Source organism: Lascolabacillus sp. (genome assembly GCF_028696275.1).
Lineage (GTDB): Bacteria > Bacteroidota > Bacteroidia > Bacteroidales > Dysgonomonadaceae > Proteiniphilum > Proteiniphilum massiliensis.
The window spans coordinates 1-57671 of record NZ_JAQVHI010000011.1 but is presented as its reverse complement, the minus strand read 5'-3'; the positions used below and the strand labels follow the sequence as shown (position 1 = coordinate 57671).

Genomic DNA, 57671 nt, shown 5'->3' with positions numbered 1-57671 from the left:
ATAGAGTTGATAGATGCTTCTTGTCCAGTAGTTTTAGGACTTCAGAAGAAAATCAAAAAGAGATATAACCTCAGGGTTGATGATGATACTCAGATAGTTATTTATGGCAAAAAGGGGCATGCAGAGGTAAATGGCTTACTTGGACAAACAGCTGAAACAGCTATAATAATTGAGAGTAAGGATGATATTGAAAAACTCGACTTTACTCGAGACATTAATCTTTTTTCACAAACGACAAAATCGCTGGATGGCTTCTTTGAGTTAGGAAATTTAATACGCAGCAGAATGAAAAATGGTGCAAAACTGGAGTTTTTTGATTCTATTTGCCGCCAGGTATCCAACCGTGTTCCCAATATACAGGAGTTTGCGGCAAAACATGATCTGATAATTTTTATAGCAGGTGAAAAGAGCTCGAATGGCAAGGTGTTATTTTCAGAGTGTAAAAAGGTGAATCCAAACTCCTATTTTATTCATTCACCTGAGGAGGTGAGACCGGAACTTATTGGAGAATATACGAATATTGGCATTTGTGGCGCAACTTCAACACCATTATGGCAGATGAAAGCGGTTGCCGAAAACATATCGAAATTAAAGCCAGAAATGAACATTACAGAAGCTGCTTTTTAAGCAGCTTTTTTTTGTCTCATCATTTAAAAAAATGTATCTTTGCACCTTATTGAATTTAAAGGTATTTGAGCATTTTTTCAAATCAGTTACAAGGTAAACAATCAATTATGGACTCAAACATAAAAAGTGTTGGCATCCTTACTTCCGGAGGAGATGCGCCGGGCATGAATGCAGCAATCAGAGCTGTAACCCGTGCAGCTATTTTCAATGGTATGACTGCATATGGTATTTACCGTGGCTTTAAAGGTTTGATAACAGATGAAATAGAAGAATTCAAAACCAATAGTGTTAGCAATATAATACAACAGGGAGGAACAATTCTAAAGACTGCACGCTCTGATGAGTTTTTAACAACAGAGGGCAGACAAAAAGCTTATGACAACATGAGAAAATATGGAATTGACTCATTAGTTGTTATAGGTGGTGATGGATCGCTTACAGGTGCTGCAGTTTTTGCCAATGAGTTTAATATACCTGTAGTTGGAATGCCTGCAACAATTGATAATGACCTTAATGGTACTGATACCACCATAGGATACGATACTGCACTGAACACTATAATGGATGCCATGGATAAAATCAGAGATACTGCCACTTCGCACGAGAGACTCTTTTTCGTAGAAGTTATGGGACGTAACTGTGGTTTCCTTGCTCTTAATAGTGCTATTGCCTCGGGAGCCGAAGCAGCAATTATTCCTGAAATCAGTATTGAAAAAGACCAGTTGGGTGAACTTATACAACAGGGTTTCCGTAAATCTAAAAGTAGCAGTATGGTGCTGGTAACAGAGAGTGAAGTTACAGGTGGAGCTATAAAACTAGCTGAACGTGTAAAAAAAGAATATCCACAGTATGATGTGAGAGTGACTATTCTTGGTCATTTACAAAGGGGAGGAACTCCTACTGCACAGGACAGAATTCTTGCCAGCCGAATGGGTGTTGCTGCAATTCAGGCTTTACAGGAAAATCAGCGTAATGTGATGATAGGAATTCACGAAAACGAGATCGACTATGTTCCTTTTAAAAGAGCTATTAAGAAACAGAAAGATATAAGTGAAGAGATGCTAGAGGTATTACGCATATCTTCAATTTGATCTATATTAAAGATTCATCAATAAAATAAAATCATTTATATGGAAATTACACACATCGAACACATTGGCATTGCTGTTAAAAGTATCGAAGAACAGCTACCTTACTATGAAAACATACTTGGTTTGAAATGTTACAATATTGAAACTGTAGAAGATCAAAAAGTAAAGACTGCCTTTTTTATGGTTGGACAGACAAAAATTGAACTTTTAGAACCAACCAGTGAAGATAGTACAGTTGCAAAATTCATAGAAAAAAAAGGTGAGGGAGTTCATCACATTGCATATGCAACCAAAAATATTAATGATGCACTTAAAGAGGTGGAATCAAAAGGTGTAAAGCTAATCGATAAGGAAGGTCGTGCAGGTGCAGAAGGACTTACAATAGGATTTCTACACCCTAAATCAACCGGTGGTGTACTTACCGAATTTTGCGAACATCCAGAGAAATAAGAAAATAAACATACACAATATAACAAACTTAATCTTATGAGTAACCAACTTGATAAAGTAAAAGAGCTTATAGAACTTCGTCAAAAAGCTCGTTTAGGTGGTGGTGAGAAAAGAATTGAATCCCAACACACTAAAGGAAAATACACAGCACGTGAACGAATCGACATGCTTCTTGACCATGGAAGCTTCGAAGAGTTTGATATGTTCGTAGAACATCGTTCTTATAATTTTGGAATGGAGAAGAACAGATTCCTGGGAGATGGTGTAGTAACCGGATACGGAACTATAGAGGGTCGTTTGGTATATATTTATGCACAAGACTTTACTGTTTCTGGCGGTTCACTATCTGAAATGCATGCTCAGAAGATTTGTAAAGTTATGGATCAGGCCATGAAAATGGGTGCACCTGTTATCGGTATTAACGACTCTGGTGGTGCTCGAATTCAGGAAGGTGTTAATGCACTTGCAGGTTATTCTGAAATATTTCAGCGAAACATTCTTGCATCTGGTGTGATTCCTCAGATTTCAGGTATTTTTGGTCCTTGTGCCGGCGGCGCAGTATACTCTCCAGCACTTACAGACTTTATCCTGATGACTCAAGGAACTTCCTATATGTTCTTGACTGGCCCTAAAGTTGTAAAAACAGTTACAGGTGAAGATGTTACACAAGAACAGCTTGGAGGTGCAAGTGTTCATACTACAAAATCAGGTGTAGCTCATTTTTCTGCACAAACCGAAGAGGATGGTATGAAGCTTATTCGTAAACTACTAAGCTATATACCACAAAACAATGTTGAAGAAGCTCCACTAGTTATTACTGATGATCCAATTGACCGTTTGGAAGATAGCTTGAACGATATTATTCCTGACAGCCCTAACAAACCATACGATATGTATGAAGTTATTGGAGCGACTGTTGACAATGGCGAATTTTTAGAAGTGCATGCAGATTATGCCAAAAATATAATTGTTGGTTTTGCACGCTTTAACGGAGTTTCTGTTGGTGTTGTTGCTAACCAGCCTAAATTTCTTGCAGGTGTTCTTGATATTAATGCCTCAAGAAAAGCAGCACGTTTCGTTCGTTTTTGTGATGCATTTAATATTCCACTTGTTACTTTTGTTGATGTTCCTGGTTTTCTACCCGGTACAGGACAGGAGTATGGAGGTGTAATTACTCATGGTGCAAAATTACTCTATGCCTACGGAGAGGCTACTGTACCAAAAATTACAGTTACACTTCGTAAATCCTATGGTGGTGCTCATATCGTTATGAGTTGCAAACAACTTCGTGGTGATATCAACTATGCCTGGCCAACTGCAGAAATTGCAGTTATGGGTGCTGACGGAGCTGTTGAGGTACTCTATAATAAAGAGATTGCAGCGGAGAAGGATCCTGAAAAACAAAGAGCAGTAATAGAAGAGAAGAAGAAAGAGTATAATGATCTCTTTACAAATCCTTATGTGGCAGCTCGATATGGCTATATTGATGATGTAATTGAACCAAGAAATACAAGGTTCCGTATAATACGTGCATTACAGCAATTACAGACTAAGAAGCTTGAGAATCCTGCTAAGAAGCATGACAATTTACCACTATAAAAAGCAGATGTATATGAGAATTTATAAACTGTTCATATCTCTTTTCATCACTGCATTTCTATTTATCGGATGTAACTCAGATATTGAAAATCCAAAATGGGTTATAAATGAGGTGATGGTGACAAATGAAACTAATTTTGTAGATGATTTTGGACAACGTAACGGATGGATTGAGATATACAATAATACTGCAGGTACAATGGATTTAGGAGGACGTTATCTGACTAATGACCGTAACAATCCAACAAAATATCCAATTCCAAGAGGTGATGTTCTCACAAAAGTTAAACCACGTCAACATGTCCTTTTCTGGGCTGACAATGAACCATTTAACGGAACCTTTCATGTAAACTTCAAATTAGATCCAACTAAAGAGAATTATATAGCTTTATATGATAATGACGGGAGAACGTTACTTGATGAGATAATTATTCCAGCAGATGTACCTGCTGATCGTACTTACGGGTTTCCAAAGGATGGAATTAAATATAATGAGGAGGGTAAAATTAACGCCGTTATACTGGATAGGGTAACTCCAAGCAGCAATAATGCCATATTGGAAGAAAACCCCAAAGTAATGGATATGCGTGTAAATGACCCTTGGGGTGGAATGCTTACAATTACAGCAATGTTGGTAGTGTTCTCTGCATTAATTGGTCTATACTTTTTCTTTAAATTATCCGGAAATATCGCAACCAGGATTTCTAAGAGAAAAATTGCCAAGAGTGGAACACTCTCTGCTGTTCGTAGTCAGACTCACCTTTCCGGTGAAGTATTGGCTGCAATTTCTGCCGCACTATATGAAATTAAAGAGGATCAGCATGATATAGAATCAACGATTTTAACAATCAGACAGGTAAAGAGAGACTACTCTCCTTGGAGTGCTAAATGGAAATCACTAAGAAAATTACCTAAATAGAAAAAATATTAAAGAATTACACAAATAGAAATAGTATGAAAGAGTTCAAATATAAAATAAACGGTTCACCATATAGAGTAGTGGTAAATAAATCCGACGATGAGATTGTGGAACTTGAGGTTAATGGTACACCATTCACTGTGGAACTACAACCTAAGACCAAGAAGCCTAAGGCTGTGGTTCAACGCCACACTGCTGAACCTGTACAAACAGCACCTTCTACTTTGGTTACAAGACCATCTAGTACATCTGGCAAGAATACGATTCAATCTCCTCTACCGGGGGTTATTCTGGATATAAAATGTAATGTGGGTGACACAGTGAAAAAAGGACAAACCCTGATGATTCTTGAAGCAATGAAGATGGAAAATAATATTCTCGCTGATGGTAATGGCAAAATAGCTGAAATTTTAGTCCAAAAAGGAGACTCAGTTCTCGAAGGAGCTAACCTTGTAGTAATCGAATAAACCAGGGAGAAGAATATGAATACATTACTATCTTTAGCAGATAATTTACGAACCTTTTGGGGCTATACCGGATTTTACAATGTGGAGTCAGGGCATATAATTATGATCTTAATTGGATTGGTATTTATATACCTTGCAATAACAAAAGAGTACGAACCTCTTTTGCTTATTCCTATTGGATTTGGTATACTTATTGGTAATATCCCATTTAATGAAGCCGCTGGATTGCAAATTGGTATTTATGAAGAAGGATCTGTATTTAACATCCTTTACCAGGGTGTTGTTCAGGGGTGGTATCCACCTCTCATTTTCCTTGGTATTGGAGCTATGACAGATTTCTCTTCATTAATAGCAAATCCTAAACTAATACTTATTGGTGCTGCATGTCAGTTTGGTATTTTCGGTGCATATATTATAGCTATCGAATGGGGTTTTGCACCAAATGAAGCTGGTGCAATTGGTATTATTGGTGGTGCTGATGGACCGACCGCGATATTCCTAACATCAAAGCTAGCGCCACACTTGCTAGGTGCTGTGGCTATTTCAGCATACTCCTATATGGCACTTGTACCTGTTATACAACCACCTTTCATGAGGTTGTTAACGACAAGCAAAGAGAGAAGCATGAAGATGAAAACTCCTCGTGTGGTTTCACAAACAGAAAAGGTTCTATTCCCCATAATGGGACTTCTGCTTACTGCATTTTTAGTGCCTTCAGGACTCCCACTTCTTGGTATGTTGTTCTTCGGAAATCTTCTAAAGGAATCTGGCGTTACACGTCGTTTGGCAGAAACCGCACGCGGTCCGCTGATTGATACTATTACAATTCTACTTGGGCTTACAGTTGGTGCATCTACTCAGGCAACAACATTCCTAAGAATAGAATCTCTGAAAGTTTTCCTAATTGGTGCATTATCATTTGTAATTGCAACTGTTGCGGGAATACTCTTCGTAAAAACATTCAATCTTATTTTGCCGAAAGATAAAAAAATTAATCCACTAATAGGAAATGCAGGGGTATCAGCTGTACCAGATGCAGCAAGGATATCTCAAACACTTGGATTAGAATATAATCCATCAAACTACCTGCTCATGCATGCGATGGGACCAAATGTTGCCGGTGTAATTGGATCAGCTGTTGCTGCAGGTATTTTACTTGGTTTCTTATATTAATAATCCGATTGGGTAAATTAAACTAATTTTATTTTAATAATTAGTTAACTCCTAACGGAATAGAATGTATCTTACAAAGAAAAGATGTCTTCATGAAACAAATATGAGTAAAGAGATATTATAAATATCTCTTTACTCTATTAATAAGTCTTTGTATTTTTGAAAGTTACATATCATTATATTACTGAAAAATTTAATTACTATGGAATTAGAACAGTTATTACCTGCTATATCAGGAATGACATGGCAACATCTGGTTATGATAGGAGTTGGATTAATACTCATTTATCTGGCCATTGTAAAAAATTATGAGCCCACACTCCTATTACCAATGGGATTTGGAGCAATATTAGTAAACATACCTTTATCATCTGCGATAACACAAATTGATCCGGCTACCGGTGAAACTTTAGAGGGTGTTCTAAACGTTTTTTTTGATGCCGGTATTGCAACTGAAATCTTTCCGTTGCTGATTTTTATTGCTATCGGAGCGATGATCGACTTTTCACCACTTTTCCGTAACCCATCGTTGCTTCTGTTTGGAGCAGCAGCTCAATTTGGAATTTTCCTAACAATGGTGTTTGCTGCGCTACTTGGTTATGACATTAGAGAAGCAGCCTCAATTGGAATAATTGGTGCCGCTGATGGACCAACCTCTATAGTTGTAGCGGCTCGCTTTGCTCCAAATCTTCTTGGACCTATTTCAGTAGCGGCTTACTCTTATATGGCTTTGGTTCCAATTATTCAGCCTCCTGTTATCAGATTGCTAACCTCCAGAAAAGAAAGGTTGATACGAATGACAGGTAATAACAATAAGAAAATTTCTAAAAAAGCTCTGATTGCATTTCCAATAGTTATTACAATTGCAGCTGGAATTATAGCTCCTTCATCACTCGCACTAATTGGATTCCTGATGTTTGGAAACTTAATACGTGAATGCGGCGTTTTGAACAAGTTATCTCTTTCTGCACAGAATGAACTATCAAGCTTGGTGACTATTCTTCTTGGAATAACAATAGCTAGTACAATGACAGCTGAAAGATTTATAAGGATTGACACTCTGATTATAATAGCATTGGGGCTGTTTGCTTTTGTTTTTGACACATTTGGAGGTGTCATCTTTGCTAAGTTTCTGAATATGTTTAGAAAAGACGGAAATAAGATAAATCCAATGATTGGAGCATGCGGTATTTCAGCCTTTCCAATGTCGGCAAGGGTTATACATCAAATGGGACAGAAAGAGGATCCTTACAATTACCTGCTCATGCCTGCTATAAGTGCAAATGTAGGAGGTCAGATAGGATCTGTTGTTGCAGGTGGTATAATTTTAACTTTAGTTCCTTTATTGGCTTAAAATCGATTTAACATGACACCAACATTACAAACAACATTATTAGTGGCATTAATAGGTATAGTGGGAATCTTTTTATTCATGTCCATCTTTTATCTGCTTATAAAAGGACTTGATAAATGGCTACCTTTTGAAGATGAAAGGTCTAAGCAGGATTTGGTTGTAGACGAAACTGAAGAATAAAATAACAGACATTTAAGTAGGTTAAAATTTTTTTTGTACTATTTATTTTGTTTTCTTACATCTGCACCCCACATAAGTTTGTCTCGCAGTGTTTCAAAGAAAGTATGCCCGACCCTTTTTACTACTCGTAAGGTATAGTCAGCTTTTCTGACCTGAATACTTACTGTTTCGTCTAAAACACGTGACTGACCATCTACTGACACAAGAAACATATGGCTGCGGCTCTCTATTTTAAGAGAAATTATACTACTGTCATCTACCACAAGAGAGCGTGAAGTAAGATTATGTGGTGCAATAGCAGACAAAATTATGCTGGGAGTAGTTGGTGATAAAATCGAACCTCCAATACTTAAAGAATATGCAGTTGAACCGGTAGGAGTAGAAATAACAAGTCCATCAGCCTGATATGATGTTAAATAATCGTTATTAATATATGCATGTATTGAAAGCATTGAAGCAGTATCCTGCTTTAAGATTGCTATCTCATTTAAGGCATTGGTATTGAAATGATTTGGGGGGAACACTTCATCTGTTGTCATTTTTAGAAGCGTACGATCCTGAACTTTATAGTCACCTCTCATAACTTCTGAGAGTGTATCTTCAACATCTGAATAATTAATAGCTGCAAGAAAACCCAATCTTCCGGTATTTATACCCAGAATTGGAATACCTGTATCACCTACAGTAGCAGCAGTGCGTAAAAATGTACCATCACCTCCTACACTGACAACCATATCCACATCAGGTAAGGTTTCAGCTAATTCACAGATAGGGTCTAGCAATTGTCTTATATTGCCGGGTAGTGAAATGTAAAAATTCTCAGGGAGATACAGTTGACCTCCATGTCTCTTAATTGCATCGCAAACCCCGTAAATTTGTTCTTCTGCTTTTGCAGACCTATCGGGGAACATACTTCCAAATAGTGCAAACTTCATTTATTCACATATCTAAGTAATACATCAATTCGTCAAGTCTCTCTTTCTGCTTATCAGTGACTTCACCCTCTTTCATAAAAAAATAAGTTACGTTATAATTGAACCTTTCAAAACTTCTCAATATAGTAGTAAGATCTGAAATATCAAGTTTAAGTGATACCAGAAGTTCACTGCCTCCAGAAATAGGTAGTGTAGAAAGTGAAATCACATGTGCATTATTACTCTCTACAATTCGTGCAATCTCAGTAAGGGTGTAATCTTTAATGGGCATTTCCAGAATTATAAGAGAGTTCTCAGCTTCCGAAAGCTCACTGAATTGTTCAGGTGTAAGTGGTTTACTAAAATTTTCCACTTGTTTTTTGATAAATTCTTTCGTTGACATTGAGAAAATGGTTATTTCGTATTACTTTTGTATCAGCTTTACAAAGATGGCAATTTTTTGCTTATTTGAACCTTCTTATAGTTTTATTTTAATTTTATTTTTAAAATCTTTTTAGGTTTATTTCTTTGTGAATTAAGTATACAAAAATATGACTAAACTTAGTGTAAATATCAATAAAATAGCTACCCTAAGAAATGCACGCGGAGGTAATATTCCAGATGTGATAAAAGTAGCGATTGATTGTCAGGCATTTGGAGCCGAAGGAATTACTGTTCATCCAAGACCAGATCAAAGACATATTAGATACTCTGATGTTTTTGACTTGCAGTCTAAAGTAAAAACAGAGTTTAATATTGAAGGAAACCCCACCCCGGAATTCATTTCTCTTATTGAAAAAATACGACCTTCTCAGGTAACTTTAGTGCCTGATTCTCACGATGCTATAACCTCTAGCTCTGGATGGGACACTATTACCCATAAAGAATTCTTATCTGAAGTTGTTAGTAAATTTCAATCTATGGGAGTAAGAACATCTATTTTTGTTGATCCCAACCCTGATATTATACGAGCTGCATCACAAATTGGAACAGATAGGATTGAGTTATACACCGGTCCTTATGCAGAAGAATTTATCAAAAACAAAGAAAAAGCTATCTCTCCATACATTGAAGCAGCTAAACTGGCAAAGAATCTTGGATTAGGTGTTAATGCCGGTCATGACCTAAATCTTGATAATCTCAACTATCTATACATCAATATCCCATGGATTAAGGAGGTCTCTATAGGTCACTCACTTATAAGCGATGCCCTCTATATGGGATTAGAAAAAACAATAAAAGCGTATAAAGATTGTTTAAAAGCTCCACAACCTGAGGATTAAATATCCAATTTTTATATCTTTAGCAATTAAAGTAATCTAATTTATTCAATAATAGTATACTATCGGTATGATTTTTTTGCAATTACCTTCACCAGCTGATACAGCACAGGCTATTTACAACACGATGCAGCAGACAGCTGCAGCAGCAGAAACTGAAACAATAACAATGAATGCATTTGATCTGGCCTTAAAAGGTGGCTGGCTTATGATTGTTTTGTTAATTCTATTGTTAATGTCAATTTATGTTCTCATTGAAAGAACATTGGTGATTAATAAAGCAGCAAAAGAGGATAATTCATTTATGAATCGCATAAAAGATTATATTCACGATGGTAAAATAGATACTGCAATAAACCTGTGCCGTAACACTGATACACCAACAGCCAGAATGGTCGAAAAAGGTATATCGAGGCTAGGCAGACCAACTGCAGATGTTATGTCAGCAATTGAAAACCAAGGTAATATTGAGATCTCCCAACTGGAGAAAGGATTGCCGGTATTGGCTACATCTGCTTCTGGCGCACCTATGGTTGGATTCTTAGGTACAGTAACCGGTATGGTGAGAGCTTTTATGGATATGGCCAGTGCAGGTGCAAATGTGAATGTAAATATTCTTTCTACAGGTATATATGAAGCTTTAGTTACTACTGTAGGAGGTTTGATTGTTGGTATTATTGCTCTATTTGCTTTTAACTATCTTACAACACGTATTAAAGGTATTGTAAATAATCTGGAGCGTAGGATTATGGAATTCATGGATATATTAAATGAACCTGCAGTTTAGCACATTAAAGTAAATTCGAAATGGCTTTAAAACAAAGATTTACAATTGAGACCAATTTTAGTATGGCATCTATGACAGATGTGATTTTTCTACTGTTGATTTTTTTCATGATCACATCTACAATTGTTACACCCAATGCAATTCAGGTTGCATTACCCAGAGCTCAACAACAAGCTCAGGTAAAACCTATAACACGTGTAACTATTGATAAAGATCTCAACTATTATGTAGCTCATGGTAATGATACAGAAAGACAGGTTACATTTGAAGAGATAACTCCATTCCTGCAACAGGCATATAATGCCGATCCGGGAATATTTGTGGCTCTTTACGCTGACGAAACCGTTCCTTACAGGGAGATCGTGCAAATACTTGATATTGCAAATCAAAACCAGTTTAATATGGTTTTAATGACTCGACCAAATTAAACAATTTTCTATTATACATAGCAAGATGCAAATTACAAGGGAAGAGATTGGTGGAATAGTAGGTACAACAATATTTGCAATATTGCTGGCTCTTCTTTTGCTTTTCTCATACTTTACAATGGCATCACCTCCTGAAGAGCTAGAAGGTGTACCTGTTATGTTTGGTTCAATAGAAGATGCATTTGGATATGTCGAGCCACCTATGACAGAAATAACTCCTATACCAACTCAGGAACTACAGATACCAGAATACTCACCAAATGAGCCTTTAATTACTCAAACGACTGAGCCTACTATTGATGTTGAAGCTTTACGTGAAGAAGAACGCAGGCAGACGGCTTTAGCTGAGGAACGCAGGAGAATTGAAGAAGCTGAAAGAATCAGACGACAGGAAGAAGCAAGGAGAAGAGAAATAAATGAGCAAATGTCAGGACTTTTCGGTGAAAGTTCTGGTAGTCGCGGTAATACTCAAGGTGAAGGTACACAAGGAGTATCAACAGGAAACTCATCTCAAGGCTCACCTACAGGAACCGGAGGTATAGGTTCTTATGACCTCGGAGGTCGAAGCCTTGGAAGTGGAGGATTGATTCAACCAAGATATACGGTGAACGATTACGGCACTGTGGTTGTTAATATTACAGTAGACCCTGCAGGGAATGTTATTCATGCAGAAATAGGCCGAGGTACAAACACTCCAAGTGCAACACTTAGGAATGAAGCATTGCGTGCTGCAAGAAATACAAAGTTTAATTCAATAAACTCTGCAAATAACCAGCAGGGTACTATTACTTATCGTTTTAATCTGAACTAATAAGTAACTCAACATAGAGGAGATGTTTATTTACCTCATTCTGTAAAGTTCAGATAATTACTTGCAAATAAGATCAATTAGTAATGTCTCCAATCATAATTGGATTTAAATGTGAAAAATATGAAGAAAGTAGCACTATTTTTAGCAAATGGATTTGAAGAAATTGAAGCGTTAGGTATAATTGATATTCTAAGAAGAGCTCAAATTCCGGTTCTCACTGTTTCAATAACAGATGAAAAAGTTGTTACCGGTGCACATAATGTTAAAGTCATAGCTGACACAACATTCACTGAAACCGATTTCAAAGATATTGAAATTCTTGTTCTACCTGGTGGTATGCCTGGAGCAAAACATCTCAATGAACATGATGGTTTAAAAAACCTTATTAGTGAGTATCATTCTAAAGGCCAACAGATTGCCGCTATTTGTGCTGCACCAATGGTTTTGGGAGGATTAAGAATCTTAGAAGGAAAAAGAGCTACTACTTATCCTGGATTTGAACCTGAACTTATTGGAGCAAATATTACAGGTGAAAATGTTGTAGTTGATGAGAACATAACAACAGGCAAAGGCCCTGGTTTAGTATTTGAGTTTGCATTAAGACTTGTGGAACAAATTGCAGGCCTGCAAGTTCGTCGTGAAGTACAAAGCGGACTACTTCTTTAATGATCAGACTCTCTTTTTTGGTGCTTTTCAAGCACTTATTGAAATGAAATTACCGGTGCAAAGAATTGGTTATTAATAAAAAACCAATTATCTTTGCACCGCTTTTTTAAACAACATAATGTCTCACTTATTTAATTAAAACAATTTATCAACAACAAATGACTGAAAACCTAAAAAATGTAGCACCCATAGAAGATTTCGATTGGGCTGCTTATGCTCAGAATGATTCTTATAGCAAAGAAAACAGAGAGAAGCTTGCAGAAAGCTACGACAATACACTGAGCAAAATTAACGACAAAGAGGTCGTAACTGGTATTGTTACCTCCATGAATAAACGCGAAGTAGTTGTAAACATCGGATATAAATCTGATGGTGTGGTTTCAATGAACGAATTTCGTTATGATCCTGATCTTAAGGTTGGTGACGAGGTAGAAGTATACATTGAAAGCCAAGAAGATAAAAAAGGACAATTAATCCTTTCTCACAAAAAAGCACGCGCATCTCGCGCATGGGATCGTGTGAATGCAGCATTAGAAAACAACGAAATTATAAAAGGATATATCAAATGCCGCACTAAAGGTGGTATGATTGTTGATGTATTCGGTATCGAAGCATTCTTACCGGGATCTCAGATAGATGTGAAACCTATCCGTGATTACGATATGTTTGTTGATAAAACGATGGAATTCAAGGTAGTAAAGATTAACCCTGAATATAAGAACGTTGTTGTATCGCATAAAGCTCTGATAGAAGAGGAATTAGAACAACAGAAGAAGGAAATTATTTCTAAACTGGAAAAAGGACAAGTACTTGAAGGTATTGTTAAGAATATCACATCTTATGGTGTATTCGTTGACCTTGGAGGTGTTGATGGATTAGTTCATATAACTGACCTATCTTGGGGCCGTATCCAGCATCCGGAAGAAGTTGTTAAACTTGATGACAAAATCAACGTTGTTATTCTCGACTTTGACAATGAGAAAAAACGTATCGCTTTAGGTTTGAAACAGCTCACTCCACATCCATGGGATTCACTTAGCGAATCATTAAAAGTGGGTGATATTGTTAAAGGTAAAGTAGTTGTAATGGCCGATTACGGTGCGTTCGTAGAGATAGCTCCAGGTGTTGAAGGTTTAATCCATGTGTCAGAAATGAGCTGGACACAACATCTTCACAGTGCTCAAGATTTCATGAGTGTGGGTGATGAAATAGAAGCTGTAATTCTAACACTTGATCGCGAAGAGCGTAAAATGTCACTTGGCGTTAAACAGCTTAAACCAGATCCATGGGAAAGTATTGAAGAAAAATTCCCAGTTGGAAGTACACACAAAGCTAAAGTACGTAACTTCACTAACTTTGGTGCCTTTGTTGAAATAGAAGAGGGTGTAGAAGGATTAATCCACATATCCGACCTTTCATGGACAAAGAAAATCAAACATCCGAGTGAAGTAACTGAAATTGGCTCTGAAATTGAAGTTCAGGTACTTGATATAGATAAAGAAAACCGTCGCTTAAGCCTTGGACACAAGCAGCTTGAAGAAAATCCTTGGGATGTATTTGAAACTATATTTACTGTAGGTTCAGTTCACGAGGGTACAATAATTGAAATGCTTGATAAAGGTGCTTTAATTTCATTACCATATGGTGTTGAAGGATTTGCTACTCCAAAACATCTTATAAAAGAAGATGGCACACCAGTAGAGGTTGACGAAAAGCTTGACTTTAAAGTAATTGAGTTTAACAAAGATGCAAAACGTATAATTGTTTCTCATAGCAGAATTTTCGAAGATAAAGTAAGCGAAGAAGCTAGAAAGAAAGGTAAACGTACCAGCAAAAAAGAAGGTGGCATAGAAAATATAGCAGCAACTCCTGCAATTGAGAGAACAACTCTTGGAGATATTGAAGAGCTAGCTGCATTGAAAGAAAAACTGGATAATCAGAAGGTTGAAGCTTTCAAGAAAGAATCTATGAAAAAAGCTGAAATAGAAGCTGAATCAGTAACTGAAGAAGTTGACACCGAAATAGCTGAAGAAAATGCTGTAGCAACAGAAGATGCAAATGTAGAAGTTAAAGAAGAAACTAAATCTGAAGTAGAATCTGAAACTGAAACTGAAGCTGATAATAAAGAAGATAAAGAATAAATTTTCTAATCAATAATTAAAAAGGGTAATTCGCATCATGAATTACCCTTTTTTATTTTCCTTAAAAAATTATCTATTTGTAAACTATATCTATAATTGTATTAAGCAGATTTTAAATAAACAGGTTTCATAAAAATTGCATTGTTTGAAACTTAAACTGACTATTGTTTGTTTATGGGAATAGTAATAATTGTTACAAATACGAAAAATAAATGGAGGCAATAAAGTCAGCTCATGTACCTGCAAAACGAATCAACGTAATAGATGCACTAAGAGGATTTGCATTACTGGGAGTAATCCTAATTCATATGTTGCAGTATTTTGGTTACTCAACTGTAAATACTCATGAAATATCCAGGTTTCCGTTGTTAGATAGGATAGTTCAGATCCTCGCTAATAATATAATAGCTGGACGTTTTATAAATATATTCTCATTCCTTTTTGGGCTTAGTTTTTTTATACAAATGGATCGCGCATCTAAAAAGGGAATCGATTTTCGCAGTCGTTTTCTTTGGAGAATGGTTATACTATTTGTAATAGGTTTGGTAGGTACAATGTTTACTTATATGGATATACTCACAATATATGCATTTTTCGGATTATTTCTTGTTCTGTTATTTCCATTGAAAAATTGGTTACTAATTATACTAACAGGATTAATATTATCGGGATTACCACTAATGACTATTACCGGATTTGATAATATAACACTAAAAAAATCAGTACCTGTTTCATATGATATGCCATCTGAGTCTTTCTCAAAAAGCGAAATAGCAGAAATCACAGCAAATGAAAATGAGGCATTTAACAATAGAACATTCTTCGGAACAGCCAAAGATAATTTGACTAATAAAACGAAAGATAAGTTGAAATTTCAATTCGCTTTGAGTTCACGGGGTTATGTAACCTTTGCTCTTTTTTTATTAGGACTTCTAGTAGGTAGGTCTGGATTTTTTGAAAAGGTTAGTATTAGAAGAAAAAAAAATATCATTTTATTAGCAGGTTTTTTTATAGCATCTGTTGTTATTGAAGTAATTGGTAAAATAATTACTCCCAGTGAACCTATCAACCTACTAATGCATATCTCGCTTGGACAACAGGTGCCATTATCCTCAATCGTTACATCAACATTGAATGATTTAGGGTCGCTGACAGAATCCGGCATATTGGTAATGGGATTCATTGTATTATATCAGACTAAAGCTTTTGGTAAATACCTTGATATTTTATCTTCGTATGGACGCATGGGATTGACAAATTATGAGATTCAAAATATAACAGGAGCCATACTGTTTTCAACCTGGGGTTTTGGTTCCTTCTTTGGAAAATTAGGTTTTACAGAATTATTTATACTTGGATTGATAATATATATTTTACAAATTATAATTAGCAGGCAGTGGATGAAACACTTCTTATATGGTCCTCTCGAATGGCTTTGGCGTTCTGGCACATATATGAAATGGCAACCATTCACCAGAAGAAAAACAATAAATATTTAAAAAATGATTTTTAATAATAAACCATATAGAGACTTTTCAGAATATCTTTCCAGCAGATTCCCATACAAAGTTCAGAAAATATCAATAAATGCAGGATTCACATGTCCTAACAGGGATGGATCTAAAGGTCGCGGTGGTTGTACTTATTGTAACAACCAAAGTTTCAGTCCTGGCTACGGGAAACCAACAAGAACTATTTCTGACCAGCTGGCTGACGGTATAAATTTTTTCTCTCACAAGTATCCGGAAATGAAATACCTTGCTTATTTTCAATCATATACTAACACTTATGATCTGCCGGAAACACTAATTGAAAAATATGAGGAAGCTCTCTCATATCCTGGAGTTGTTGGATTAATTGTAGGTACACGACCCGATTGCATGTCGGATGATCTATTGGATTATTTTGAAAGTCTAAGTAAAAAAACTTTTGTTTTATTGGAATATGGAGTAGAATCAACTTTAAATAAAACATTAGAAAGAGTTAACCGTCAGCACACATATGAAGAGTCTGCAGAGATGATTTTAAAAACTGCGGAAAGAAATATACCTGTAGGTGCACATATGATCCTTGGTCTTCCCGGAGAAACTAAGGAAGAAATTATTCATCATGCTGACAGACTCTCCGAATTACCACTTACAACACTGAAACTTCATCAACTACAGATTATTAGAGGTACCGCTATGGCAAAGGAGTATAGACTCCTACCTGAATCTTTTTATCTTTTTGAACTTGATGAATATATAGATCTATGTGTAGATTTTGCAGAAAAATTAAGTTCTGATATTTATATAGAACGTTTTACTTCTCAGTCTCCCTCTAAGCTTTTAATTGCCCCTGAATGGGGATTAAAGAACTATGAAGTAAGAGAAAAAATAATTAAGAGATTCAGAGAAAGAGGTACTTGGCAAGGTAAACTATTCACTAATAAAATCTCTGTTATATAGTCTAAAAAAACCTCTGCACAATTTGTTTATTTGTGCAGAGAAAAAATAGTTTATGTTCATTTAATTAACTTATCTCACATTGAAAGCAACTTTCAGATCTTCTATCTCTGAATCGCCTATTGGTTGCAAAGAACCTATTGAAGATGCCATAACTAAAGAGTTAGCAGAAAATTCAGCTACTTCAAGATAGTCAAAACAGTTCAACAATTTGTCTCCAGTAATAAATACACTATCGTTCTCTACAAGAACAGCTCTGTTTTTATTAAACATTTTTGCGACACTGTCTACATCATTGTATATCAATCCAAAATGAATCGATGGAACATCCTGAAGGAAGATCCAACTTTCCGGAATTGTTCTTACATCAAATTTACTACCACTCACTGCATGAGCCATTAGATTAACAGGTTGAGTGCATATAATAGAATTGATATGCGGATTTAGCTGGTATATCCTTTGGTGCAGTGCAACTGAACGACTTGGGGTTTTACCTGCTTCAGCCATTCCATTTTTAATCTGTACTATATCATTTGGTACAATATCCCATCGAGCGATATTACTCGGTGTAATCAGAAAATCATCTCCTCTCCATCTGGTTGAAACAGTACCATACGTTGAAATCATCAAACCTTGGTTGCAAGCTCTCCGTATAATTTCAACCATTTCAGTCCTAATAGCTCTCTCATCAGAAGGATATTCTATATCCATAAAATGCGATACATTTGTAGGAAGATGATTTACATACTGCGAAACCTGCTCATCAGACAGATAATTTACCTGACCTAATCTTTTAGCGTTGATTATAGTGCGACAGCAAAATTCGAGAGTTTCAAAACGCTGATATGCGTCCATCATGTCTGTACCACCCAGAACCACACCATGATTCTCCATTATTACTGCTTTATAGCGGGTATCTTTGAACTCATCTGCAATTTTCTCACCAAGATCTTCACTTCCTGGAGTCGCATAAGGAGCAAAGCCAATATCACCGCAAATATTATTTGCTTGCGGAACTATCTTGGTATCTGGCACTATTCCTGCTATACTAAATGCTACAAGAGCAGGTGGATGTGCATGTATTATTGATGTGATTTCAGGTCTTTCATTATAAATTGCTTTATGGAATGGCAATTCTGATGAAGGTTTGTGTTGACCTAAAATCGTACCATCCCTTTTCACCTGCATTATATCTTTAACTGTAAGTGAACCTTTATCCACACCAGAAGGAGTAATCCAAATATCTCCATTTTTATCTCTAATTGATATATTACCACCTGATGTAGTTGTCATCCCACTTCTGTAAATTCTGTCAATAATCACCTTAATCTGTTCAGCAGGATGCATTAATTTAGTATCTAGTTGTTTCATAATTCAGAGTCAAAATATATATTTCCAATTTTGGAGTGTAAAGATACATAAAATAAGAGAAAAGGGGATTTTTTAACCCCCTTTTGAAAGTAAAAAAGCTTCAGCCTCAACACTCCATAGTCCATCATGTCTTCTGCAGATGTCAGCCAGTTCTCTGAAAAAGTCGTTTGACTCACCCAATTTCCCAAAGTCATCTATAGCAGTCAGTGGCATATCTATGTGAGTATATATAAGTTTCTTTCCCCCTGGAATATTTGGCAAATTGTTTGTAGTATCTGCAACTGCGTTTAATCCTCCAATGTGGGTAACCAAACCAGCAGGATCAAGACCTTTACTCATTACCTCTAAAGCCTCAACCATGTCATTATTGTTCCCGCCACTAGTACCAACTATATGAGTATATGCATAATGAACATTATAAAAATTAAGCATAGCGCTAAAGTTCGTATCATTAGGTCCTGCAAAAAAGTTCAAACAACCATCAAAACCAAGTATTGCATCCCCCTGCTCTACTACCTGTCTAACCGGTGCAAATACAAACACATCGTCAAACCCCTTACCACCTGTTAATTCCCTCAATACCTTAATAGGATCATCAACTTTTCCTGTGTTTATATATAGCAGTTTTATTCCACGCGAAGCTGCAAAATCAGCTGTATATATCATAGAAGCCCTGTCAAGTCTGGATTGATCCACATCAGTTACAACCAACAGCGAAGGTTTACGATCCTCTCTGTGTAGCACATAATTAATAGCAGCCAGACCCATTGGTCCCACACCTGCAAGTATCGCCATATTACCACCTTCCACTATTTCCATCTTATGTTCATAGCTACCCGGAGTAGTGTGATAATTGGCATGCATAGCTCCTATTACACAAGAAAGTGGTTCAGACAGTGACGCAGGATAAAAACCTTCACCTTCGTACTTAAGCAGGCAATCTTTTTCCATTACCTCATTGGGAATTATAACATAAGTAGCATCACCGCCAATATACTTATAGCTATATCCTGGAGCACTCAATAGTCCTACAGGTCCATTTTCATAATAAAGAGCAGGTTGTATAGAAAACTTATCTCCGGTTTTAAATTTATGAGCCCATTTGGGACCAACTTCCAACAACTCTCCTGCAAACTCATGACCAATTATTATAGGGTTATGAGCTACATCATTCGGAATACGTTTATGCTCTGCACCCTGTGATGATGCCTTATAGGAAGACATACATATAGAATCAGACACCACCTTAGCCAATATTTCATCCTCTTTAAGAGGAGGCAATTCAAACTCTTCCAGTCTAAGGTCTTTTTTTCCGTATAAACGTACAGCTCTTGTTTTCATATTATTTTAAGATAAGGCCAATTACCAGTATTCAAGAATATAGTTTTTTATTTCAAAACATTCAATGGATTATTGGCAAATTAATATTGCAGAATATAAAAATCAACTCAACATAATCTGTCCACCTGTGACAGGCAACGCCTGACCAGTTTCACCAGTCTGCTCCATCAGATACAAAATTCCCTTTGTTACATCTTCAGGTGTACATCCTTTTTTCATAGGAACTTTTGAGAGATAAAACGACTTTACATCTTCAATAGTTTTAGCCCCGGGCACCTTACCAGCATTCAGGTACTGAATGAAAAGGCCATTTTCCGGATCACTCCATAAAGGTCCTTCATAGTAATTGCCGGGACAAACAGAATTCACTTTAATTTTAAAAGGTGCCAGTTCTAAAGCAAATGACTGCGTAAGTCCAATTCCACCAAATTTACCACCTGCGTATGCAAAATTTGCTTTACTTCCCTGCAATCCAGATTTAGAATTCACCTGTATAATATCAGCAAAATAGTCACTGTTAGCAAATTCAGTCTGAAGTTTCATAATTTTACTCACAACCTTGGTACAATAGAAATAGGCATTATAATTAATCTTCGTAACAAAATCAAAGTTCTCCCTTGTCATATCCTCCAATCCTCCTGCCCTTAATACCCCTGCATTACTGATAAAGCAGTCTACACCACCAAATTTGCAGACAGTTTGTAACATAAGATTTTCCAGACTGTCAATATCACTAACGTCTGTTTTAACGAATAGAACGGTATTACTTTTAGCAAGATGTATCAGATCATCTGCCGTTTCATTTCCTTTTTCCTCGTTTAGGTCAGCTATTACAATATTAGCACCTTCTTTTATTAAACATCGACCAATTCCTTCGCCAAAACCCTGTGCTGCACCGGTTATAATAATTATTCTATTTTCAACCCTACCAGAAGAGTTACCAGCTGCTATACTTCTGCGATAATTCTCAACCTCCCAATTATCAATAAAATCAATCTGTTCCTGTAACATTGGATTTGGTCCGCCAAAAGACTTAGAAATAAAAGCAACTTTCATTGCATCCTCAAAAACATCCAGAACAACTTCACATTGCTTTGGGTTATCTCCAACTGCCACCAGACCAACACCTTTAATCAATAAAACTTTTGGTATATATCCATACTTTTCGACAAACTCATCAATCAATCTTGAAGATTCAGTCAATATTTCAGTCGTTTCGCTACAGTTTATGAACAAATAGTTCGATTTGCAATAAACAATTTCATCAGGTGTAAATGGTTTATTAATATCCTTCTGATTTTCTTCATTTTCAGCAAAATATTGAATAAGACTATTATTCCTGACCTTCAAAGTCTTCAAACCATTTTGCGACAACATCATCCTGATAGCCGGGATAAAATCTACAATCTTTTTTGGTATTTCAATTTTCTCATTTGGAACATGATCTTTAATAAATGATTCAATTTTCTCAAAAATATCGGAGTAGATTGATTTTATTTCATCTATTGAATCAGCTGCAACAAACAGACCATGGTTTTGTAACCAAATTACATTTGGCTCCTCACTATACAATAGTCTGTACTCTTTCAGCTTATCATTTACCTTTTTAAAAAGCACATATCCCGGATCTGTATATTCAATATACAACACCCTATTACCGAATAATCTTTTAAGTTCAGATTCAACATTAACAGAGCATAGAAGTCCGTTTACTACTGTAGGATGTAAATGTACTACAAAAGGAAAATCGATTACATTATGCAAAGAAGTCTCCACCGATGGCCTATTTCCCTTTGTCAGCGTTGCCTCTGCAAGATCATTTTTCACCTGATCTTCCCTTTCTTTTTCGTCTTTACTATACTCTTTTCCGGTCATAGAGTTAAGTTTAGTCCTGTCAAGAATAGCAAAACCCTCCTCAGTAATTGTAGCTAATGAAGTCCCACTTGCCTTCACCCATATTTTTTCTTCGTTTTTATAAGATGTATTCCCACCTCCGGCTATAACAAATCGTTTGTCACTACCGTAAAACTGAGAAATTTCTATAAGATCATGAATCTCTTTCATCTTGAACAATACTTTTTATTAATTCTTCCCCCAGCTTTATGAACTCATCACGTTTACTGTAATCAGCTTCACCCTCTTCATCAATATATCCCTCCAGACCCTGCGCAACAATATGCTGATGTGCAGCTATAACACAGGCGCCCTCGAAATTAATTTTCTTCAGACGGTCAGTCAGAGGTACACCATCTCTTGCAAAAAGCATAAGAGGCTCCATGACAGGTGAATTATGCTCTGTTCCAAATGTTACAATGAAGCCTTGGTCATAAAAATAACACGTATATTTTTCAAGAAGATTAATATCATTACGTGTAGTAATAAACTCAACTGAATGAATACCTCTTTCTCTAAGCTGCACCGCTGCACCTTCCATATCCCTTTCAAAGTCAGTATACTCACCATTTACATTATCTGCCAGAAAAGGATAAGTTGGTATTCCACCTCCAGCAAGAATAATGTCACAAACACTCTGAAAAGGCAAAAAAACAGAAGGCTCCTCCGGAACATATGCAGCTCCACCAGCTTTTAAGAGCCTTGATCTGATTTCATTTTCTACACCTGCAATATCACTCAATGAGGCACTAAGCTCCCTTCCATTAAATATTTTCCTGAAAAGCAGTAATATTTTCCCTTCATCATTATCACAATTCTCATAAACTTTTTGCCTCAACGCTCTTGCAATATGTCTTTCACGAAGAGACCCCAGAGTAAGATTCACTTTAATCCACTCGAGGTCGAGTTCTATACCAACACTCAAATTATTAAGATAATCATTTAGTCTGTGAAGCATCTCCTCAACCTGTTTGTTGGATTCAATCTCTACTGCTTTCAATTCTGAGGCAAAAGGCTCGGCTATTCTGAAAGGAAAGCTCATGCCCTTACCACTCAGATATGTTCTTCCGGGGTTAGCCGGGTCATTAACCCTAACACCAGCATTCTGGTCCTCCTGATTAAGACTTATAAACTCGATACCAAACAATGGATAGAGCTTTCTTTTATAACAACCTTCTTTCCACTTTTCAAAACCCTTTGCTGTATAGAAGTCATTAATACCTACAACCTTAACATTCTCAGCTACTGCTCTGTCAAGAGCATCATCAATATCTCTGAATGCACTAAAAGAGTACGGAGTGTGTAGATGGGCGTTGACATTAATCATATTATATACCTTTTTTAGACCTTTTAATTAATTCCCCATCTGTAAAATTCTGTCCCGGTATATAACCCTTTAATGGTTGAATCCTTTCATGAATCATATCCAGGAACCAGCTTGGCTGTGGAAAAAAAGCCTCTTCCAGTTCATGTGCCGGTGTGATCCAGTTTCGCGACCCTAGTACGGATACAGGTGCATCAAGATAATCAAAGGCCAGCTGACTTATATTAGTAGCAAAATCATTTAAAAAAGAACCTCTTGAAGTTGCATCACCTGCAATGATTATCTTTCCTGTTTTTTTTACTGACTCAATAACCTTTTCATAATTAAATGGCACCAAAGAGCGTGCATCTATTACCTCTGCACTCATTCCATATTTTTCTTTAAGAACATCTGCTGCTTTCAGTGCCTGATATAGTGTATATCCCACAGTAAGGAAGGTAATATCATCACCTGATCTCTTTATATCAGGTTCACCAAGCTGAATTTCATAATATTCTTTCGGAACTCCGTTTTTATGAAACTGTTCACCTATATCATAAATACGCTGACTTTCAAAAAATATTACCGGATCTGTACCCTGCAAAGCAGCATTCATAAGTCCTTTCGCATCATAAGGTGTTGCAGGGAAACACACCTTAATACCTGGTATATGAGCAACTAACGACGTCAAATCCTGAGAATGCTGTGCTCCGTACTTTGAACCCACAGAAACTCTGACAACCACAGGCATCTTAAGCACATTACCACTCATTGCCTGCCATTTAGGAAGCTGATTAAAGATCTCATCTCCTGCTCTTCCAATAAAATCACAATACATTATTTCGGGAATAACTCTACCACCGCACATAGCATAACCAATAGCAGTACCCACAATTGAAGCTTCAGAAATCGGAGAGTTAAACAGTCGGTGATAAGGCAGCGACTCCGTAAGTCCGTTATAAACAGCAAATGCCCCACCCCAGTCACGACACTCCTCTCCATAAGCTATCAAAGATCCATCTTTATAAAAACGATCTATTATCGCTTCAAAGATGCCATCTCTAAGCTGGTATTGCTTCATTTTACTGAAAGGTTTCCCATCTGCATCAAAAGCAAACCGCTCTTTACCAGCAATTCTTTTCACTCTCGGGTTCTCTTCTAATGGTAAGAGTACCTCCGGTTCATTCTCTGAAAACGAGTCAACTGAACCATTAGAAAACATCATATCACCAATTATATCAGGATTCTCCATTCTTGGCGATATCTTATCATCTATTGATAATAGGAACATCTCATTTACCAGAGTTCTTATATCTTCATTTATTCTATCCAGGTCAGATTGAAAAGACACCCCGGCTTCAATCATCTGTTGTGCGAACCCCTTTATACAATCTTGTCGTTCCCACGCTTCAACCTCCTCTTTTGTGCGATAAGAAGATGCATCAGAAGGTGAATGTCCACTATACCTATAAGTTAGTACGTCAAGCAATACAGGTCCCTTTTTATCTTCAAGTACCTTACGTTTACGTTTATAAGCATCTATCACAGCAAGCGGGTTATACCCATCAACACGCTCAGCATGCATCTGATCCGGATTCACTCCTGCACCAATACGAGCAGCAATATCATAACCCATAGTCTCACCACAGGTTTGTCCTCCCATTCCATACTGATTGTTCATGATATTAATTATTACAGGCAACCCTCCCTGCATATCACCTTCCCATAACTCTCTGAACTGATCCATTGCAGCAAAGGTGATTCCTTCCCAAACGGGTCCGCAGGCCATTGCAGCGTCCCCAATATTAGCCACAACAATTCCATGTTTTCGGTTTACCTTTTTATAAAGAGCAGCACCCACGGCTATATCACCTGAGCCGCCTACAATTGCATTGTTTGGGTATACGCCAAAAGGTGTAAAGAAGGCGTGCATAGAACCTCCTAATCCTCTGTTAAACCCTGTTTTTCTTGCAAATATTTCTGCTAAAGTTCCATAGACCAGAAATCTTCTTGCAAGCTCTTTAACCGTTCCCTCAAAACCATCCTTCACTATCTCATAGATAGCCCCTTCAAAGAAGTTTTCCATTATTTTAGTAAGCTGTATATCATCCAGCTTATGAATTGCTGACATACCCTTTGCAAGAATTTCACCATGGGAACGGTGACTACCAAATATAAAATCATCAACTGATAGTGTCCATGCCATACCTACTGCGGCAGATTCCTGACCGATGGACAAGTGAGCGGGTCCCGGGTGATTATAAGGTGTTCCATTATATTCACCCTTTGTTTTAATAAGATTAAGCATTGTTTCAAATTCACGTATGAGAACCATATCATGGTATATGGCATGAAATTCATCATTAGTGAAATTACCCCTCTCGTCAGATACACTTTTCTGATATTGGTTAACAGGTATAGGTCTGAACTCCACAAAACCCGGTCTCCGAACTTTATTCGGATCTATAGTTTGTACTTTAGGCATTGTATATTGATTTAAAGAATTATTGTTTTTCTATTACAGATAGCGGTAAAAAGATAGAAAATAGGTGTTTTAAGAAAGTAACTCATACAATTTAGAAAGCATTAAAGAAAAAAACTCATCAAACAGAATCATGTTTTTTCTTTATGCTTTCAAATTGATTACATATGGAATAACAATAGGTATCAACTATCAGAAGCTGAAAATAACCTCTTTAAATATTTCGCTTACAGTAGGATGTGGGAAAACAACCTCTTTCATCTCATTAAGAGTCATTTCCTGTTCAATTGCCATACATGCACCATATATTATTTCACTAGATGGGTTCCCTAGCATATGTACTCCAATCACTTCACCATACTTTTCACCAATAAGCACTTTACACATACCGTTTAATCCTTCATTTTCAGCGACAAACCTACCAGAGAATAGCATTGGTAATTTAGCTACTTTATATGCAATATTTTTTGCTTTTGCAGACTCTTCAGTCTCGCCAACTCCTGCAACTTCAGGGTTTGTATAAACTACACCCGGAATCGCATTATATCGCATAATATCTGTTTTCCCGATAAGATTATTAACAACTACTTCACCCTCTCTGCTTGCTGTATGAGCAAGAAGTGAGAAGCCAGTCACATCGCCCGCTGCAAACACACCGGGTACGTTAGTGCGCATTTTATTGTCAACTTTTATACCGTTATGTTCTAATTCGATGTTCAGATTTTCCAGTCCAAACCCCTTTGTTACAGGTCGTCTGCCCACACTTAGCAGAATTTTATCACCCACTACTTCATGCGACGCACCATCTTTTTCATATACAACTTTATTACCCTCTACCTTTACTACTTTTGAATTAATGTTAAACTCGATACCTTTCTTTGTATATATCTGACGTAACATTGCTGAAATCTCAGGATCCATGCCGCCAATTATTTCAGGGAGCATTTCAATTACGGTAACCTTGGTTCCCAGGCTATTAAAGAAGCTGGCAAACTCCATTCCAATAACTCCACCTCCAATTACTACCAGCGATTCTGGTCTCTCCGTCATTTCAAGAATTTCTCTATTGGTAACAATTATATCACCTGCCTCCTTTAATCCAGGTATTGGTGGAACAGATGATTCTGAACCTGTGCATATTAGAAGATTTTTACCTATATAATTCACATCATTGCAGGTAACTTCTATACCTTCTGAAGAGCGACCTTTTATTGTTGCTTCACCTTTAACAACCTCCACATTGTTTTTTTTCATGCTGCCCTCTACACCTAGTACGAGTTTACGAACAACCTTTTTCTTACGAGACAACATTTTTCCATAATCGAAACGAATATTATCTCCAAAGACACCGTAACTATCACCATGCAGAGCATTTTCATATGTCTTAGCACTATAAAGAAGTGTTTTTGTAGGTATACAACCTTCGTTGAGACAAACACCACCCATTGCTGATTTTTCAAAAAGTACAACCTTCAGTCCGGCATGACCTGCTCTTTCTGCAGCTACATATCCCGCAGGTCCCCCTCCAATTATAAGTAAATCTATCATATTCTAAATATATGTTTATATTAATATATCAGTTCTAAATTCTCTATCTCAATTGCAATCTGCTTTAAAAAACGGGTTGCCTCGCCCCCATCAAGTGAACGGTGATCATATGTCAGACTCAATCCAATGTGAGGTACAAATGCATAAACTCCGTCACCCAGATCTTTAGGTCTGGGAATTATAGTATTAACACCCAGTATTGCTGACTGAGGAAGATTAATTACAGGTGTAAACATCTCAACCCCGTAATTTCCAAGGTTTGACACTGTAAATGTTCCTGCTTCAGATGATAATATATCAGGATTAACATTACCATTTCTGCATGCAACTGCAACTTCTTTAAAACGGTTTGACAGGTCAGTAATTGACAGATCATCTGCATTTCGCACTACAGGCACCATTAATCCTCTGTCTGTGTCAACTGCTAATCCTAAATGAACCTTATTAAAATAACGTTTGATATCATCCAGGAAATGAGTATTTACCTCCGGAAACTTCTTCAATGCTTTAATAACAGCAAAGCAGACCATATCGTTCAGAGTAATATTTGCTTTTAAGGTACTGCTGTCATAGGCCTCTTTAACCTGTTTGCGCAATTCAAGTATACGACGGGCATCTGCACTCAGGTGATGAGTTAGTTGTGCAGAGTTTTGCAGTGATTTATGCATTGCTTTGGCAATAATTTTGCGCATATTTGATATCTTGCGGTCATAGAAATCATTAGCAGTATCTATATGTTCCGAACTAACTAAATCAGCTGCTCTGTTAGCACCGGCCAGACCTGTGCCATCTGGTACTGGCTGCTTGCCTTCATCAGCAGCTAATCGTTTTGCCAATGGAGTCATCTTAGGACGATTTGATAAGTATTCTAATACATCCTTTTCAATTATTCTACCGTTGGGACCACTTCCTGTAATATTTTTTAGTTCAACTGCTTCTCTGGAAATCAGATTTCTTGCACGTGGTGAGATATTTAAAGATAAGTACTCAGCCTCAGTTTCCTTATTTTGGTTAACAGGAATAATGTTTCCTGTACTAGATTCAGCTATTTGATTAACATCTTCTGATAGAGGATTCACAACTTCATTTTTCTTAACGAGTTCTGATATATCTTCTCCAGCTTCCCCAATAACCATCATATTCTCCAGGACAGGCACTTCATCACCTTCATTAAAGAATAGCTTCAATACAACACCATCAGCTGGTGACACCTCTTCAAAAGATGCTTTATCAGTTTCATAGGTAAAAAGAATATCACCTGCTTTTACTTCGTCACCTGTGTTTTTATTTATCTCTGTAATTATGCAGCTCTCAACCGACTGGCCCTGTTTGGGCATTATTACAATAGTTGCCATTATTAATGAATTTAAGAAACAAAGAAGTATAGCAAAAGTATTCAATTAAGACCTATGTCGTATACAATTATTGATTTTTATGCTATGATTTTTGATATCATGCTCTTCTGCATCAAATGATGTTCACCTTTTTTAATCTATTGTGAAATTACCTTTCAGATGAATGCTATTTGATGAAGATCCTATCATAATTGAAAACTCACCCGGTTCAACTACCCTCATCATATTAGAATCATACAATGCAAGATCGTCAAAAGAAAGAATAAATTCTACTGTTTCATATTCTCCTTTCTTTACATTTATCTTCTTAAAGTCTTTTAATTGAATCGGAGGTGTATATACTGTACTTATATTATCTCGTATGTAGAGCTGAACAACCTCTTCACCATCAAAGTTGCCAATGTTTGAGATTGTACACCTGACTTTTATAATATTATTTTCATTATTAACTTCCAAGTCACTATACTCAAAATTGGTATAACTTAATCCATAACCAAATGGATATAAGGGTGAGCTACTCTCTTCTACATAATCAGCCTGTCTGCCTAATGAGTAATAAACTGGCAACTGCCCAACAGAGCGAGGAACTGAAACCGGTAATCGTCCCGAGGGGTTGTAATCTCCAAAAAGAATGTCTGCAACAGCATTTCCGCCCTCTTGCCCGGGATACCATGCAGAAAGCAATGCGGCAGCTTTTTCTGATGCGTTATTCATGTTTAAGGGGCGACCCTGAATATAGATGACAATTAATGGTTTTCCGGTATTTGCAATTTCTGATATTAGCTTTTCCTGATCACCCAGCAGGTCAAGACTACTTCTGTCGAACCCTTCACCCGATTCCATATCTGAAATCTTCTCATTGACGGCTCCAGTAATAGTTGCTGCACCTGTTTCAATATATTCAGTTTTAAAATCCCTTGCACTTGATCCTCCAACAACAAGAATAACTACATCTGACTTATTAGCTATATCAACTGCTTCCTGAATGTTGGTTTCAGTTGTATCCCTTATATCACATCCTTTTGTGTAGTAAACAGATGTTTTTTCATTTACAGCATTTTTTATTCCGTCGAGCACTGTAACAATATTACTCCTTTCCTGAGGAGCAGTATAATCTCCCAGTTGGTTATAAATATTATCGGCATTGGGACCAATCACAGCAATTGACCCTATATCTTTTTTCAGTGGTAATATATTATTGCAGTTTTTCAACAGAACTATTCCTTGTCTTGCAACCTCTCTTGACAGTTTAATATGTTTTTCATTTCTGACTTTTTGAGAGGCTTTAATGGTATCAACATATGGATTCTCAAACAGACCCATTTCAAATTTAAGTCTTAATATATTAACAACAGCATTATCAATGTCCGACATAGAGACAAGTCCCTCATCCAAAGCAGAAATAAGATTTTTGCTATACGCATTACCTCCAAGATCAGCATCAACACCTGCTTTCAAAGACAAAGCTGCTGCATGTTTCACAGACTTTGCTGCACGATGAGTTCCTGCAATACCTTCTATACTGCCAAGATCTGAAAAAACAAAACCATCAAAACCCCACTCAACTCTCAATATATCCTTTAATAGATATTTATGTGCAGTAGCTGGTATACCATCAATAGAGTTGTAAGATGTCATTATTGTTTTTACTCCGGCTTCTGCAACCTTTCCGAAAGGCAATAAATGATTCGAGAATAGTTCTCTTTCTCCAATAAAAGCCTGTTGTCCATTATGTCCTCCAGAAGGTATACCATAAGCAGCAAAATGCTTAGGAGTTGAGTATACATGTCTTCCATCTTTAAAATCATTTCCCTGTAAACCATTTACGAAAGCTACACCAAGTTTTGCCGTAAGTACAGGATCCTCTCCAAATGTCTCCTCTACCCTCGACCATCTCAACTCTCTTGCCAGGTCAAGAATTGGACCATAAGCGATATGTGCGCCCTGTAGTCTGGTTTCCAATGCAATAACCCCAGCCATTTCCTGTATAAGTTGAGGGTTCCATGTACTGCCTTGTCCCAGACCGGTAGGAAAAACTGTTGTACCTATAGCCATGTGTCCGTGCATACACTCTTCTGCAAATAATAGAGGAATACCAAGTCTGGTCTCTTCTACAGCAAATCTTTGCAAACTATTCAGCGCTTTGGCAGACAGTTTGGGGTTTAATCCATTTGACAATGTCTTTTGAGTCCATGGATCAGCTCTCAGGGTAGCCCAAAAACCCCCAATGGGAGTTTTTTGCATTCTTTCAATAAAACTTTCAGCGGGAACAGCAGTATGGTCGTCAATCTTTCTATACATCTCCCATCCGGTGGGAAAACACAACTGACCTATCTTCTCTTCCGTAGTCATCCTGCTTAACAGATCTGCTATTCTTTCATCTGTTGTTCTGTCAGGATCTTTATAAAGTTCCTGAGACAGTAGATTTCGACTAACTGTACATAAGAATAAAATGATAATCAGGTGTAATAATTTATTCATTATTATATGTACGTATTATATTCTGGATAATATTATTCGTTACAAGAAATCGATTTCACTAATTGTTACATACTTTTCAACCCCTGCAATACCTGTTACTAACAAACGTATATATCTTGTAGTTACAGGCTTTTCAAAATAGTGTGTGCGTGGTGTAGGGTCATTTATAAGATTACCAAACTCAAACTTCTCAACTGTATCCCAGGTTGCACCATTTTCACTTATCTGAATTTCGCCACTTGCCATCATACCATTAGAATGAAAAGTCTGTGGAGTATAAGTAAAGGCTTTTAACAGATATTTCTCACCCAGATCCAGAGAGATAAATGGATTTTCAGTACTCTCTTCAGATTGCCAGTAAGTTCGTTTAACTGCATCAAATGCATTCAATGCTGGTCGGTTATTCACCTGACTACTAACACCAATCAGCGCCCAGTCTCTTTTTACAACACCAAAATCTTCACTGCGAACAGCACCTCTTGCATTGTTAATGTATGAAGCTGCTTTAAGTGTTTTATATTCAACTTTCAGCGGAGATTCATATTTTGCAGAATTCAGAGTTGGCTCAGAACCATCAAGAGTGTAGTAGACTTCATATCCTGTATTCAGATTATCTGCAGCATTTTCTCCTATTGGATTCCAGTTGAATACAGTTTGCATTGGGGCGATTGTGACCACGCCATCTTTATCTCTACTAAAATCAAGCTGAGGAGGTCTGGTTTTATAATAATGAGCGGAAATATGACTAATTGCAGGCGTTAATCTTGATTCCAAAACACGCACCCTTATTTTACTTGTTGTAACTTCAGGAAATCTCAATATACGCTTGTATCCAATATTAGAAGCAACTGCAATCTCTCTCCATTCATTATCTACCCATGCATCTACAGCATGTTTTTCAACACGCTCACTATGAGTTGCTATGGCCTCTTGAAGCATAATACGATTAATAGTCTTTTCCCCATTCAATATTATAACAAACTCATCGACACCATTTTCCAGTAACAAATAGGTATCCTGGTTTCCGTCAAGCAGTTCAACCGGACCTTTGGCTCCCTCTAATAGGTTTACATCATAAGTCTCACGAATACGACTGCCCACATCTTTTAATACCTCAATATCTCTGGATGAAAATTCACCTTCACGATTTGGCGGAATATTCAAGAGGAAAATTGAATTACCCCCAACCGAACGTTCGTAAATATCAAATACATCATCAGCACTTCTTACCTTTTGATTAGTATCATCTCGATAAAACCAGCCCTCTCTTATAGAAGTATTTGTTTCTGCCGGCTGATAGTGTAGATAGTTAGCATTATATATAATTTCACGAGAACCTAAATCTTCTGCTGTCATATCATGAAAAACAGATGCTGTATCAGGATTAACCTCATAAGCTACCACATTAATTTCTGTATCTCTTGTGCCACCAGCTTCATTACCACACCATCTGATATCTTCACGACCAAATATTACAGCTTTTGGGGCAAGAGTATGAATCAACTCTCTCCAGGCAGCATAGTTGTAAGTTTGTCCCCCTTTTCTTTTGGGATGTGCTCCATCAAACCAAACCTCATGAATCTCGCCATATTCAGTCAGTATCTCAAATAATTGATTCAAAAAATATTCGTTGTAATCATCAACTACAAACTCAAATTTAGTTTTATTTTTAAAAGGGCGACCCGGAACTTCACGTGGTATAGTCCTTTTTGTGTATTTGCTAAGATTGCCATAGAGTCCGTCTGGATTTTCTATCTGGAATAAATCAGCAGGTGAGAGATAAACACCCAGTTTCAGCCCATATTTCTTACATGATTTTGAAAGTTCTCTAAGTATATCCCCTTTTCCATTCTGAAAACCAGTCGACATTATCCCATGATCAGTATATCGGCTTTGCCATAATACAAAACCATCATGATGCTTTACAGTAAGAATAACCATCTTCATACCTGCATCTTTCATGGAGCGGCACCACTGGTCTGTATCAACGGTTTTCAGATCAAAAACTGCAGGATCTTCCATACCGTTGCCCCACTCCATTCTTGTAAATGTATTGGGACCAAAATGAATAAAGGCAATAAATTCATTTCTTAATGCATCCAGCTGATTTGCAGTTGGAACAACATGTGCAGCTTTATAGATTATCGACTCTTTGGATTCACCTCTTTCTATCTTTATTGTATTCTGTGGAGTAATATTGTTCTGAGAATAGATTTGAAATATCAATAAAAAATATCCCACTATGAATAAAGTATTTTTCCTCATCTCTCTTATCTGTTTTTTGTATCTGAATAATCCTGAATATCTTATATGGTAGTTATAGTTGTCTAAAATGAGTACTTTTTTAATTATCTGATAAAATTACACTTTTCTCATCAGAAAGTTCAACTCTGACATCATTATCTTTATCAAAACCATTCTCAAACTGATTCCCTTCAATTGAGATATTATTTACTTTCTCGAAGAAAAACATATGTTTATTCCAGTGAAACGGCTCAAATTCATTATTTCTGATAACAGAATTATTTCTGAATATAAGTCCATCTGTCGATTTTGCATAAAGGATGGGACTGTCAAACATCTCAAAAGTATTATCTTCAATTACTATCCCTGAATGAAAATATTTTCCCTGATCTTCAAGGTTTGGAATCTCAGGATAAATAGAGATCACCGCATTTGTAAACTGATAATTTGCTGTCAAAGCATTTACAAAGTGATTATTGCGAATTATTACCTCTTTACAAGCACCTGTTTCGAACCAACCGTTACAGTCGCCGCAAAGCAGAATTGCAGTTCCATGTGTATGATCAAACAGATTGTTTTCACAAACAACACGTTTTGGAGTACTAAAGAGAGCTCCTCTTGCCCTGTTATTACGCACTACATTATCTGAGAAAGTAACCTCCGGGGTCCATGTCAGATTCTCTATGCCAAATTTCCCCTCCTCTGAAATCTCCATAGGCAGTGGTTCTGAAAATGTTATTTCAAATTCCTTAGCTCCAAATTCGGTTGGTTTATCAATAGCTTTTATAGATGTTACAGTATTATTACTATTGTCCACCAATTCCATCCTTTCCGACTCTACAAACTGAACCTGATCACCCTCTTCTGCCCATTTAAAACCCCATGCCTGAGGATGCATGTATCTTGCCTGAATAGTATGATCATCTACTCTTTTGGTAATTCTAAGGTAAGTACCATGTACATTAATGGCATCATCTGCCATGGCTTCATAAAGACCATTCTTTGAAATAATTACCCCCTTACAAGCAGAAAAATGTGTTGCATCAGCCTGAGTGGTAAAATATCTCAGATCATCATCACCTCTGAGTGATACATTAAACCCATCAAGCGTTATATTTTCGCTCATTTGAGCCAGCAGACCCATTCCTTCAGCGTAATGTACTGTTACATTCTCAATAAATGTATCAAGGCATTCACTAATAAAAATGCCTGGTGTGGGACGATAATATGATCTTAAAACAAATCTCTCTCCGGTAGAAGTCTCATTAACCTGATACCACCCTTTAATACTTAATATATTGGGTGATTGCTCGGTTACCGACTCAGGGTTAAAACTTAAATCGCGACGTAGATATGTAAGTCTTTTATCCTCTCTGAATGACATCGAAGCCACAGGAGCAATTTCATATGTTTCACCTACAAATATTAATCTTCCATTTTCTATTCGATAGTTACCTCCGGGGTATATTTCCGCTATAAGCTCATCTTTTTCTTTATTTACTTCGAGTACATTCAACTGTCGAAGCGCCGGCACTTCGAAATCAATTGAAAAGTTTTTAAGTGAAATATTTTTTGAATTCAATAAAGAAAATGGCACCATCCTACCATGAAATATAAACTCTGAACCTTGACCATCTATTGTGATATTATTTAGGTTTTCAAGGGCAAACCCCACCTTTTTTGGATTATCTTGATCGTGATTTGAGATATAATACTCTCTTACAAATGCACTATCCTCATAAAAATGATAAACACCTTTAGGAAAAGTAACAGTAACATGATTATTATTTTCCACTTCCTGTAATCTTGCGATTAATCTTTGTGCATAAATTGATGCATTCTCCCTTGAGTCGGGTTTAGCTCCGAAATCTGCAATAGATAATGTTATTGAAGGATTTTTGCAGCCGGATACAGAAAGAAGACCGATAAATAATAATATTAAATAAGCCTGTTTCATAATTTAATTATTTTAGTTTATGCGCAGTCATTAATTATAAATTAATACAAATATAGTAATCATTTTCTTCAAAATATTTTTATTCTCATTTAAGGGTGTAATATCAAACCTCTCTAATGCAAATTTAGTTCTGAAAAAGAGGTTACTAAACTCTAATATTCTTCTTATTTAAAAGAAGCTTATAAGAACCAGGTAAGAACAAAGTAAGAACAGATTAAAACCTATCTTATGTTTTATCAAAAAGCACAGTCATTAAATCAATTCTTAAATAAAGCAAATTGATATTTATTGTATGTTTGTATTCGTAATTTATATATTTCATCATTTAACCTCATCATGAACAGTGACATATTACATTATTTTTTAGCTATTGATATTGGGGCCGGAAGTGGCAGGGCATTGCTTGGCACCATACAAAGCGAAAAAATTGAGTTTAGTGAAGTTACCCGTTTTCCTAACCCAATGATCGAAGTAAATGGCTTTATTTATTGGGATATACTTTATCTGTATATCCAGATAATCGATTCTATAAAAAAGGTCAAATCAATGGGTATCGAGATAAAGTCTATTGGAATTGACACATGGGGAGTGGATTATGTCTGTTTTGGAAGTGACGGCAAAGCTCTCGGAATGCCATCTGCATACAGAAACACCAACTTAAGAGGAGCTCCTGAAAGATATTTCGGGAAAATTAATAAAGAGAAGCTATATATGAAAACAGGTATTCAAATCATGGATTTCAATACTCTGTTTCAGCTTGACACACAATTACATGAAAAAACATCTATAAATAGAGTAATAGATAAAGTTTTGTTTATGCCAGATGCACTATCATATATGTTATCAGGAAAAATGGTAACAGAATATACTATTGCCTCTACATCTCAGCTTCTAAATCCTTATTATAGAGATTTTGATATGGAACTACTTGAGTCTGTGGGACTATCTAAAGATAATTTTGCACCAATAGTCTATTCCGGTACCATAATTGGTGAAACAAACAGTTCTGTAATAAAAGCTACAGGGCAAAGAGGCATTAAAGTTGTTGCTGTTGCAGGTCACGATACAGCATCTGCAGTTCTGGCTGTACCCGCTGAGGATGAGAATTTTGCATACCTGAGTTCAGGAACATGGTCTTTGATGGGGATTGAGTCAAAACAGCCTGTGGTTAACGAAGTTACATATAATCTTAATTTCACAAATGAGGGAGGTGCAGATGGTTCAATTAGGCTTTTGAAAAACATCTGTGGAATGTGGCTCATTGAAAAGTGCCGAAAAGAGTGGGAAAAAGAAAGACAGGTTTCATTTGATGAGATAGTAGAGGCAGCAATGCAGGCTGCACCATACTCTTGTTTTATCAACCCTGATGCACCATGTTTTGCAAATCCCGATTCTATGATTGATTCTATTCAGAAATATTGTAGTGATACAAATCAGAAAGTGCCTGAAACAATTGGAGAGATTGCGAGGTGTATTTATGAAAGTCTTGCTTACCGATACAAGCAGGTGTTACAGAATCTACAAAAATTAGCCGATTTTCCGATACAAAAATTGCATATTATTGGAGGAGGATCAAAGAACAATATGCTAAATCAATTTACAGCAAATGCTATTGGAATGCAGGTAATTGCAGGTCCTTCTGAGGCTACGGCTATCGGTAATATTCTTATGCAGGCAAAAGCAGCTGGTTTGGTGGAGAACAAAATTATTATGAGGGATATTGTGAGAAATTCAACTGCACTTGAATTATTTAATCCTGAAGATGTAGAAACATGGGATAGGAATTACAATAAATATCTAGAAGTGTTTTTGGAGGACAAAGAGTAGACAATCAAAGAACCAATAATATCTACAAAATTAAATCATAACATTGAAAACCATATTTTTATGAAAGAAGAACAAATTATAAAGGCATATGAAGATGCTAAGGCCAGGTATGCTGCATTGGGTGTGAGTGTAGAAGCAGCTGTTGAGAAGTTAAAGAACCTATCTATTTCAATTCACTGCTGGCAGGCAGATGATGTAATTGGATTTGAAAATCCTGACGGGGAACTTACAGGTGGAATTCAGACAACTGGTAATTTTCCGGGGAAAGCTCGTTCAATTGAGGAGCTTAAAAAAGATCTTGAGAAAGTTTTCACTTTAATACCAGGTAAACATCGTATAAGTTTACATGCAATATATGGTGATTTTGGTGGTAAGTTTGTTGATAGAGATAAAATTGAGCCGAAACATTTTCAAAGTTGGATCGACTGGGCAAAAGAGAATGATGTAAAGCTGGATTTCAATTCTACATTTTTCTCACACGAGAAAAGCAGTAGTGGCTATACACTTTCTGATTTTGATCCAGAAATTCGTAAATTCTGGAAAGATCATCTTCGTCAGTGTCGAAGAATTGCTGCAGAAATTGGCAGGCAACAAGGTGATCCATGCATACACAATATTTGGATACCAGATGGGGAAAAGGATAAAACTGTTTCACGAATTGAGCACAGAAGATTGCTAAAAGAGTCACTTGATGAAGTACTTGCTGAAAAAATAAGTACAGATTATCTTAAAGACTGTGTAGAATGTAAGCTATTTGGTATAGGTAGTGAAAGCTATGTAGTTGGATCTCATGAATTCTATATGGGATATTCTGTAGCAAACAACATGACTCTAACGCTTGATGCAGGTCATTTCCATCCAACTGAAACTATTTCTGACAAACTATCTTCTATGTTACTTTTTGTTCCCGAAATAAATCTTCATGTAAGTAGACCGGAAAGATGGGATAGCGACCATGTTGTGATCCTCAATGATGAGCTTCTTGCTATTTCACAAGAGATTGTTCGCTCTGGACAGATGGAAAAGATTCATATAGGTTTGGATTATTTTGATGCATCAATAAATAGGATTGGAGCTTATGTTATAGGTATACGTTCAGCACAGAAAGCAATGTTGCAGGCCTTGTTAGAACCAACAGCAAAGCTCAGGGAGTTTGAAATGCAAAATAAGAATTTCGAACGAATGGCCTTCCTGGAAGAGTTGAAAGCTATGCCATGGAGTGATATATACAACTATATCTGTTATATGCTAAATGTTCCAGTGGGAGATGAATATATAAAGGAAATTCAGAACTATGAGAATAATGTAACTTCAAAAAGAGTCTAATAATTATTGCAAAACCTTACTGAGAGAGTAAAATAAAAAAAGAGAGACATTATTAACCTCAAATATAAATTAATCTATGAACACCTTAATAGGTTTACTGATAATTGCGGTGGGAAGTATGGGCCAATCAAGCTCATACGTTCCCATCAATAAGATAAAAGAATGGTCGTGGGAAAACTTCTGGCTCACGCAGGGAGTTTTTGCATGGCTTATTTTCCCGTTCTTAGGAGCGTTACTGGCTATGACTTTACCCGACATGATTGAAATTTACAGTTCCAATTCTGTTGCCTCATTACAGGCAATCGGTTATGGTGCATTATGGGGAGTTGGGGGATTGACATTTGGACTGAGTATGCGTTTTCTGGGTATAGCACTGGGGCAGTCTGTGGCATTGGGTACAACTGCTGCTCTTGGGACATTGATACCTTCAATGATTAACGGTGAACTTTTCTCACCTAAAGGATTGATACTTCTTTTAGCTGTTGCCGTCACTCTGATTGGAATAGCCTTAGTTGGTTATGCCGGAAGCCTACGCTCAAAGAATATGAGTGAGGAAGAGAAAAGAAAAGCAATTAAAGACTTTGCCTTGAAAAAAGGTCTGTTGATCGCATTATTGTCAGGTGTAATGAGTGCATGCTTTAATCTGGGCCTTAATGCAGGTATACCTATCAGAGAAGCAGCCGTTGCGGGTGGTGTATCAGATCTTTTTGCCCAGAATCCTGTTACATTACTGGTAACAACAGGAGGTTTTATTACTAATTTAATTTACTGCTTGTATATGAACAGGAAAAACAGAACAGGTGGTGAAATAAAAAAATCATCAAGTTCAGTATTTTCAAATAATATACTCTTCTGTGCATTGGCGGGACTGTTATGGTACTCTCAATTTTTTGGATTGGGTATGGGACAAAGCTTTTTTGAACCTGGTAGTGTTATGATGGCTTTTTCGTGGAGTATTTTAATGTCTCTAAATGTTGTTTTCAGCAATGTTTGGGGAATTATTTTGAAAGAATGGAAAGGGGCAGGAAAGAGAGCTGTAATATATCTGGCTCTCGGAATGGCTGTTTTGATATTCTCACTGATTATACCTAATTTATTCTGAAATTGATTAAGAATCAAAAAAAATCATTATATTTACGATATTAGAAACACAATAATGAATATCTGAAAAACAATGCGATATAACGATTTCGCTATAGATTTTAAATACTTGTTAGTCAGCGAAAGGGATCAAAAATTCGGACTGACAGTAAATACTGTTGGATTCCAACCAATTGCTCCTTACGCTGCATATCCATCAGCTGAGCACCCTAAAAGCTACTATTTCAATCCTGAAAAAGGCAGAATATTGTCTGAATATCAAATAGTTTATATTAGTAAAGGGAAAGGTTTTTTCAAATCAGAATCAACAAAAAAAACCAATATTAGTAAAGGGCAGGTTATAATTCTTTTTCCGGGTCAATGGCACACCTACTGCCCTATGAGAGAAACCGGATGGAACGAATATTATATCGGTTTTGAAGGTGAAATAATCGACAACATTGTTGAAAACGGTTTTATATCGCCTCAAAATCAGATCCTTAATGTTGGTATAAACGAAGATTTGGTGCAACTCTTCTCAACAGCAATTAAAATTGCTAAAGAAGATAAAACGGCTGCGCAGCAAAATCTGGCCGGTTTAGTTTTTAATATATTTGGTAATATTCTATTTCTGGCACAAAATAAAAACTTCGAGATTAAAGATACTGCTCAAAAGATTGAGAGAGCTAAAGTGATAATGCTGGAAAACATTAATAAGGAAATTGATGCCAAAGAAATTGCTGAAAATCTGGGCATCAGTTATTCTCTTTTCAGGAAAACTTTTAAGGAATATACCGGGTATGCACCTGCTCAATACTTTCAGGAGCTAAAACTGAGAAAAGCAAAGGAGTTGCTGACAGAAACAACCATGCCTATTAAAGAGATTTCGTATGAACTGAATTTTAGTTCATACGAATACTTTTTGTCTTTTTTCAAAAAAAGGGTGAAATTTACACCTACTGAGTATAGGGAATTAGGAACTATTGTATAGTATAAACTACTCTTCACATGATGCTAAAAATTCTTTTATCACCAATAGTTTTAATCTTATTCCTAATAACCTTTACGGGTAATTCGTATTCACAGAGCAGTTTAAACGATAAAGTTTTTTCTGGACAGCTTTTTAAAGATGAGATTACTCGTGCATACTTATATCCTTCAAAGATAATATGGCAATCTGACACTCTTGGTATGAATGTAATAAGCCCAGAGGTATTACTTAGTCCATATAAAGGACAACTAACAACCAGCAGCGAGGGGATGTCTGTTCTGAAATCGGACTCTAATATGATTGCGTCTGTATTGCTGGATTATGGTAAAGAGTTATATGGAGGGATAGAGATATCAGCAGGAATCAGAAGTGATAAAAATCCGGTTAAAGTTAGAATCAGACTTGGGGAATCCGTGACAGAGGCTATGAGTGATTGCATCGATAATAGCCACCCTGGCATGGGTTCAGCAACAAATGATCACTCATTGCGTGATTACACACTCGAAATTCCCTGGCTGGGTACAGTTGAAATTGGGAACTCAGGCTTCCGGTTTGTTAGGATAGATTTAATTGATAAAGGTGCAGAGTTGCCGATACGTTCAATAAGAGCAATAGCACGCTTTCGTGATATTCCATATCTTGGCTCTTTTCACTCAAGTTCGGAAAGATTGAATAAGATTTGGGAAACAGGTGCTTATACTGTTCACCTGAATATGCAGGAATACCTTTGGGATGGAATAAAACGTGACCGCCTTGTATGGCTTGGTGATGTTCATCCTGAAGTAATGACAATTAATAATGTATTTGGAGATCAGGAAGTTGTAAGAAAAAGCCTTGATTTTGGACGAGATACTACTCCTCTTCCCGGATGGATGAATGGAATGTCTTCCTACTCTTTGTGGTGGATAATAACTCACAGAGATTTTTATCTCTATAATGGAGATCTTGAATATCTGAGGGAACAACAGCAATATTTAACCGGTTTAATTAATCAGATCAAGTCCAAAATTGACTCCACTGGAAAAGAGAACCTTGATGGAGGACGTTTTCTGGACTGGCCCACTTCTGAAAATCCAGAAGTTATTCATTCAGGGCTGCAGGCTTTAATGCTAATTACAATGAAAGCAGGTAAAGATATAGCTGAATGGCTAAACGATGATGAACTTGAAAAAACATGCATAGAATCTATAAGAAAACTTGAAAAACATACACCTTCGACTCATCAAAACAAACAAGCAGCTGCACTTCTTGCTATTGCAGGTATATTATCTTCGGAAGATGCATCAAATATATTGCTAAAAGGGGGAGCCAATAATTTTGCAACCTTTTATGGCTATTATATGCTTGAAGCTCTTGCATTAGATGGGAAATACAATGAGGCTATGCAGATTATCTCAGATTATTGGGGTGCCATGCTTGATCTGGGAGCAACAACTTTTTGGGAAAACTTCAACTATGATGAAAAACACAATGCAGTACCTATTGACCAACTACCCGATGAGTCTAAATTTAATATTCATTCTGATGGGGGCGACCATTGCTATATTGGACTAAGAGCTAGTCTGTGTCATGGTTGGGCATCAGGACCAACTTCATGGCTAACAAGGCATGTTTTAGGAATTCAGGTGATTGAACCGGGTTCTAAGGTTATTAGGATATCACCTAATCTTGGCGATCTGGATTTTGCTGAAGGATCCTTCCCTACTCCATTGGGTATTATCAAAGTTAAGCATGTAAAACAGGCTGGTGAGAAAATTGAAAGTGAGATTGAAGCACCTGAGGGGGTGATAATTAAAATTGATGATTAAATAATAAAGATTTGGACTGTGTAGATTGGTATGGTTATAAACTAGAAAATATTTGTTAAATCCTCTTCAGAAACATTGATAATAAAATACTTAATTACATCATAAAATAAATAGTAAATAACATGTTCTATTATTGTAGTAAAAAAACGAAAAGTACAATATTGACACTTTTAATTTTTATCTGTTCCACAACATCATTAATAAGTCAGAATACACGACTAATAGTAAGAGCAGATGATCTTGGTGCATCACGTTCAATTAATTTGGCAATTATAAAATCTTATAAGGAGGGAATCGTACGTTCAGCAGAGGTTATAGTGCCAGGTCCCTGGTTCGAAGAAGCTGTCAAATTGGCCAATGAGTATCCAAACCTGGATATAGGTGTACATATTACTTTAACAAGTGAATGGTCGAATATAAAATGGCGTCCTCTTACTAAAGTAGAAAGTATTACAGATGAAAACGGTTATTTCTTTCCATTTGTTTGGCCAAATGGGAGTTATCCGAGAGGTAGTATAATGGAGAATGATTGGAAAATTGATGAAATAGAAAGGGAAGTCAGAGCACAAATTGAGACAGCTATAAAACGTATACCACATGTCTCACATATTTCTACTCACATGGGTTGTCTTAGTTTTTCAGATGAAACTAATGAACTTTTATATAAGTTGGCTAAAGAATATAATCTTAATATAATTTCCAACCAAACTACTAATGTCATAAACTTTCCACGATGGAGTGGAAGTCAATTAAGCAAAGAACAGAAATTAAAGAATTTAATAAATAATATAAAATCATTAAATACTGGAGCTTATCTATTAATTGAACATCCTGCATTTGATGATACAGAGTCACAAGGTATGGGACACATCGGATATGAGAATGTTGCGGAAGATAGAGAGGGAGTCACATATTCTTTTACTCATGATGCCGTAAAGTCTGTTATAAAAGAAAAAAATATTGAATTAATATCATATAAAGATTTTTTTAGTAGTCAAAAATAGATAAGTAATTATTGTATTCTGATCTTGCTCTTTAATAAAGTGAAAAACATACCTTTATAAAGAAATTATGATGTTTTTTAGGTTATTTTTTGCATCTTTGACAAAATAAACTTAAAAATTAAAATCATATGAAACACTTATTGGTATTGATTCTGCTTTTTATCCCTTTTATCAAAGCATTTAGTCTGAATAACACATTTAATGATGAGGGCAAGATAAATGTTATAGTAATTGGTGCACATCCTGATGATGCGGACGGATCTACTGGAGGAACTGCAATTAAATTTGCTGAACTTGGGCATAATGTGCTATTTGTTTCATTGACTAATGGTGATGCAGGACATCAATCTATAGGTGGTGGCGAGTTAGCAAGAATAAGAAGAGCTGAAGCTGAGGAAGCAGGTAAAAGATTTGGTGTCAAATATATAGTTCTTGAGAATCATGATGGAGAACTTATGCCAACATTAGAATTAAGAAAGGATGTTATCAGATTAATTCGTGAATGGAATGCTGATATTGTAATTGGTCCCAGACCTAATGATTATCATCCGGATCATAGAAATACAGCAACAGTAATACAGGATGCTGCTTATCTGGTTATTGTACCAAATGTTGTAACAGATACTCCTCCTTTAAAAAAGAATCCTGTTTTCCTTTATACACAGGATAGGTTTCAAAAGCCTTATCCCTTCCAACCTGATATTGCTATAGATATTTCTGATGTATTTGATAAAAAGATATATGGTATGGCTGCGCATGAATCACAATACTTCGACTGGCTTCCCTGGACAGTAGGAATTGAGGCGCCAACAGGAGAAAAAGAGAGATTAGAATGGCTCTCTTCTAATCGAGAGAGAGTAATTGCACCTTCTGTAAGACAGTCACTTATTAAATGGTATGGAGAAGAAACAGGTGCTAAGGTTACTCAAGCTGAAGCTTTCGAAATATGTGAATATGGCACCAGACCAAGTGATGAGGAGATAAAAAGATTATTTCCTATGATAAAGTAAATTTTTAAATTACATATAACATAAACTACTATTTTAAATTAATCTATTTAAGCTGATATTTATGAGTTGTTTTCTTAAGCCTATATCAATTGCAACGTTCTTATTAATTATTTTCTGTAATTTTTCAAATGGACAAAATCTAAATAAGAGCATTTCATTTAAACCCGTTGATCTTCAAACTGATTACCTCGAATCTCCTTTAGGAATTGATAATCCTAATCCCAGATTAAGATGGCGAATTGAAGATAATAGAGATGGTGCAAAACAGACAGCTTATAGATTGATTGTGGGTACTAATCCTGAAAAGGTTGATAACATTAGTGGAAATACACCAGTTTCTGGAAGTTATGATGGGATAAGCTGGGATACTGGAGTAATAAAGTCAGATAATCAGTTAATCAAGTATACTGGGGTAAATCTTTTGCCTTTTACCAAATATTACTGGAAAGTAATTATTTGGGATGATAATATGAATGTGAGTATTTCTGAGATCAGTAGATTCGAGACTGGTATGATGGATATGTCAAACTGGAATGGTAATTGGATAAGTGATGGAAGAGATATTCATTATAAACCTGCGCCTTATTTTCGTAAAAAATTTAAATCAGAAAAAGAGATTGAGTCTGCACGGGTATATATAGCAGTAGCAGGACTTTATGAATTATACATAAATGGGGAGAAGATAGGTAATCAACGATTGGACCCGATGTATACACGTTTTGATAGAAGAAATCTCTACGTTACACATGATGTTACTTCGCAATTGCAAAAAGGAGAAAATGCTATTGGAGTAATACTTGGCAACGGTTGGTATAACCATCAATCTCTCGGTGTATGGGATTTTGAAAGAGCTCCATGGAGAAACAGACCGGCTTTTTGTCTTGACTTACGAATTACATACACCGATGGAACTGTTGAAATTATACCAACCGATTTGAGCTGGGTTAAATCAGACAGCCCAGTTATTTTTAACAGCATTTACACTGCCGAGCATTATGATGCAAATCTTGAGAAGACTGGGTGGAGTGAACCAGGGTTTGATGATTCAAATTGGGAGGGAGTAAGACTGAGATCTGCACCTTCTACCAACATAACTGCACAGCAACTGAGACCAATCAGAAATGTAAAAATGCTTCCTGCGGTTGATTTCAAAAAAATAAACGATAGCACATATCTCTACGACTTTGGCCAGAATATGTCCGGAGTAACAAAAATAAATATCTCTGGCATAAAGGGTACAAAAGTAAAAATAAAACATGGTGAAAGGCTTGATAAATCTGGTCGGCTTGATTTAGCTAATATAAATGTTTATTACCGCGGTGATAATGATTCAGACCCATTTCAAACTGATGTGTTGATACTTAGCGGAGAGAGGGAAGATGAATTTATGGCTAAATTTAATTATAAAGGCTTTCGATATGCTGAAGTTACTGCAAATAATGCTATAGAGCTAAACAGTAAAAGTCTTACAGCATATTTTATGCATAGTGACGTCCCTCAAAGAGGCAAGATTGAAACTTCAAGTGAATTGATTAATCGTCTGTGGTGGGCTACTAACAATGCTTATTTATCCAATCTGATGGGTTATCCCACTGATTGTCCACAGCGTGAAAAGAATGGGTGGACGGGTGATGGTCATTTTGCAATAGAGACAGCTCTTTACAACTTTGATGGAATAACAATTTATGAGAAATGGATTGCTGATCACAGAGACGAACAGCAGCCTAATGGTGTTTTACCTGATATAATTCCAACAGGTGGATGGGGATATGGAACAGCTAACGGGCTTGACTGGACAAGTACTATAGCCATTATTCCATGGGAAATATACCGCTTCTATGGTGACAGTAAACTATTGTATGACAGTTATGAGAATATAAAGAGATATGTTAACTATGTAGATAGGACTAGCCCCGACGGACTAACCACTTGGGGAAGAGGTGACTGGGTTCCCGTTAAATCCAGATCTAATCTTGAGTTAACATCATCTGTTTACTTTTATGTAGACACCAAAATATTGGCAAATGCTGCAAAATTGTTTGGGAAAGAGAGTGATTACATCTATTATTCTACTTTAGCCGATAAGATTAAAAAAGCAATAAATGATAAGTTCCTAAATCGTGAAACGGGTATTTATGCAAGTGGAACTCAGACTGAACTTAGTGTTCCACTTCATTGGAAAGTTGTACCTGAAGAATTTATCCCTCTTGTTGCTTCCAATCTTGCAAAGAAGGTAGAAGAGGCAGACTATCACCTTGATGTTGGGGTATTAGGTGCTAAAGCTCTTTTAAATGCATTGAGCGAAAATGGGTTTTCTAATGTAGCTTATAAAGTAGCAGTACAAGACACCTACCCTTCTTGGGGCTGGTGGATTGTAAATGGAGCTACAACGCTTTTGGAGAACTGGGATCTTGAAGCAGAAAGAGATATCTCCGATAATCATATGATGTTTGGCGAAATTGGAGCCTGGTTCTTCAAAGGTTTGGGAGGCATTTATCCAGATGATAAACAGCCTGGGTTTAAACATATAATACTGAGGCCTCACTTTGAAAAAGAGCTGGGGCAATTCAGGGCAGAATTTAATTCTCTGTTTGGTACTATTATTTCTGACTGGAGATGGGATGCTAACTATGTAGTATATAATGTTGTTGTGCCTCCAAATTGTAGCGCTACATTTTATTTGCCCGAAAATGCTAAAATTCAAGGTACTGACAGTAAAGGTCTTGACAAAATTGCTCTCGAGTCAGGAAGCTATACTTTTAAATTATCATTACCATAGAGGACTACAAATTATAATTAGAAATTAATCTGATTTAAATTATAAATAATATGAAAATCAAAAGTTCATCAATGTCCAGAAGAAATTTCCTTGCTGTATCAGGAGCAATTGCCGGAACTTCTGTTATTAACCGAAAATCTCAGTTGTTTGCTGCAAATGTTACTGCACTAAAACACTCTGCAGTCAAAACTAAATTAGCATTAGTAGGTTTAGGTGTAAGAGGAGTCGGAATGTGGGGAAAAGATGTATTGAAAGACTATTCTGATTATGCAGAATTTGTTGGTTTTTGTGATCACAATCCAGGTAGGTTAGAAGTTGGAAGTAAAATGATTGGATCAGATTGTCCTACATACACCGATTTTGAAAAAATGATGCTTGAAACCAAGCCTGATGTTCTGATTATTACTACTGATGATAATACACATGATTATTTTGCAAAAAAAGGTATGGAGATGGGGGCTGATATAATATGTGAGAAGCCAATGGCAATTGATGAAAAGAAAATTCAAACTATTATTGATGCTGAAAAGAGAACTGGTAAGAACTTCAGAGTGACTTTCAACTATCGCTATTCACCACATAGAGCCAAAATGTGGGAGATTCTTCGTGCAGGAGAAATTGGAGAACTGACCTCAATTGATTTTCACTGGTATCTTGACACCTCTCATGGAGCAGACTATTTCAGAAGATGGCATAGGTTAAGAGAGAAGAGCGGATCACTTTTGGTCCACAAGGCAAGTCATCATTTTGATCTACTTAACTGGTGGATAGATAGTGATCCTGAAAGTGTTTATGCATTAGGAGACTTAAATTTTTATGGTAAGAAAGGTACATTCAGAGCTGAAAACTGTAGAAATTGTAATCATACAAAAGTGTGTAATTTCTATTATGATATCATGAAGAATGAAACCAACAAAAGGTTATATGTTGATAATGAAAAATATGATGGATATTTTCGTGATGGATGTGTATTCAGAAATGATGTGAACATTTTTGATAAAATGGCTGCAACCATTAAATATATGAATGGGGTTCAAGTTTCATACTCTTTGACTGCCTACTCTCCCTATGAGGGATACAGAATTGCATTTAATGGTACAAAAGGCAGAATGGATGCATGGATTCAGGAATCTAACCCTACTACTGAAGTAAATTTTGATGAAATAGTTTTGTACAAAAATTTTAGTAAAAGAGAATATATACGAATTGAGCAAGGTAGTGGGCATGGTGGTGGAGACAAACTATTGAGAGATCAAATTTTTATCCCCGGTACAAAGGATCCATTAAAACAAACAGCAGGGGTAAGAGATGGTGCTTTGGCGTGCCTGATTGGTATTGCTGCCAGAAAGAGTATTGATTCTAAAGAAATAGTATACATAAAAGATCTCACTACTATAAATCCTAATATTAATAAGATATAGTAGTTCAATAGATAACCTTCTATGATAAAATTAGGAAAATATAGTTTCGGTGTTGGTGATCGTTTTACATTTCAGGGGAAAGCACAACTTGCGGCAATTATTAGTGCAGCTGAGGAAGGATTAGAGATAACACCTGTATGGAACAAGTCAAACAGGGAGCATATATATGTAGGCACTACTTCGGCTGACACTCGTAAAGAAGCTGATGAAGCAGTAAAAGCACTGAAGTATAGAGGAAGATATTTTGTAGATGCAGATCATATAAATAAAGATACTGTTTCAAATTATGTAGATACTTCAGATTTTTTCACTCTTGATGTAGCAAATTATATTGGGAAAGAAAGTGCTAAGAAGGATATTGATCTTTTTGTTGAGTCCTGCAGAAAGTATATCGGACAATTGAATATTCCCGGAATTAAATATCCATTAAGTATTACAAAAGAGCTTTTACATGAAATAGGTCGTAAATTTCTTATTGCAACGCAACAAGCATCAGAAATATATGCATACCTGGAAAAAGAAAAAGGTAAAGGGAACTTCATTACAGAGGTTTCAATGGATGAGGTTGACTCACCTCAAACTCCTATAGAGTTGTTGTTCATATTAAAAATGTTAGCAGATAAGTGCGTTTTTGTTCAAACTATTGCTCCCAAATTTACAGGCAGATTTAATAAGGGCATAGATTACTCTGGGAATCTTGAACAGTTTTCAAAAGAATTTGAAGAGGATATTCTGATAATCGATTATGCTATAAAAGAGTTCGGTTTACCTTATGATCTTAAACTCAGCGTTCATTCAGGTAGTGATAAGTTCTCAATTTACCCTATCATCCAAAGCATATTAATTAAATATAACAAAGGATTACATGTTAAAACTGCAGGAACAACCTGGCTCGAAGAGATTATTGGATTATCTGTTGCTGGTGGTGGTGGCCTTAAAATTGCTAAAAAGATATATGAGAACGCATTTAATCGCCGCGAAGAACTTTGTACTCCCTATGCAGATGTTATTGATATTGATCCTAACTTTCTGCCTTCAGTTAAGGAAGTAAATGGTTGGTCTGGTGAAAAGTTTTCCGATACACTACGTCATATTCCTGATCATCCGGAATATAATCCGAACTTCAGGCAGCTTATTCATGTGGCTTACCCAGTAGCTGCACAAATGGGTGATGAATTCCGTGATCTACTTATAAAACATGCTGATATAATTGGAGCAGGTGTTAAAGAGAATATTTATGAAAGGCACCTAAAGAAGTTGTTTTACAAATAGAAGTTTTTTCTATCATAATCATAAGTATTTAAATCATTTAATGTAGTAAAACATTATACAAATTACTTATTATTGTTATTTTAGAGGGTGTAATTAGCTGAAAATAAAAAGTATAATTAAATTAAATACGAATGAAAAACTATAAGTTACAACATAATTATAAAATTATTGTCATCTTAACAACAATATTTGTCACTTTGAGTTGCAATTCAAATCGATTGATTTACGTTCAGAATCTAAGATGTGAACATTTAGCTAACCCATTGGGAATTAATAGCAGGCAACCCAGATTCAGTTGGATAAACATATCTGATCAACAGGGTTCAGTCCAAACATCGTATCAAATAATAGTTGCATCTGAAAAAGATATTTTAACTGAGGATAAGAATGATTATTGGAATTCCGGAAAAGTCAATTCCTCTGAAAGCCATCTAATTACCTACAAAGGGAAAGATCTAAAGTCGGGTCAGATACTATATTGGAAAGTAAGAGTATGGGATCAAAATGATAATGTATCTGAATGGAGTGAACCGTCAAGATTGAGCATTGGTCTTCTCACTCCACAAGATTGGAAAGCTTCATATATTGGATTTATTGATAGTAATATAACTGAAAACAGATCAAATATAAACTCAGAAACCGGTAGTCAGGTATTAAATGGATTTAATCTTACCCCTCAATTTAGAAAACAGTTCTCAGTAATTGCTCCAGATAAAAAAGAGACATATTTACTTCATATAAACTCACTTGGATATCATGAAGTATACCTCAACGGTAAACAAGTGAGCGATAATGTTTTATCACCCGCCGTTTCACAGTTTAATAAACGTTCGCTGATAAACACATATGATGTAACTGAATTTATAAAATCGGGGCAAAATGACATTATTGTTTGGTTAGGGAGTGGTTGGTACACAGACGGGTTACCAGGTGTTACAGCTAGTGGACCGGCATTTAAGGCTCAATTAGATAAAGTATCAAATAAAACAATCAGTAATGTTATAGTTACAGATGAAACATGGACAGCCCGTAATAGTGAATATGAGAGAATCGGCAATTGGAGGTCTGGCAGATATGGAGGAGAAATAATTAATGGAAACCTTGAAACAAGAAATCTTTTTCTTGAATCCCCTGATGAGTTAGTTTGGAACAAAGTATCTCTTGTTGATATCCCAGTACATGAAGTAACTCCTCAGATGACAGAGCCCAACAGAATAAAAGATACAATTAGCCCAATTTCTGCAGTAAGGTTATCTGAAAATACTTATTTAATTGATATGGGAACTACCATTTCAGGATGGTTTGAAATCACATTTCCAGAATTGGAAAAGAACCAGGAAATAATAATGGAATTCTCAGATCACTTGACTAATGATGGTGAAATATATTGGCAGGGACAGATTGACAAATATATTGCTTCAGGCAGTGGTACTGAACATTTTATAAACAAGTTCAACTATCATGGTTTCCGTTATGTGAAAATTACAAATCTTAATCAGGAGCCTAAATTATCAGATATAAAGGCTCATTTTATACATACCGACTTTGAATCTACTTCTTCGTTCATATCCTCTGATGAAGATCTGAATCAAATTCATGATATGATTTCATATACTCTACGTAATGTTGGTTTAGGCGGTTATCTGGTTGATTGCCCTCAAATTGAAAGACTGGGTTATGGTGGTGATGGTAATGCTTCTACTATTACAGCTCAAACAATGTTTAATCTAGCACCTATGTATAACAATTGGATACAAGCATGGGGAGATGTAATTAGAGAAGATGGAGGCATGCCTCATACAGCGCCTAATCCTTATAGTGCCGGAGGTGGTCCATACTGGTGTGGGTTTATAATTTCAGCTTCATGGAATACATATAAAAATTATGCTGATAAGAGGATATTAGAGAAATATTACCCTGTAATGTTAAAATGGCTGGAGTATGTTGACAGATATTGTATAGATGGGCTACTTAAAAAATGGCCAAATACAGACTACAGAAACTGGTATCTAGGAGATTGGGCTACTCCTGAGGGTGTTGGTGATCCTAACCATTTGGATGAAGCATCTGTGGATTTAGTGAGTAATTGCTATTTATCAGTATGTTTAAATCAAATGGAAGAGATTGCCTCAGTACTGGGTAAAGAAGAGGATAAGAAAAAATTTTCAGAAAAGAAGGCTGAAGTAAACAGAAAAATTCATGAGAATTTTTACAATGCTGCAGATGGGTATTATGCAACAGGCTCTCAGATCGATATAATATTTCCTATGCTTTGTGGAGCTGCTCCTGAAGAATTACATGAAAACTTAATTGAGATACTTGTTAAAAGGACAGCTGAGAAGTTCAATGGACACCTTAATACAGGTTTGGTGGGAATCCCTGTGATGATGGAATGGGCAGCAACTGCTAATAAACCAAATTTTGTTTACTCAATGTTAAAAAAGAAATCTTATCCCGGATATCTTTATATGATTGAGAATGGGGCAACTACTACATGGGAGCATTGGAATGGCAATAGAAGTAGAATTCACAATTGTTTTAATGGCGTTGGACAGTGGTTCTATCAGGTTGTTGGAGGTATACGTATAGTAGATAATATCCCAGCGTATAAGAAATTCTTAATTGACCCTCAAATTCCTGAAGGTGTTACATGGGCAAAAACTTCACAGATGACTCCATATGGTATGATTGAAGTCAATTGGGAACTTTTTGAGACAAGAATGCAACTGGATGTAAAAGTTCCTGTTGGAGCAACTGGAATATTGCAGATTCCTGAATATACTTCTGAGGTGATAGTTAACAGTGAAATTATATTTTCTCGTTCACTGGGCGTTTCAAATCCTGTAGATCAATTTGAACTGAGTTCCGGTAACCACACTATTGAATTCAGGTTTTAAATATTAACATAAAAAACAAAGACTTAATAATCTCAAGTCATGAAAATAAAAACAGTTATTATAATTACAACATTGGCATTAACTTTTAGTGCAAGTAATGCTCAGGATAAATTATCCGTGTCATTTGATGTTATATTAAATGGTTTTGTAGGAGATAAAATGAAAGCTTCTTATGAAAATCGTATACTTGCACAGGATGCAGAGAGACTGATTGAGCCATTCACTGTAAGAGATGAACATAGTTGCTGGCAAGGTGAATTTTGGGGTAAGTGGTTCACTTCAGCTGTATTGGCATATAGATATATCCCTACTCCTGAATTGGCTGATAAATTAAAACAGGCTGCATATGGGTTGATGGAAACCCAAACTAATGATGGTTACATTGGTAATTATGCACCTGAAAGTAGATTAAAAGCATGGGATATTTGGGGAAGAAAGTATTGTATGCTGGGTCTGATAGCCTATTACGATATTACAAATGATGAAAAGGCTCTAGAATCAGCAGCGAAAGAAGCTGACTTTCTTATTAAGGAACTCAATGATAAAAACTCAAAGATTGTGTTGATGGGCAACCACCGTGGAATGGCTGCATCATCAGTGTTAGAACCAATTTGTCAACTTTATGTACGAACCGGCAATAAAAAGTACCTTCAATTTGCGGAAGAGATCGTAAGTCAATGGGAAACAGATGAGGGTCCACAATTAATTTCCAAAGCCGACATACCTGTATCACAGCGTTTCCCCAAACCTGTTGACAACTGGTATGGATGGGAACAAGGGCAAAAAGCGTATGAAATGATGTCATGTTATGAAGGTTTGCTTGAATTATTTAGGATAACCGGAAAAGAAGAATATAAAGAAGCCGTTGAGAAAACATGGCAGAGTATTATTGATAGTGAAATTAATATCGCAGGATCAGGCTCTGCAATGGAAGCATGGTTCTCTGGAAGAGAAAAACAGACAATACCCATTGCTCATTACCAGGAGACTTGCGTTACGGCAACGTGGATAAAATTTAACCAACAGTTGTTACGACTTACCGGTGAAGCCAAGTATGCTGATGAAATTGAAAGGACATTCTATAATGCACTCCTGGGTGCAATGAAGCCTGATGGTTCAGATTGGGCAAAATACACTCCACTGTCGGGTCAGCGTCTTGAAGGTTCCGAGCAGTGTGGTATGGGACTAAATTGCTGTAATGCCAGCGGTCCCAGAGGTCTGTTCACAATCCCACAAACTGCAGTAATGCAATCAGAGGATGGAGCTTATATTAATTTTTATATTGATGGAACTTATCATCTCATAAGTCCAGAGAATCAGGAGTTTGCAATTGTACAGAATACAAACTATCCTGTTTCGGGAAAGATTGATCTGAATCTGGTTTTAGAGAAAGATGAAAATATGGAAATAGCCTTAAGAGTACCTTTTTGGAGCACAAACTATAAAATCCTTATTAATGGAAACACTGAATATGAAGCAAGTAATGTACTACCAGGAAATTATACTAAATTGAAGCGTAAATGGAAAAATAATGATAAGATTACCATAGAATTTGAGATGCAAGGAAAAATACATCGATCTGGCAATACACATGAATACGTTGCAATAACCCGAGGTCCCATAGTTCTCTGTAGAGATGAGAGAATTGGCAAACCTGCTCTAGAGGCCATTCTAACACCCATTATAAATGAAAAAGGAAATATAGATCTGGTTAAAGAAGAATCTTCAGATCCTGAAGTATACATGATATTTTCAGCACAATTTATTCCGGAATCTTATACAGAACAGGGTTCACAACCTATAAAAGTAAACTTATGCGATTATGCATCAGCAGGCAATAGTTCATACAGTTTCCCATTCTTTAAGGTATGGTTGCCTCAATTATATAACCCAAGAAATCAAGATTGAAATGAAAACAAGCAAAACTCTAATTTATCTGGCATTTATTTCATTTTCATTACTTTTTATGTACTCATGCTCAAAAAGTAGTAGAAGCAGTGTAATGCCAATCAGTCTTACAGTAGAATATCTTACAAATCCATTAGGCCTGGATATAGAAAAACCTCGAATGAGCTGGACATTAGAGCCAACCAAAGAGTCAGATTTTGGTCAAAGTCAAACAGCATATCGCATACTTGTGAGTATGTCAGAAAGCAGGCTAAAAGATAACGTTGGTGATATTTGGGACTCTGGTTGGGTCGAATCAGACAAAATGCAGTTGATAGAATATAATGGAATTCCTTTAGAATCTGACAAAGCATATTTCTGGAAAGTAGCAGTTAAAGATGAAAAGGGAGTAGAGTCAAAATATAGTAAAATATCAAAATGGAGTACTGGTCTGTTTTCACAGGATGAATGGACTGCAAAATGGATTGGTACAGGTGAATCTTACAACCCTTCTGAAGGTCCCAATAAAATGTATGACCCATGGTTCAGAAAAAAATTCACTCTAACTGAGAAGCCATATAAAGCAACACTTTTTGTAGCATCCATCGGTTTCCATGAAGTTTATGTCAATGGGAAAAAAATTGATGATCATGTTCTCCCCCCGGCAGTAACTGATCATACAAAACGAGCGCGTTATATTGCATACGAAATTGCACCAGAACTCATTAATGGTGAAAATGTAATTGCTCTATGGTTAGGTACTGGATGGTCAATTTTTGCACCTTATGCAACAGATGATAAGCCTCGTGCACCTATAGCGATTGCGCAAACAGATATATACAATGAAAAAGGAGAAGTAATCGAACGTATTATTACAGATGAAAGTTGGAGAACACATCCTAGTCCAAATAAACTTATTGGTAACTGGGGATTTGGCGTAGGTGGCTATGGTGGTGAAATTTGGGATGCTAATCAGGAAATTGAGAACTGGAATTCAGTAGATTTCAACGACGAAGATTGGAAAAGTTCAACCATTTTAAATCCATCTTTGAAACTTTCAGCACAGCAAGTAGAGCCAAACAGGTTAATTGATGAAATTCAGCCTGTTGACATTGAACATAGATCAGATGACTCATATCGTGTAGATATGGGAGTGAATTTTGCCGGATGGACCGATATTCATGTAAAAGGTAACCCAGGTGATACTATTCATTTTCTATTTTCTGAAAGAGAAGATCAGGATATGACTTTCGCACTCCATAGTGCATATGTATTGGATAATTCAGGAGAGGGAACATTCCACAATCACTTTAACTACATGTCAGGTCGCTGGATTACAATCAAAGGATTAACCACACCACCAGTTAAAGATAATATCAAGGGTTGGCTGGTACGCACTGATTATGATGATGCAACATATTTTGAGTGTTCAGATTCACTTCAAAACTGGATATATAACAGAGTAAAATGGACTTTCGAAAATCTTTCGTTAGGAGGTTTTGTTGTTGATTGTCCTCAACGTGAGAGGTTTGGTTACGGAGGTGATGCTCATGCAACTTCAGAAACAGGACTACTCAACTACAAACTTGGAGCATTTTATACTAAATGGCTTGAAGACTGGAGAGATGTTCAGGGAACAGAACCAATGGTAGGTAATATGAATGATCCGGAGTGGGCTCGAAAACAGGAAGGAAGCGGCAGAATATTAGGAGGTGGTATTATGCCTCAGACAGCACCTACATATCATGGAGGAGGTGGTCCCGCCTGGGGTGGAATAGTTATTACACTCCCATGGTTTATGTATCAATACCATGGTGATATAAGAGCACTTGAAGAAAACTTTGAGATGATAAAAGGTTGGCTTACATTTCTGGATAGTCACGTAGAAAACAATCTACTTAATAGATATGGAGGCAGATGGGACTTCCTTGGTGACTGGCTATGGCCTGGTGCTAATGCTGCCGGTATGAATAATTATTCAGATGAGAACCTTTTTTTTAACAATTGCTATTGGGTGTATAATCTTAAAACAGCAGCTCAGATAGCCAGGATAATTGGGAGAGAAACAGATGCAGAAATCTGGTCTGAAAAAGCAAAACTGGCAAGTGAAGCTATCCACAATAAATATTATATTGAAGAGGAAAAAAACTATTCAGATATGTCGATGAGAAGTCTGACCGCCGCTTTATATGGTGATATTATGCCAGAAGAACTCCGACTAGAAATAATGAAAAGTCTCGAGAATGAGATTCTTATAAATCAGAACGGTCATATCGATGTAGGTATAACAGGTGGAGCAATGCTGTTTAAGGTACTTCGTGAAGAGGGCCGTGATGATCTTATTTACTCAATGACATCTCAAACTACATATCCAGGCTGGGGATTTATGAAAGAAAACGGCGCTACAACTATTTGGGAAAGCTGGGAAAAAGATTTAGGAGGCCACTCACTGCTTCATAGTTCTTACTTATACCCTGGTGCTTGGTACATAGATGGAGTTGCCGGAATCAGACAAGATAAGGATTTTCCAGGTTACAGGAAATTTATCATTAGGGTGCCAAAACTTACTGAATCTCAATTATCATGGGCAAAAGCTGAATTTGATTCTCCATCAGGTCTGATTAAATCACATTGGGAACGACAAGGTTCAAATCTTACACTTAACATTACTGTGCCTCCTAACTGCAGTGCTACAGTATGGTTCCCACAGGAAAATAATGAAACTATCACAGAGAACTCAGGTCATGCAATTCATATTGGAAATCAGGAAGGATATCAACTATATGAAGTGTCAGCAGGCAATTATAGATTCTCGAACTGACTATTTCTCTAATATTTTAAAAAGCAATATATAAAATATAAAGATATAGATTTCTCATAGTATTTGTACTAATTTTTGATAGTTGAAAGCAGAATAGAATCATATAATAAAAATATTTGGCAATCCTGAGACCACCACCGGTGGAAATGCCCTGAAGTTCTATGCTTCGGTTCGTCTCGATATCCGAAAGATTGGCCAGTTGAAAGATGGCGATGAGGTACAGGGAAGCCAGACCCGTGTAA

At 36.4% G+C, this 57671-nt stretch carries 42 protein-coding genes and 1 pseudogene (1 of these 43 running past the window's edge); 31 read left to right on the top strand and 12 right to left on the bottom strand.

What is annotated here, in order from left to right; translation table 11 throughout:
• From PHO43_RS04690 to PHO43_RS04650, 9 genes are all read left to right on the top strand, one after another.
• A protein-coding gene (locus PHO43_RS04690) for a 4-hydroxy-3-methylbut-2-enyl diphosphate reductase (protein ID WP_045089998.1) crosses the window boundary here: on the top strand, positions 1-627 show its 3' portion. The gene continues 267 nt to the left of window position 1, outside the view; only the last 627 of its 894 coding nucleotides appear in the window; the start codon falls outside the window, past its left edge; the stop codon is at positions 625-627.
• 107 nt (positions 628-734) lie between these two features.
• A complete protein-coding gene (pfkA, locus tag PHO43_RS04685) occupies positions 735-1718 on the top strand; it encodes a 6-phosphofructokinase (RefSeq protein WP_053826036.1) in 984 nt (327 codons plus the stop codon).
• 39 nt (positions 1719-1757) lie between these two features.
• Positions 1758-2168: a methylmalonyl-CoA epimerase gene (mce, locus tag PHO43_RS04680; RefSeq protein WP_045090000.1), complete on the top strand. Its 411-nt coding sequence runs from the start codon at positions 1758-1760 to the stop codon at positions 2166-2168.
• A gap of 36 nt (positions 2169-2204) precedes the next feature.
• Positions 2205-3767 (top strand): acyl-CoA carboxylase subunit beta, encoded by a 1563-nt coding sequence (locus PHO43_RS04675; RefSeq protein WP_045090001.1) that lies wholly within the window; start codon positions 2205-2207, stop codon positions 3765-3767.
• A gap of 13 nt (positions 3768-3780) precedes the next feature.
• Positions 3781-4686: an OadG family transporter subunit gene (locus PHO43_RS04670; protein WP_288011485.1), complete on the top strand. Its 906-nt coding sequence runs from the start codon at positions 3781-3783 to the stop codon at positions 4684-4686.
• 35 nt (positions 4687-4721) lie between these two features.
• On the top strand, positions 4722-5153 hold the full coding sequence (locus tag PHO43_RS04665) for an acetyl-CoA carboxylase biotin carboxyl carrier protein (protein ID WP_045090002.1): 432 nt from the start codon (positions 4722-4724) through the stop codon (positions 5151-5153).
• A 15-nt stretch (positions 5154-5168) separates the two neighbouring features.
• Entirely contained in the window at positions 5169-6326 is a 1158-nt protein-coding gene (locus tag PHO43_RS04660; protein ID WP_045090003.1) for a sodium ion-translocating decarboxylase subunit beta, read from the top strand.
• 202 nt (positions 6327-6528) lie between these two features.
• Entirely contained in the window at positions 6529-7680 is a 1152-nt protein-coding gene (locus PHO43_RS04655) for a sodium ion-translocating decarboxylase subunit beta (protein WP_045090004.1), read from the top strand.
• Between the two features lie 12 nt (positions 7681-7692).
• A complete protein-coding gene (locus PHO43_RS04650; protein WP_157360180.1) occupies positions 7693-7860 on the top strand; it encodes a hypothetical protein in 168 nt (55 codons plus the stop codon).
• Positions 7861-7898: 38 nt separating this feature from the next.
• Here PHO43_RS04650 and PHO43_RS04645 read toward each other — a convergent pair whose 3' ends face one another.
• Both PHO43_RS04645 and PHO43_RS04640 read right to left on the bottom strand, forming a co-directional pair.
• Positions 7899-8795: an NAD kinase gene (locus PHO43_RS04645; RefSeq protein ID WP_045090005.1), complete on the bottom strand. Its 897-nt coding sequence runs from the start codon at positions 8793-8795 to the stop codon at positions 7899-7901.
• Positions 8796-8799: 4 nt separating this feature from the next.
• On the bottom strand, positions 8800-9177 hold the full coding sequence (locus PHO43_RS04640; protein WP_052673188.1) for a hypothetical protein: 378 nt from the start codon (positions 9175-9177) through the stop codon (positions 8800-8802).
• Positions 9178-9325: 148 nt separating this feature from the next.
• On the opposite strand from PHO43_RS04640, the gene PHO43_RS04635 reads away from it, so the two are divergent.
• The 8 genes from PHO43_RS04635 (at position 9326) to mnmL (ending at position 17334) form a co-directional block, all read left to right on the top strand.
• Positions 9326-10057 (top strand): pyridoxine 5'-phosphate synthase, encoded by a 732-nt coding sequence (locus PHO43_RS04635; protein ID WP_045090006.1) that lies wholly within the window; start codon positions 9326-9328, stop codon positions 10055-10057.
• Positions 10058-10124: 67 nt separating this feature from the next.
• Positions 10125-10841: a MotA/TolQ/ExbB proton channel family protein gene (locus PHO43_RS04630; RefSeq protein WP_052673189.1), complete on the top strand. Its 717-nt coding sequence runs from the start codon at positions 10125-10127 to the stop codon at positions 10839-10841.
• Between the two features lie 20 nt (positions 10842-10861).
• On the top strand, positions 10862-11269 hold the full coding sequence (locus PHO43_RS04625) for an ExbD/TolR family protein (RefSeq protein WP_053826033.1): 408 nt from the start codon (positions 10862-10864) through the stop codon (positions 11267-11269).
• Between the two features lie 25 nt (positions 11270-11294).
• A complete protein-coding gene (locus PHO43_RS04620; RefSeq protein ID WP_045090008.1) occupies positions 11295-12080 on the top strand; it encodes an energy transducer TonB family protein in 786 nt (261 codons plus the stop codon).
• 120 nt (positions 12081-12200) lie between these two features.
• On the top strand, positions 12201-12746 hold the full coding sequence (locus tag PHO43_RS04615; protein ID WP_045090009.1) for a DJ-1 family glyoxalase III: 546 nt from the start codon (positions 12201-12203) through the stop codon (positions 12744-12746).
• A 158-nt stretch (positions 12747-12904) separates the two neighbouring features.
• The gene (gene rpsA, locus PHO43_RS04610) at positions 12905-14887 is read left to right on the top strand and encodes a 30S ribosomal protein S1 (RefSeq protein WP_288009050.1); all 1983 of its coding nucleotides are present in this window, start codon (positions 12905-12907) and stop codon (positions 14885-14887) included.
• 212 nt (positions 14888-15099) lie between these two features.
• Positions 15100-16386, top strand: coding sequence for a DUF418 domain-containing protein (locus PHO43_RS04605; RefSeq protein WP_045090011.1), 1287 nt, complete (start codon positions 15100-15102; stop codon positions 16384-16386).
• Positions 16387-16389: 3 nt separating this feature from the next.
• Positions 16390-17334: a tRNA modification radical SAM protein MnmL/YtqA gene (gene mnmL, locus PHO43_RS04600; RefSeq protein WP_502867174.1), complete on the top strand. Its 945-nt coding sequence runs from the start codon at positions 16390-16392 to the stop codon at positions 17332-17334.
• Between the two features lie 69 nt (positions 17335-17403).
• Here mnmL and PHO43_RS04595 read toward each other — a convergent pair whose 3' ends face one another.
• The 10 genes from PHO43_RS04595 to PHO43_RS04550 all read right to left on the bottom strand — a co-directional run bounded on the left by PHO43_RS04595 (position 17404) and on the right by PHO43_RS04550 (position 35306).
• Positions 17404-18702: a class II aldolase/adducin family protein gene (locus PHO43_RS04595; protein ID WP_045090013.1), complete on the bottom strand. Its 1299-nt coding sequence runs from the start codon at positions 18700-18702 to the stop codon at positions 17404-17406.
• A 72-nt stretch (positions 18703-18774) separates the two neighbouring features.
• The gene (locus PHO43_RS04590) at positions 18775-20043 is read right to left on the bottom strand and encodes a zinc-binding dehydrogenase (protein WP_045090014.1); all 1269 of its coding nucleotides are present in this window, start codon (positions 20041-20043) and stop codon (positions 18775-18777) included.
• Between the two features lie 102 nt (positions 20044-20145).
• Positions 20146-22107 carry an SDR family NAD(P)-dependent oxidoreductase gene (locus PHO43_RS04585; protein WP_288011482.1) on the bottom strand — a complete coding sequence of 654 codons (1962 nt, stop codon included), beginning with the start codon at positions 22105-22107 and terminating at the stop codon, positions 20146-20148.
• The gene (locus PHO43_RS04580) at positions 22091-23263 is read right to left on the bottom strand and encodes a PHP domain-containing protein (RefSeq protein ID WP_045090016.1); all 1173 of its coding nucleotides are present in this window, start codon (positions 23261-23263) and stop codon (positions 22091-22093) included. Before PHO43_RS04580 ends, PHO43_RS04585 begins: the two co-directional genes overlap by 17 nt.
• Position 23264: 1 nt before the next feature.
• Positions 23265-25724: an alpha-ketoacid dehydrogenase subunit alpha/beta gene (locus PHO43_RS04575; RefSeq protein WP_053826031.1), complete on the bottom strand. Its 2460-nt coding sequence runs from the start codon at positions 25722-25724 to the stop codon at positions 23265-23267.
• Between the two features lie 189 nt (positions 25725-25913).
• Positions 25914-27269, bottom strand: a complete 1356-nt coding sequence (gene lpdA / locus PHO43_RS04570; protein WP_288011480.1) for a dihydrolipoyl dehydrogenase — start codon at positions 27267-27269, stop codon at positions 25914-25916.
• A gap of 20 nt (positions 27270-27289) precedes the next feature.
• Positions 27290-28624: a dihydrolipoamide acetyltransferase family protein gene (locus PHO43_RS04565; RefSeq protein WP_053826029.1), complete on the bottom strand. Its 1335-nt coding sequence runs from the start codon at positions 28622-28624 to the stop codon at positions 27290-27292.
• 132 nt (positions 28625-28756) lie between these two features.
• On the bottom strand, positions 28757-31105 hold the full coding sequence (locus PHO43_RS04560) for a glycoside hydrolase family 3 N-terminal domain-containing protein (protein ID WP_053826028.1): 2349 nt from the start codon (positions 31103-31105) through the stop codon (positions 28757-28759).
• A gap of 39 nt (positions 31106-31144) precedes the next feature.
• A complete protein-coding gene (locus tag PHO43_RS04555; RefSeq protein WP_045090021.1) occupies positions 31145-33370 on the bottom strand; it encodes an alpha-L-fucosidase in 2226 nt (741 codons plus the stop codon).
• Positions 33371-33449: 79 nt separating this feature from the next.
• Complete coding sequence (locus tag PHO43_RS04550; protein ID WP_288009057.1) at positions 33450-35306, bottom strand: alpha-1,3-galactosidase-related protein; 1857 nt, start codon at positions 35304-35306, stop codon at positions 33450-33452.
• Positions 35307-35642: 336 nt separating this feature from the next.
• Between PHO43_RS04550 and PHO43_RS04545 the strand changes: the two genes are divergently transcribed.
• The 14 genes and pseudogenes from PHO43_RS04545 to PHO43_RS04480 form a co-directional block, all read left to right on the top strand.
• Positions 35643-37133 (top strand): rhamnulokinase, encoded by a 1491-nt coding sequence (locus PHO43_RS04545; protein WP_052673190.1) that lies wholly within the window; start codon positions 35643-35645, stop codon positions 37131-37133.
• A gap of 60 nt (positions 37134-37193) precedes the next feature.
• On the top strand, positions 37194-38459 hold the full coding sequence (locus PHO43_RS04540; RefSeq protein WP_288011477.1) for an L-rhamnose isomerase: 1266 nt from the start codon (positions 37194-37196) through the stop codon (positions 38457-38459).
• Positions 38460-38535: 76 nt separating this feature from the next.
• Positions 38536-39561, top strand: a complete 1026-nt coding sequence (rhaT, locus tag PHO43_RS04535; protein ID WP_045090024.1) for an L-rhamnose/proton symporter RhaT — start codon at positions 38536-38538, stop codon at positions 39559-39561.
• 72 nt (positions 39562-39633) lie between these two features.
• Complete coding sequence (locus PHO43_RS04530; protein ID WP_045090025.1) at positions 39634-40530, top strand: AraC family transcriptional regulator; 897 nt, start codon at positions 39634-39636, stop codon at positions 40528-40530.
• Between the two features lie 17 nt (positions 40531-40547).
• Positions 40548-42338 (top strand): alpha-L-rhamnosidase-related protein, encoded by a 1791-nt coding sequence (locus PHO43_RS04525; protein WP_288011475.1) that lies wholly within the window; start codon positions 40548-40550, stop codon positions 42336-42338.
• A gap of 161 nt (positions 42339-42499) precedes the next feature.
• Positions 42500-43342, top strand: coding sequence for a ChbG/HpnK family deacetylase (locus tag PHO43_RS04520; RefSeq protein ID WP_288011473.1), 843 nt, complete (start codon positions 42500-42502; stop codon positions 43340-43342).
• Positions 43343-43470: 128 nt separating this feature from the next.
• Positions 43471-44352: a PIG-L deacetylase family protein gene (locus PHO43_RS04515; protein ID WP_045090026.1), complete on the top strand. Its 882-nt coding sequence runs from the start codon at positions 43471-43473 to the stop codon at positions 44350-44352.
• A 61-nt stretch (positions 44353-44413) separates the two neighbouring features.
• Positions 44414-47131 (top strand): alpha-L-rhamnosidase, encoded by a 2718-nt coding sequence (locus PHO43_RS04510; protein WP_288009067.1) that lies wholly within the window; start codon positions 44414-44416, stop codon positions 47129-47131.
• A gap of 50 nt (positions 47132-47181) precedes the next feature.
• On the top strand, positions 47182-48552 hold the full coding sequence (locus PHO43_RS04505) for a Gfo/Idh/MocA family protein (RefSeq protein WP_053826020.1): 1371 nt from the start codon (positions 47182-47184) through the stop codon (positions 48550-48552).
• A gap of 21 nt (positions 48553-48573) precedes the next feature.
• Positions 48574-49824: a tagaturonate epimerase family protein gene (locus PHO43_RS04500; protein WP_288011471.1), complete on the top strand. Its 1251-nt coding sequence runs from the start codon at positions 48574-48576 to the stop codon at positions 49822-49824.
• Between the two features lie 131 nt (positions 49825-49955).
• Entirely contained in the window at positions 49956-52721 is a 2766-nt protein-coding gene (locus tag PHO43_RS04495; protein ID WP_288011469.1) for an alpha-L-rhamnosidase, read from the top strand.
• A 39-nt stretch (positions 52722-52760) separates the two neighbouring features.
• Positions 52761-54629 (top strand): glycoside hydrolase family 127 protein, encoded by a 1869-nt coding sequence (locus tag PHO43_RS04490; protein WP_288011467.1) that lies wholly within the window; start codon positions 52761-52763, stop codon positions 54627-54629.
• Between the two features lies 1 nt (position 54630).
• A complete protein-coding gene (locus tag PHO43_RS04485) occupies positions 54631-57429 on the top strand; it encodes a family 78 glycoside hydrolase catalytic domain (RefSeq protein ID WP_288011465.1) in 2799 nt (932 codons plus the stop codon).
• A 112-nt stretch (positions 57430-57541) separates the two neighbouring features.
• Positions 57542-57671 (top strand): annotated as a pseudogene (locus PHO43_RS04480) (recombinase RecA); the annotation flags it as partial.

What these genes read in the sequence shown, in the direction of transcription:
- pfkA (WP_053826036.1), top strand. Translation starts at nt 735, where the DNA reads ATGGACTCAAACATAAAAAGTGTTGGCATCCTTACTTCCGGAGGAGAT.
- mce (WP_045090000.1), top strand. Translation starts at nt 1,758, where the DNA reads ATGGAAATTACACACATCGAACACATTGGCATTGCTGTTAAAAGTATC.
- PHO43_RS04675 (WP_045090001.1), top strand. Translation starts at nt 2,205, where the DNA reads ATGAGTAACCAACTTGATAAAGTAAAAGAGCTTATAGAACTTCGTCAA.
- PHO43_RS04670 (WP_288011485.1), top strand. Translation starts at nt 3,781, where the DNA reads ATGAGAATTTATAAACTGTTCATATCTCTTTTCATCACTGCATTTCTA.
- PHO43_RS04665 (WP_045090002.1), top strand. Translation starts at nt 4,722, where the DNA reads ATGAAAGAGTTCAAATATAAAATAAACGGTTCACCATATAGAGTAGTG.
- PHO43_RS04660 (WP_045090003.1), top strand. Translation starts at nt 5,169, where the DNA reads ATGAATACATTACTATCTTTAGCAGATAATTTACGAACCTTTTGGGGC.
- PHO43_RS04655 (WP_045090004.1), top strand. Translation starts at nt 6,529, where the DNA reads ATGGAATTAGAACAGTTATTACCTGCTATATCAGGAATGACATGGCAA.
- PHO43_RS04650 (WP_157360180.1), top strand. Translation starts at nt 7,693, where the DNA reads ATGACACCAACATTACAAACAACATTATTAGTGGCATTAATAGGTATA.
- PHO43_RS04645 (WP_045090005.1), bottom strand. Translation starts at nt 8,795, where the DNA reads ATGAAGTTTGCACTATTTGGAAGTATGTTCCCCGATAGGTCTGCAAAA.
- PHO43_RS04640 (WP_052673188.1), bottom strand. Translation starts at nt 9,177, where the DNA reads ATGTCAACGAAAGAATTTATCAAAAAACAAGTGGAAAATTTTAGTAAA.
- PHO43_RS04635 (WP_045090006.1), top strand. Translation starts at nt 9,326, where the DNA reads ATGACTAAACTTAGTGTAAATATCAATAAAATAGCTACCCTAAGAAAT.
- PHO43_RS04630 (WP_052673189.1), top strand. Translation starts at nt 10,125, where the DNA reads ATGATTTTTTTGCAATTACCTTCACCAGCTGATACAGCACAGGCTATT.
- PHO43_RS04625 (WP_053826033.1), top strand. Translation starts at nt 10,862, where the DNA reads ATGGCTTTAAAACAAAGATTTACAATTGAGACCAATTTTAGTATGGCA.
- PHO43_RS04620 (WP_045090008.1), top strand. Translation starts at nt 11,295, where the DNA reads ATGCAAATTACAAGGGAAGAGATTGGTGGAATAGTAGGTACAACAATA.
- PHO43_RS04615 (WP_045090009.1), top strand. Translation starts at nt 12,201, where the DNA reads ATGAAGAAAGTAGCACTATTTTTAGCAAATGGATTTGAAGAAATTGAA.
- rpsA (WP_288009050.1), top strand. Translation starts at nt 12,905, where the DNA reads ATGACTGAAAACCTAAAAAATGTAGCACCCATAGAAGATTTCGATTGG.
- PHO43_RS04605 (WP_045090011.1), top strand. Translation starts at nt 15,100, where the DNA reads ATGGAGGCAATAAAGTCAGCTCATGTACCTGCAAAACGAATCAACGTA.
- mnmL (WP_502867174.1), top strand. Translation starts at nt 16,390, where the DNA reads ATGATTTTTAATAATAAACCATATAGAGACTTTTCAGAATATCTTTCC.
- PHO43_RS04595 (WP_045090013.1), bottom strand. Translation starts at nt 18,702, where the DNA reads ATGAAACAACTAGATACTAAATTAATGCATCCTGCTGAACAGATTAAG.
- PHO43_RS04590 (WP_045090014.1), bottom strand. Translation starts at nt 20,043, where the DNA reads ATGAAAACAAGAGCTGTACGTTTATACGGAAAAAAAGACCTTAGACTG.
- PHO43_RS04585 (WP_288011482.1), bottom strand. Translation starts at nt 22,107, where the DNA reads ATGAAAGAGATTCATGATCTTATAGAAATTTCTCAGTTTTACGGTAGT.
- PHO43_RS04580 (WP_045090016.1), bottom strand. Translation starts at nt 23,263, where the DNA reads ATGATTAATGTCAACGCCCATCTACACACTCCGTACTCTTTTAGTGCA.
- PHO43_RS04575 (WP_053826031.1), bottom strand. Translation starts at nt 25,724, where the DNA reads ATGCCTAAAGTACAAACTATAGATCCGAATAAAGTTCGGAGACCGGGT.
- lpdA (WP_288011480.1), bottom strand. Translation starts at nt 27,269, where the DNA reads ATGATAGATTTACTTATAATTGGAGGGGGACCTGCGGGATATGTAGCT.
- PHO43_RS04565 (WP_053826029.1), bottom strand. Translation starts at nt 28,624, where the DNA reads ATGGCAACTATTGTAATAATGCCCAAACAGGGCCAGTCGGTTGAGAGC.
- PHO43_RS04560 (WP_053826028.1), bottom strand. Translation starts at nt 31,105, where the DNA reads ATGAATAAATTATTACACCTGATTATCATTTTATTCTTATGTACAGTT.
- PHO43_RS04555 (WP_045090021.1), bottom strand. Translation starts at nt 33,370, where the DNA reads ATGAGGAAAAATACTTTATTCATAGTGGGATATTTTTTATTGATATTT.
- PHO43_RS04550 (WP_288009057.1), bottom strand. Translation starts at nt 35,306, where the DNA reads ATGAAACAGGCTTATTTAATATTATTATTTATCGGTCTTCTTTCTGTA.
- PHO43_RS04545 (WP_052673190.1), top strand. Translation starts at nt 35,643, where the DNA reads ATGAACAGTGACATATTACATTATTTTTTAGCTATTGATATTGGGGCC.
- PHO43_RS04540 (WP_288011477.1), top strand. Translation starts at nt 37,194, where the DNA reads ATGAAAGAAGAACAAATTATAAAGGCATATGAAGATGCTAAGGCCAGG.
- rhaT (WP_045090024.1), top strand. Translation starts at nt 38,536, where the DNA reads ATGAACACCTTAATAGGTTTACTGATAATTGCGGTGGGAAGTATGGGC.
- PHO43_RS04530 (WP_045090025.1), top strand. Translation starts at nt 39,634, where the DNA reads ATGCGATATAACGATTTCGCTATAGATTTTAAATACTTGTTAGTCAGC.
- PHO43_RS04525 (WP_288011475.1), top strand. Translation starts at nt 40,548, where the DNA reads ATGATGCTAAAAATTCTTTTATCACCAATAGTTTTAATCTTATTCCTA.
- PHO43_RS04515 (WP_045090026.1), top strand. Translation starts at nt 43,471, where the DNA reads ATGAAACACTTATTGGTATTGATTCTGCTTTTTATCCCTTTTATCAAA.
- PHO43_RS04510 (WP_288009067.1), top strand. Translation starts at nt 44,414, where the DNA reads ATGAGTTGTTTTCTTAAGCCTATATCAATTGCAACGTTCTTATTAATT.
- PHO43_RS04505 (WP_053826020.1), top strand. Translation starts at nt 47,182, where the DNA reads ATGAAAATCAAAAGTTCATCAATGTCCAGAAGAAATTTCCTTGCTGTA.
- PHO43_RS04500 (WP_288011471.1), top strand. Translation starts at nt 48,574, where the DNA reads ATGATAAAATTAGGAAAATATAGTTTCGGTGTTGGTGATCGTTTTACA.
- PHO43_RS04495 (WP_288011469.1), top strand. Translation starts at nt 49,956, where the DNA reads ATGAAAAACTATAAGTTACAACATAATTATAAAATTATTGTCATCTTA.
- PHO43_RS04490 (WP_288011467.1), top strand. Translation starts at nt 52,761, where the DNA reads ATGAAAATAAAAACAGTTATTATAATTACAACATTGGCATTAACTTTT.
- PHO43_RS04485 (WP_288011465.1), top strand. Translation starts at nt 54,631, where the DNA reads ATGAAAACAAGCAAAACTCTAATTTATCTGGCATTTATTTCATTTTCA.